At 66.0% G+C, this 54,599-nt stretch carries 61 protein-coding genes, 2 tRNA genes and 1 pseudogene (2 of these 64 only partly in view); 39 read left to right on the forward strand and 25 right to left on the reverse strand.

What is annotated here, in order from left to right; genetic code table 11:
* Positions 1-438, forward strand: partial view of a prephenate dehydratase gene (gene pheA, locus AC07TY_RS05825; protein WP_494784650.1) — the final stretch only. 546 nt of this gene lie to the left of the window's left edge; only the last 438 of its 984 coding nucleotides appear in the window; the start codon falls outside the window, past its left edge; it ends in the stop codon at positions 436-438.
* A 100-nt stretch (positions 439-538) separates the two neighbouring features.
* Here the strand turns inward: pheA and AC07TY_RS05830 are convergent, their stop codons facing one another.
* On the reverse strand, positions 539-1,555 hold the full coding sequence (locus AC07TY_RS05830) for a diacylglycerol/lipid kinase family protein (protein WP_488624863.1): 1,017 nt from the start codon (positions 1,553-1,555) through the stop codon (positions 539-541).
* Positions 1,556-1,681: 126 nt separating this feature from the next.
* Here AC07TY_RS05830 and serS point away from each other — a divergent pair, with 126 nt between their 5' ends.
* From serS to AC07TY_RS05845, 3 genes are all read left to right on the forward strand, one after another.
* On the forward strand, positions 1,682-2,947 hold the full coding sequence (gene serS, locus AC07TY_RS05835) for a serine--tRNA ligase (protein ID WP_494784651.1): 1,266 nt from the start codon (positions 1,682-1,684) through the stop codon (positions 2,945-2,947).
* Positions 2,944-3,789: an HAD family hydrolase gene (locus AC07TY_RS05840; protein ID WP_488624861.1), complete on the forward strand. Its 846-nt coding sequence runs from the start codon at positions 2,944-2,946 to the stop codon at positions 3,787-3,789. The genes serS and AC07TY_RS05840 overlap by 4 nt, the downstream gene beginning before the upstream one ends.
* A 254-nt stretch (positions 3,790-4,043) precedes the next feature.
* Positions 4,044-4,128 (forward strand) — tRNA-Ser (locus AC07TY_RS05845).
* A gap of 39 nt (positions 4,129-4,167) precedes the next feature.
* On the opposite strand, the gene AC07TY_RS05850 is transcribed toward AC07TY_RS05845, so the two are convergent.
* Together AC07TY_RS05850 and AC07TY_RS05855 are read right to left on the reverse strand one after the other, a co-directional pair.
* The gene (locus tag AC07TY_RS05850) at positions 4,168-5,289 is read right to left on the reverse strand and encodes a site-specific integrase (RefSeq protein WP_494784652.1); all 1,122 of its coding nucleotides are present in this window, start codon (positions 5,287-5,289) and stop codon (positions 4,168-4,170) included.
* Positions 5,282-5,980, reverse strand: a complete 699-nt coding sequence (locus tag AC07TY_RS05855; RefSeq protein ID WP_494784653.1) for a helix-turn-helix domain-containing protein — start codon at positions 5,978-5,980, stop codon at positions 5,282-5,284. The genes AC07TY_RS05850 and AC07TY_RS05855 overlap by 8 nt, the downstream gene beginning before the upstream one ends.
* A gap of 98 nt (positions 5,981-6,078) precedes the next feature.
* On the opposite strand from AC07TY_RS05855, the gene AC07TY_RS05860 reads away from it, so the two are divergent.
* The 16 genes from AC07TY_RS05860 to AC07TY_RS05935 all read left to right on the forward strand — a co-directional run bounded on the left by AC07TY_RS05860 (position 6,079) and on the right by AC07TY_RS05935 (position 18,417).
* Positions 6,079-6,309: a hypothetical protein gene (locus tag AC07TY_RS05860; RefSeq protein WP_494784654.1), complete on the forward strand. Its 231-nt coding sequence runs from the start codon at positions 6,079-6,081 to the stop codon at positions 6,307-6,309.
* Complete coding sequence (locus AC07TY_RS05865; protein ID WP_494784655.1) at positions 6,306-6,509, forward strand: hypothetical protein; 204 nt, start codon at positions 6,306-6,308, stop codon at positions 6,507-6,509. Before AC07TY_RS05860 ends, AC07TY_RS05865 begins: the two co-directional genes overlap by 4 nt.
* Positions 6,510-6,613: 104 nt before the next feature.
* Positions 6,614-7,273 (forward strand): hypothetical protein, encoded by a 660-nt coding sequence (locus AC07TY_RS05870; RefSeq protein WP_494784656.1) that lies wholly within the window; start codon positions 6,614-6,616, stop codon positions 7,271-7,273.
* 62 nt (positions 7,274-7,335) lie between these two features.
* The gene (locus AC07TY_RS05875; protein WP_494784657.1) at positions 7,336-7,662 is read left to right on the forward strand and encodes a helix-turn-helix domain-containing protein; all 327 of its coding nucleotides are present in this window, start codon (positions 7,336-7,338) and stop codon (positions 7,660-7,662) included.
* A 305-nt stretch (positions 7,663-7,967) separates the two neighbouring features.
* The gene (locus AC07TY_RS05880; protein WP_494784658.1) at positions 7,968-8,189 is read left to right on the forward strand and encodes a hypothetical protein; all 222 of its coding nucleotides are present in this window, start codon (positions 7,968-7,970) and stop codon (positions 8,187-8,189) included.
* A gap of 10 nt (positions 8,190-8,199) precedes the next feature.
* Positions 8,200-8,793 carry a hypothetical protein gene (locus AC07TY_RS05885; protein ID WP_494784659.1) on the forward strand — a complete coding sequence of 198 codons (594 nt, stop codon included), beginning with the start codon at positions 8,200-8,202 and terminating at the stop codon, positions 8,791-8,793.
* 68 nt (positions 8,794-8,861) lie between these two features.
* On the forward strand, positions 8,862-9,041 hold the full coding sequence (locus AC07TY_RS05890) for a hypothetical protein (RefSeq protein ID WP_494784660.1): 180 nt from the start codon (positions 8,862-8,864) through the stop codon (positions 9,039-9,041).
* Positions 9,038-9,208 (forward strand): hypothetical protein, encoded by a 171-nt coding sequence (locus AC07TY_RS05895; RefSeq protein WP_494784661.1) that lies wholly within the window; start codon positions 9,038-9,040, stop codon positions 9,206-9,208. Before AC07TY_RS05890 ends, AC07TY_RS05895 begins: the two co-directional genes overlap by 4 nt.
* Entirely contained in the window at positions 9,205-10,299 is a 1,095-nt protein-coding gene (locus tag AC07TY_RS05900; protein WP_494784662.1) for a hypothetical protein, read from the forward strand. Before AC07TY_RS05895 ends, AC07TY_RS05900 begins: the two co-directional genes overlap by 4 nt.
* A 587-nt stretch (positions 10,300-10,886) precedes the next feature.
* Entirely contained in the window at positions 10,887-14,123 is a 3,237-nt protein-coding gene (locus AC07TY_RS05905; RefSeq protein ID WP_494784663.1) for a phage tail tape measure protein, read from the forward strand.
* Positions 14,123-14,482 (forward strand): hypothetical protein, encoded by a 360-nt coding sequence (locus tag AC07TY_RS05910; protein WP_494784664.1) that lies wholly within the window; start codon positions 14,123-14,125, stop codon positions 14,480-14,482. Before AC07TY_RS05905 ends, AC07TY_RS05910 begins: the two co-directional genes overlap by 1 nt.
* A gap of 169 nt (positions 14,483-14,651) precedes the next feature.
* Complete coding sequence (locus AC07TY_RS05915) at positions 14,652-15,401, forward strand: hypothetical protein (protein ID WP_494784665.1); 750 nt, start codon at positions 14,652-14,654, stop codon at positions 15,399-15,401.
* A 250-nt stretch (positions 15,402-15,651) separates the two neighbouring features.
* The gene (locus AC07TY_RS05920; RefSeq protein ID WP_494784666.1) at positions 15,652-15,999 is read left to right on the forward strand and encodes a type II toxin-antitoxin system PemK/MazF family toxin; all 348 of its coding nucleotides are present in this window, start codon (positions 15,652-15,654) and stop codon (positions 15,997-15,999) included.
* 178 nt (positions 16,000-16,177) lie between these two features.
* The gene (locus tag AC07TY_RS05925; protein WP_494784667.1) at positions 16,178-16,858 is read left to right on the forward strand and encodes a histidine phosphatase family protein; all 681 of its coding nucleotides are present in this window, start codon (positions 16,178-16,180) and stop codon (positions 16,856-16,858) included.
* Positions 16,859-17,092: 234 nt separating this feature from the next.
* Positions 17,093-17,644, forward strand: coding sequence for a DUF3090 domain-containing protein (locus tag AC07TY_RS05930; protein WP_494784668.1), 552 nt, complete (start codon positions 17,093-17,095; stop codon positions 17,642-17,644).
* Positions 17,644-18,417: an SCO1664 family protein gene (locus tag AC07TY_RS05935; protein WP_494784669.1), complete on the forward strand. Its 774-nt coding sequence runs from the start codon at positions 17,644-17,646 to the stop codon at positions 18,415-18,417. The genes AC07TY_RS05930 and AC07TY_RS05935 overlap by 1 nt, the downstream gene beginning before the upstream one ends.
* Positions 18,418-18,621: 204 nt before the next feature.
* Here the strand turns inward: AC07TY_RS05935 and AC07TY_RS05940 are convergent, their stop codons facing one another.
* The 5 genes from AC07TY_RS05940 to AC07TY_RS05960 all read right to left on the reverse strand — a co-directional run bounded on the left by AC07TY_RS05940 (position 18,622) and on the right by AC07TY_RS05960 (position 24,660).
* Entirely contained in the window at positions 18,622-20,682 is a 2,061-nt protein-coding gene (locus AC07TY_RS05940; RefSeq protein ID WP_494784670.1) for a vWA domain-containing protein, read from the reverse strand.
* Positions 20,675-22,060, reverse strand: coding sequence for a MoxR family ATPase (locus AC07TY_RS05945; protein ID WP_123505578.1), 1,386 nt, complete (start codon positions 22,058-22,060; stop codon positions 20,675-20,677). The genes AC07TY_RS05940 and AC07TY_RS05945 overlap by 8 nt, the downstream gene beginning before the upstream one ends.
* Positions 22,061-22,128: 68 nt before the next feature.
* Entirely contained in the window at positions 22,129-22,929 is an 801-nt protein-coding gene (locus tag AC07TY_RS05950; RefSeq protein WP_148061162.1) for a hypothetical protein, read from the reverse strand.
* A 113-nt stretch (positions 22,930-23,042) separates the two neighbouring features.
* Positions 23,043-23,723 (reverse strand): nicotinamide riboside transporter PnuC, encoded by a 681-nt coding sequence (gene pnuC / locus AC07TY_RS05955; RefSeq protein ID WP_123505576.1) that lies wholly within the window; start codon positions 23,721-23,723, stop codon positions 23,043-23,045.
* A 25-nt stretch (positions 23,724-23,748) separates the two neighbouring features.
* Complete coding sequence (locus tag AC07TY_RS05960; RefSeq protein ID WP_494784671.1) at positions 23,749-24,660, reverse strand: EamA family transporter; 912 nt, start codon at positions 24,658-24,660, stop codon at positions 23,749-23,751.
* A gap of 210 nt (positions 24,661-24,870) precedes the next feature.
* Here AC07TY_RS05960 and AC07TY_RS05965 point away from each other — a divergent pair, with 210 nt between their 5' ends.
* The 3 genes from AC07TY_RS05965 to AC07TY_RS05975 all read left to right on the forward strand — a co-directional run bounded on the left by AC07TY_RS05965 (position 24,871) and on the right by AC07TY_RS05975 (position 27,935).
* On the forward strand, positions 24,871-26,220 hold the full coding sequence (locus AC07TY_RS05965) for an LCP family protein (RefSeq protein WP_494784672.1): 1,350 nt from the start codon (positions 24,871-24,873) through the stop codon (positions 26,218-26,220).
* Between the two features lie 409 nt (positions 26,221-26,629).
* A tRNA-Ser gene (locus tag AC07TY_RS05970) sits at positions 26,630-26,719 on the forward strand.
* 337 nt (positions 26,720-27,056) lie between these two features.
* Positions 27,057-27,935: a DUF6602 domain-containing protein gene (locus AC07TY_RS05975; protein WP_494784673.1), complete on the forward strand. Its 879-nt coding sequence runs from the start codon at positions 27,057-27,059 to the stop codon at positions 27,933-27,935.
* Here the strand turns inward: AC07TY_RS05975 and AC07TY_RS05980 are convergent.
* From AC07TY_RS05980 to AC07TY_RS05990, 3 genes are all read right to left on the reverse strand, one after another.
* A complete protein-coding gene (locus AC07TY_RS05980; protein ID WP_494784674.1) occupies positions 27,925-28,401 on the reverse strand; it encodes a hypothetical protein in 477 nt (158 codons plus the stop codon). The genes AC07TY_RS05975 and AC07TY_RS05980 overlap by 11 nt on opposite strands.
* A 13-nt stretch (positions 28,402-28,414) precedes the next feature.
* The gene (locus AC07TY_RS05985; RefSeq protein ID WP_494784675.1) at positions 28,415-29,545 is read right to left on the reverse strand and encodes an ImmA/IrrE family metallo-endopeptidase; all 1,131 of its coding nucleotides are present in this window, start codon (positions 29,543-29,545) and stop codon (positions 28,415-28,417) included.
* A gap of 206 nt (positions 29,546-29,751) precedes the next feature.
* Complete coding sequence (locus AC07TY_RS05990; RefSeq protein WP_494784676.1) at positions 29,752-30,177, reverse strand: hypothetical protein; 426 nt, start codon at positions 30,175-30,177, stop codon at positions 29,752-29,754.
* A gap of 626 nt (positions 30,178-30,803) precedes the next feature.
* Here AC07TY_RS05990 and AC07TY_RS05995 point away from each other — a divergent pair.
* Entirely contained in the window at positions 30,804-31,691 is an 888-nt protein-coding gene (locus tag AC07TY_RS05995) for a hypothetical protein (protein ID WP_494784677.1), read from the forward strand.
* Positions 31,688-33,667: a hypothetical protein gene (locus AC07TY_RS06000; RefSeq protein WP_494784678.1), complete on the forward strand. Its 1,980-nt coding sequence runs from the start codon at positions 31,688-31,690 to the stop codon at positions 33,665-33,667. Before AC07TY_RS05995 ends, AC07TY_RS06000 begins: the two co-directional genes overlap by 4 nt.
* 42 nt (positions 33,668-33,709) lie before the next feature.
* On the opposite strand, the gene AC07TY_RS06005 is transcribed toward AC07TY_RS06000, so the two are convergent.
* Positions 33,710-34,627, reverse strand: a complete 918-nt coding sequence (locus tag AC07TY_RS06005) for a hypothetical protein (RefSeq protein WP_494784679.1) — start codon at positions 34,625-34,627, stop codon at positions 33,710-33,712.
* An 18-nt stretch (positions 34,628-34,645) separates the two neighbouring features.
* On the opposite strand from AC07TY_RS06005, the gene AC07TY_RS06010 reads away from it, so the two are divergent.
* Entirely contained in the window at positions 34,646-35,062 is a 417-nt protein-coding gene (locus tag AC07TY_RS06010; protein WP_494784680.1) for a hypothetical protein, read from the forward strand.
* On the opposite strand, the gene AC07TY_RS06015 is transcribed toward AC07TY_RS06010, so the two are convergent.
* Complete coding sequence (locus AC07TY_RS06015) at positions 35,059-35,346, reverse strand: helix-turn-helix domain-containing protein (protein ID WP_494784681.1); 288 nt, start codon at positions 35,344-35,346, stop codon at positions 35,059-35,061. The genes AC07TY_RS06010 and AC07TY_RS06015 overlap by 4 nt on opposite strands.
* Positions 35,347-35,495: 149 nt before the next feature.
* On the opposite strand from AC07TY_RS06015, the pseudogene istB reads away from it, so the two are divergent.
* A pseudogene (gene istB / locus AC07TY_RS06020) lies at positions 35,496-36,056 on the forward strand (IS21-like element helper ATPase IstB); the annotation flags it as partial.
* 13 nt (positions 36,057-36,069) lie between these two features.
* On the opposite strand, the gene AC07TY_RS06025 reads toward istB, so the two are convergent.
* Together AC07TY_RS06025 and AC07TY_RS06030 are read right to left on the reverse strand one after the other, a co-directional pair.
* The gene (locus AC07TY_RS06025) at positions 36,070-36,588 is read right to left on the reverse strand and encodes a GNAT family N-acetyltransferase (RefSeq protein ID WP_494784682.1); all 519 of its coding nucleotides are present in this window, start codon (positions 36,586-36,588) and stop codon (positions 36,070-36,072) included.
* Positions 36,585-36,935, reverse strand: a complete 351-nt coding sequence (locus AC07TY_RS06030) for an ArsR/SmtB family transcription factor (protein ID WP_494784683.1) — start codon at positions 36,933-36,935, stop codon at positions 36,585-36,587. The genes AC07TY_RS06025 and AC07TY_RS06030 overlap by 4 nt, the downstream gene beginning before the upstream one ends.
* Before the next feature lie 87 nt (positions 36,936-37,022).
* Between AC07TY_RS06030 and AC07TY_RS06035 the strand changes: the two genes are divergently transcribed.
* Positions 37,023-38,339 carry an NAD(P)-binding domain-containing protein gene (locus tag AC07TY_RS06035; protein ID WP_494784684.1) on the forward strand — a complete coding sequence of 439 codons (1,317 nt, stop codon included), beginning with the start codon at positions 37,023-37,025 and terminating at the stop codon, positions 38,337-38,339.
* Between the two features lie 13 nt (positions 38,340-38,352).
* Here the strand turns inward: AC07TY_RS06035 and AC07TY_RS06040 are convergent, their stop codons facing one another.
* Positions 38,353-39,027, reverse strand: a complete 675-nt coding sequence (locus tag AC07TY_RS06040; RefSeq protein ID WP_494784685.1) for an arsenate reductase/protein-tyrosine-phosphatase family protein — start codon at positions 39,025-39,027, stop codon at positions 38,353-38,355.
* Positions 39,028-39,073: 46 nt separating this feature from the next.
* Between AC07TY_RS06040 and AC07TY_RS06045 the strand changes: the two genes are divergently transcribed.
* Genes AC07TY_RS06045 through AC07TY_RS06055 form a run of 3 tightly spaced genes read left to right on the forward strand, consistent with a single transcriptional unit; the run spans position 39,074 to position 41,615 of the window.
* Positions 39,074-39,823 (forward strand): aquaporin, encoded by a 750-nt coding sequence (locus AC07TY_RS06045; protein WP_494784686.1) that lies wholly within the window; start codon positions 39,074-39,076, stop codon positions 39,821-39,823.
* Positions 39,824-39,843: 20 nt separating this feature from the next.
* Positions 39,844-41,226 (forward strand): FAD-dependent oxidoreductase, encoded by a 1,383-nt coding sequence (locus AC07TY_RS06050; protein WP_494784687.1) that lies wholly within the window; start codon positions 39,844-39,846, stop codon positions 41,224-41,226.
* Positions 41,223-41,615 (forward strand): arsenate-mycothiol transferase ArsC, encoded by a 393-nt coding sequence (locus AC07TY_RS06055; protein WP_494784688.1) that lies wholly within the window; start codon positions 41,223-41,225, stop codon positions 41,613-41,615. The genes AC07TY_RS06050 and AC07TY_RS06055 overlap by 4 nt, the downstream gene beginning before the upstream one ends.
* A gap of 256 nt (positions 41,616-41,871) precedes the next feature.
* Here the strand turns inward: AC07TY_RS06055 and eno are convergent, their stop codons facing one another.
* From eno to AC07TY_RS06085, 6 genes are all read right to left on the reverse strand, one after another.
* On the reverse strand, positions 41,872-43,206 hold the full coding sequence (gene eno / locus AC07TY_RS06060) for a phosphopyruvate hydratase (protein ID WP_494784689.1): 1,335 nt from the start codon (positions 43,204-43,206) through the stop codon (positions 41,872-41,874).
* A 63-nt stretch (positions 43,207-43,269) separates the two neighbouring features.
* A complete protein-coding gene (locus AC07TY_RS06065; RefSeq protein WP_494784690.1) occupies positions 43,270-43,755 on the reverse strand; it encodes an inorganic diphosphatase in 486 nt (161 codons plus the stop codon).
* A gap of 20 nt (positions 43,756-43,775) precedes the next feature.
* Positions 43,776-44,147, reverse strand: a complete 372-nt coding sequence (locus tag AC07TY_RS06070; RefSeq protein WP_494784691.1) for a fluoride efflux transporter FluC — start codon at positions 44,145-44,147, stop codon at positions 43,776-43,778.
* Entirely contained in the window at positions 44,144-44,656 is a 513-nt protein-coding gene (locus tag AC07TY_RS06075; RefSeq protein WP_494784692.1) for a CrcB family protein, read from the reverse strand. The genes AC07TY_RS06070 and AC07TY_RS06075 overlap by 4 nt, the downstream gene beginning before the upstream one ends.
* Positions 44,653-45,396: a 2,3-bisphosphoglycerate-dependent phosphoglycerate mutase gene (locus AC07TY_RS06080; protein ID WP_494784693.1), complete on the reverse strand. Its 744-nt coding sequence runs from the start codon at positions 45,394-45,396 to the stop codon at positions 44,653-44,655. Before AC07TY_RS06080 ends, AC07TY_RS06075 begins: the two co-directional genes overlap by 4 nt.
* Entirely contained in the window at positions 45,393-45,899 is a 507-nt protein-coding gene (locus tag AC07TY_RS06085) for a universal stress protein (RefSeq protein WP_494784694.1), read from the reverse strand. Before AC07TY_RS06085 ends, AC07TY_RS06080 begins: the two co-directional genes overlap by 4 nt.
* Positions 45,900-46,173: 274 nt before the next feature.
* Here AC07TY_RS06085 and AC07TY_RS06090 point away from each other — a divergent pair, with 274 nt between their 5' ends.
* Positions 46,174-47,256: a sulfite oxidase gene (locus AC07TY_RS06090; RefSeq protein ID WP_494784695.1), complete on the forward strand. Its 1,083-nt coding sequence runs from the start codon at positions 46,174-46,176 to the stop codon at positions 47,254-47,256.
* A gap of 579 nt (positions 47,257-47,835) precedes the next feature.
* On the opposite strand, the gene AC07TY_RS06095 is transcribed toward AC07TY_RS06090, so the two are convergent.
* The gene (locus AC07TY_RS06095) at positions 47,836-48,531 is read right to left on the reverse strand and encodes a hypothetical protein (RefSeq protein WP_123944962.1); all 696 of its coding nucleotides are present in this window, start codon (positions 48,529-48,531) and stop codon (positions 47,836-47,838) included.
* Between the two features lie 175 nt (positions 48,532-48,706).
* On the opposite strand from AC07TY_RS06095, the gene AC07TY_RS06100 reads away from it, so the two are divergent.
* The 4 genes from AC07TY_RS06100 (at position 48,707) to lgt (ending at position 51,260) form a co-directional block, all read left to right on the forward strand.
* Positions 48,707-49,213, forward strand: coding sequence for a sigma-70 family RNA polymerase sigma factor (locus AC07TY_RS06100; protein WP_494784696.1), 507 nt, complete (start codon positions 48,707-48,709; stop codon positions 49,211-49,213).
* Positions 49,210-49,911 carry a hypothetical protein gene (locus tag AC07TY_RS06105; RefSeq protein WP_494784697.1) on the forward strand — a complete coding sequence of 234 codons (702 nt, stop codon included), beginning with the start codon at positions 49,210-49,212 and terminating at the stop codon, positions 49,909-49,911. The genes AC07TY_RS06100 and AC07TY_RS06105 overlap by 4 nt, the downstream gene beginning before the upstream one ends.
* A 91-nt stretch (positions 49,912-50,002) precedes the next feature.
* Positions 50,003-50,311 carry a hypothetical protein gene (locus AC07TY_RS06110; protein ID WP_494784698.1) on the forward strand — a complete coding sequence of 103 codons (309 nt, stop codon included), beginning with the start codon at positions 50,003-50,005 and terminating at the stop codon, positions 50,309-50,311.
* 58 nt (positions 50,312-50,369) lie between these two features.
* Positions 50,370-51,260, forward strand: a complete 891-nt coding sequence (gene lgt, locus AC07TY_RS06115) for a prolipoprotein diacylglyceryl transferase (protein WP_123944954.1) — start codon at positions 50,370-50,372, stop codon at positions 51,258-51,260.
* A 61-nt stretch (positions 51,261-51,321) separates the two neighbouring features.
* Here the strand turns inward: lgt and AC07TY_RS06120 are convergent, their stop codons facing one another.
* Positions 51,322-51,753 (reverse strand): hypothetical protein, encoded by a 432-nt coding sequence (locus AC07TY_RS06120; protein ID WP_494784699.1) that lies wholly within the window; start codon positions 51,751-51,753, stop codon positions 51,322-51,324.
* A gap of 93 nt (positions 51,754-51,846) precedes the next feature.
* Between AC07TY_RS06120 and AC07TY_RS06125 the strand changes: the two genes are divergently transcribed.
* Positions 51,847-52,398 carry a uracil-DNA glycosylase family protein gene (locus AC07TY_RS06125; protein ID WP_494784700.1) on the forward strand — a complete coding sequence of 184 codons (552 nt, stop codon included), beginning with the start codon at positions 51,847-51,849 and terminating at the stop codon, positions 52,396-52,398.
* An 18-nt stretch (positions 52,399-52,416) separates the two neighbouring features.
* Here the strand turns inward: AC07TY_RS06125 and AC07TY_RS06130 are convergent, their stop codons facing one another.
* Positions 52,417-53,427, reverse strand: coding sequence for a GDP-mannose 4,6-dehydratase (locus AC07TY_RS06130; protein ID WP_494784701.1), 1,011 nt, complete (start codon positions 53,425-53,427; stop codon positions 52,417-52,419).
* 135 nt (positions 53,428-53,562) lie between these two features.
* On the opposite strand from AC07TY_RS06130, the gene AC07TY_RS06135 reads away from it, so the two are divergent.
* Positions 53,563-54,468, forward strand: coding sequence for a LysR family transcriptional regulator (locus tag AC07TY_RS06135; RefSeq protein ID WP_494784702.1), 906 nt, complete (start codon positions 53,563-53,565; stop codon positions 54,466-54,468).
* Between the two features lie 74 nt (positions 54,469-54,542).
* Positions 54,543-54,599: the 5' end (the start) of a TDT family transporter gene (locus AC07TY_RS06140; RefSeq protein WP_494784703.1), read on the forward strand. The gene runs 1,101 nt beyond the window's last position; 57 of the gene's 1,158 nt are visible here — the first part of the coding sequence; it begins with the start codon at positions 54,543-54,545; its stop codon lies beyond the right edge, outside the window.

Genomic DNA, 54,599 nt, shown 5'->3' on the forward strand with positions numbered 1-54,599 from the left:
AACATCGGCGACAACTCCAACGCCGTCACGCGCTTCGTGCTCGTCGGCCGGGCCTCGGCGGTGCCGGCGGCGACCGGGTCCGACAAGACGACGATCATCGCCGAGCTGCCCGACGACCGCGCCGGAGGGCTGCTCGACATGCTGGAGCAGTTCGCGACGCGCGGCATCAACATGAGCCTGCTCCAGTCGCGACCCATCGGCGACGCGCTCGGCCGGTACCGCTTCGTGATCGACCTCGACGGCCACATCCTCGACGAGCGGGTCGCCGACGCCCTGCTCGGCCTCAAGCGGTTCAGCCCGAGCGTGATGTTCCTCGGGTCGTACCCGCGGGCCGACCACAAGGCGGTCACGGTGACGCCGCGCTACGACAACGCCGCTTTCGTCGAGGCGCGCGACTGGCTTCGCGGGTTGGTCGCGGGCGAGCCCGGCGACGGGTAGGCGCAGGACGGCGAGCCCGGCGACGGGTGGGCGCAGGCGGGCGGCGCAGGGCAGGCGGGCGGCGGGCGAGCCCGGCGGCAGTTCCTGCGCCTGCGGGGTTCTAGGCGGGGACGCGCACTCGGAGGGCCAGCGGGTCGACCCAGGCTCGGATGGCGACCGCCATGCCGTGCGAGTCGCCGTCGAGCTCGAAGTCCTGGGGGGATTCGAGGCGGACGACGATCTCGGAGCCCTTCATGTAGCGGACGGTCTTGAGGTCGGGCGCGAGCCTCATGACCTGGCGGCCCGCTCGGCTGCGGCGGAGGATGCCGTTCTCCCACACGATCTTGAGCCAGATGCCGACCCAGTCGATCTTGCGTTCGGGGCGGAGGGCGACGATGTCGAACACCCCGTCGTCGATTGCCGCGTCGGGCAGCAGCATCAGGTTGCCGGGGAGCAGCCCGCAGTTGCCCAGGATGATCGTGTGGGTCTTCATCGACTTGCGGCCCGAGTGGTCGAGGTCGTAGCGGATGTTCATGCTGTTGTTGTCGCGGAGGCTCCGGGCGATGGCGTCGACGTAGGCGAGCCAGCCGATGCGCTTCTTGAGGGTGTCGTTCGTGTTGGCGAGCATCTGGGCGTCGAGCCCGAGCCCGGCCATCACCACGAAGACGCTGCGGTCGCGCGTGCCGTCGGGGTTCTCGATGTCGACGACGCCGAGGTCGATCTTGCGCTCGACGCCGTGGAAGACGGTCGAGATCGCGTTGTCGAGGTGGTCGAGGCTGAGCTTGAGGTTGCGGGCGAGCAGGTTGCCGGTGCCCGACGGCAGGAGGCCGAGCGCCGTCGTGGAACCCCGCAGCGCCTCGGCGACGTTGCGCACGGTGCCGTCGCCGCCGGCGGCGATGACCACGTCGGCCCCGGCCTCGACGGCCTGGCGGGTGACGCCGCCGCCCGGGTCTTCGATGCTGGTGGCGTAGTAGAGCGTCTCGTTCCAGCCCGCCTTGTTCTGGTGACGGCGGACCGACTTCTTGATGTCGGCGAGCGACACCTTGATCGGGTTGTAGACGACGGCCGCCGTCTTGGGAGCCGTGGCGGCGGCCTCGGGGGCATCCCTCTCGGCGGGCGGGGAGGACGGGGTGCTCATGGGCCAACCGTATTCGACGCGGACCGCGCGTGTATGGCGGGCGTGTTAACGCAGTCGTCGAGCGGCGTTCTCCACAGGCCTGACGGGCGGAGGCGACTCGCGGCCGGTATTCCTTAGACTGGCGGGGTGATCGATCCCCAGCTGCTCCGCGACGCCCCCGACCTCATCAAGACGAGCCAGGCGGCGCGCGGCGACTCCACCGAGGTCGTCGACGTCGCAGTCGCGGCCGACGTCAGCCGCCGGGCCGCGATCGCGTCGTACGAAGACCTCCGCGCCGAGCAGAACGCCTTCGGCAAGACCGTGGCCAAGGCGCCTAAAGACGAGAAGAAGCAGCTCGTCGCCCAGGCTCAGCTGCTCGCCGCCAGGGTGAAAGAGGCGCAGGCCGCGTCGACCGTCGCCGATGAGTCCTTCGACACAGCGATCCGCGCCATCGCCAACCCGATCATCGACGGGGTGCCCGCTGGCGGCGAGGAGAACTTCGTCACCCTGCGCACGCACGGCGAGCCCCGCGAGTTCGACTTCGAGCCGCTCGACCACGCCGACCTCGGCGAGAAGCTCCGCGCCATCGACATCAAGCGCGGCACGAAGGTGTCGGGCTCGCGCTTCTACTTCCTGCGCGGCGTCGGCGCCCGCCTCGAGCTCGGGCTCATGAACATGGCGCTCGACAAGGCCATGGCCGAAGACTTCACGCCGCTCATCACGCCGACGCTGGTCCGCCCCGAGATCATGGCCGGCACCGGATTTCTCGGCGCCCACTCCGACGAGATCTACTACCTCCCGGCCGACGACCTCTACCTCACCGGCACGAGCGAGGTCGCGCTCGCTGGCTACCACGCCGACGAGATCGTCGACGTGTCGGAGGGCCCGATCCGCTACGCCGGCTGGTCGACCTGCTACCGCCGCGAGGCCGGTGCCGCCGGCAAGGACAACCGCGGCATCCTGCGCGTGCACCAGTTCAACAAGCTCGAGATGTTCACCTACGTGCACCCCGATCAGGCCGAGGCCGAGCACGACAAGCTCGTGTCGTACCAGGAGGCCATGATCCAGGCGTGCGAGCTCAGCTACCGCGTCATCGACGTGGCTGCCGGCGACCTCGGCTCGAGCGCGGCCCGCAAGTTCGACATCGAGGCCTGGGTTCCGACGCAGGGCACCTACCGCGAGCTGTCGTCGACCTCGAACTGCACGACGTTCCAGGCCCGCCGCCTCGACACCCGCTACCGCACCGAGTCGGGCAAGACGGCGCCGGTCGCCACGCTGAACGGCACGCTGGCCACCACGCGCTGGCTCGTCGCTATCCTCGAGACGCACCAGCAGGCCGACGGCTCGGTTGTCGTGCCCGAGGCCCTCCGGCCCTACCTCGGCGGCCTCGAAGTGATGGAGCCCGTCGCGTGACCTCCTCCACCCCCGCCGTGACGCGGTCCGCTGCTCCGCGCCGGGACGACGCCTGGCTCGTCGCGCTCGACGTCGACGGCACGATCATGACCGAGGGCGGCCAGATCAGCGATGCGGTCGCCGGCGAGATCCGCCGCCTGCGCGGCGAGGGCCACGAGGTCATGATCGCCACGGGCCGCTCGGTCGCGATGACGCTGCCCGTCATGGAGCGGCTCGGCCTGGAGTCCGACTACGTGGTCTCGTCGAACGGTGCGATGACGCTCGGGCGCGATGACACTGCCGACAGTGGTTACTCGACGGTCTTCGTCGAGGAGTTCGACCCCACCGACGTCCTCACGACGATCAACGGCCGCCTCGAGGGCGCCGGCTACGCCGTCGAGGATGCCCACGGCAACATGCTCTACCTCGGGGCGTTCCCCGAGATCGCCCTCACTCCGACGAGCCGCGAGGCGAGCTTCGACGAGCTCTGCGGTGTCCAGGCGACCCGCGTCGTCGTCATGTCGCCGTCGCACAGCCTCGACGAGTTCCTCGAGATCGTCGAGAGCATGGGCCTGCACAAGGTCAGCTACAACGTCGGCTGGACGGCCTGGCTCGACATCGCGCCCTTCGGCGTGACCAAGGCCACGGCACTGGAGCGCGTCCGCACCTGGCTCGACATCCCGGCCGAGCGCGTCATGGCCGTGGGCGACGGGCGCAACGACATCGACATGCTCGCATGGGCCGCGCGCGGCGGCCGCGGTGTCGCGATGGGGCAGGCGCCCGACGACGTGCTCGAGGCGGCGTCCGAGCGGACCGGCTCGGACGTGGAGGACGGGCTCGCCGCGGTGCTGGCGACGCTGTAGCGCTTGTCCGCCGCGCGAGCGTGCGCCTCGCGTCGCGTCGCGAGCGTGCTCGTCGCGCCGCGTCGCGCCGCTTCCTAAGGACGCCTGGGGTAGACGTCCTCGTCAGCGTCGCACCCCGGCGGCGTTCTCCTAGTGGGCGTCGCAGATTCGCCGTCGAATCCTTCGTCACGCACACGTCGTCCTTGCCAGAGGACGCGCCACATCACGCGTCCGATACACTCGCAGAGGCTGCGAACCCGCGTGTTCGCACGCCGGGAGGGCTGTCCGAGCGGCCGATGGAGCTTGTCTTGAAAACAAGTGGGCAGAAATGTCTCGTGGGTTCGAATCCCACGCCCTCCGCCTAGGAAGACCCGCCAGATCCCTGGTTGACTCAGGGATCTAGCGGGTCTTTCTCTCGTTCACGGCGTTATCTGCCCACATTTTGCCCACAACCGTAAGTGCCAGTTTCTCGTCGAGTCGTGCTGCTACTGCATCCAGGTCGTCATCGAACAGGTCGGCGTAGACGTCAAGCGTCATCGACGCGGAGGCGTGGCCAAGCATCCGCTGCACGGCCTTCACGTTCGCTCCAGAGCTCACGGCCAGACTGGCAGCGGTGTGCCTGAGATCGTGCGCGGTCATGTCCGGAAGGCCGGCCGCCTTCACGGCAGAGGGAAACCACCCGTGCTCATTGTGGGAACGGCGAAGGTGGGTCCCCAGCTGCGTCCCGAACACGAGCGATTCGCGCGTCTTCCCATCACACTGGAGCGCTAGAGGGACCGAGAGTCCGGCAGGGAATGGGACTGAACGGCGCTTGTGCGTCTTCGGGGTGCCGACCTCGATGACGCCGCCGACTTCCACGGCATTCACTGTCACGTTCACCCGGCGCCTAAGCATGTCGAGATCTTTCACGCGCAAGCCCACCGCCTCGCCCCACCTGAGGCCTGTGTAAGCCAAGAGCAAGACCAGAGGGCCGAAATCGCCTGACTGAACGGCGAGAGCCGACACTTGGTCGGGCGACAGGTAGACGTGCTCCTTTCGCCCCTTTCGTGGGAGGTTCATTCCGCGGGCCGGGTTGCTCCCCAACTGACGATCCTTGACTGCGGTGTCGAGGATCGCGGCCAGCACGCCGTAAGCGCGTAGAACCGTCGTAGCACTGCGGTCCTTGCTCATCTCGGAGATCCAGGACTGAACAGCACTGTGCCTGATGTCAGCCAGTTTCCTAGAGCCCCACCGGGGCTGCACGTACAGGCGCCAGGCGATCTCGAGTGGGCGCGCGGATGACGGCTTGAGGTGCGTCTGGTTTGCCAGCCAGGTAGGGCCAAGGGCGTCGATGGTGGTTTGTGAATCCGAGTGCGAGATGAACTGCCCGCGATCCTTGGCGACCTCGACCGTAGCGAGAAAGAGCTCGGCCTCACGTTTCGTCTTGAAGCCTCGGCGATCGGTCTGCCTGCGCTCGGGATCTCGGAATCGGACCCGATAGCGTCGGCCTTTGGCGGTCTCATACGGCGTGACGCTAGCCATTCGAATCCTTTGGGGAGCTGTTCGCGAAGGCCGCGAGGTCACGCGTGAATTGGCGGGTGAAGTGGCCGATCTTCTGGGGAGAAGCGTCGACTCCAGCTGCGGCCCATGCTCGCTCGCTCAGCGTCTGCTTCCAGAGAAGCCAGCAATAGCCGAGGAACTCATCGGGATCCATGGCAAGTCTTTTTGCGGCCCGAGCATCGGCAATACCGGCGTTGCTCCGCATTCGCTTGAGATTCAGCACTGAGACGCCGCGGGGGACGCGAGGCTCGCTGTCCGCGGCTTCAGTGTTGCGGGCGCGTTCGACACTTTGCTGTTCGAAGGGGAGATCGTCAAAAAAGTTGACACGATCGCCGCTCAACACGACCTGGAACACCTCGGCTCGAAGGGAAGTCCCGGACGTCATCTCGATCCAACCGTCGAACTCGAACAGCTGCGCGAGACGGACACGGTTGCCAGTGAGGTTTCCGAGCGCGTCGGCGACAATCATGATCGTCGGAAGCGTGGCTGGTATCTGCCCCTTCTCAAACTCAACGACTCGCGACGTCGTCCACTTCAGCCCGTAGACACGTACGGCGCTCGCCAGCTGATCCAGCGTCACATTGGCGGCAGATCTGAGGCGCCGTACGTTCTGCCCCACGGCGCGATTGAGGGGGACGACATCGCTATGCCCAGGGTCGTCGGAGTTCGTCATGAAACCGAGATTATCCGAACATTCGGCTACTTGACAATACATGGCTCTACTGCTTCAATCCTCAGGTGTACGGATTTCCGTAACCGAAGGAGGAAATGATGCAGACCGATCTTCGTCCCGTCGAGCCGGCAGTCGAGAAGTACCTGTCGCCGGCAGACGTCTGCGAACTAGTCCCCGGCATGACCGAAGGGCGCTTGAAGATGCTCCGTTTCAAGGGCACGGGACCCGAGTACCTGGCCCCGACCAAGCGCACGATCGTCTACACGGAGCGGCGACTTAGGGAGTGGCTCGAGGCTCAGGCGCGGAAGAGCTCGAGGGAAGCCTCGTGACTAACTGCGTGTTCCAGGGCGGCACCAAAGCGCACCGTGAGTATCACGGGCTCGGCCGCAACGAGACCGCGGCCCGGGCCACGATGGGCGACCGCACGCTCTCCTACATCGAGGATGGCCAGCTGATGACGACGACCCAGATCGTTAGCCGGATTCACGTCGCGATCGACTCGCTCGCTCGAGAGAAGGGCCAAGCGTGACGCCCGCAAACCATCCCGCGTCTCAAACGCGACCTACGAAAAAGGCCCCTGCGTCAACAGGGGCCCAGCCCATCGAAACCGCTAAGTAAACGAAGGACAAGAACATGATTATCATCTCAGCCTCCCCGACCGTCGACAAGACCCCAGAGCGGGTGGCGGAACTCGCCACTGACTTCATCTCCATTTCTGGCTTCAATAGCGAGGGATTCATAGGTGACAAGTCGAGCGGGCTCTGGCACATCATCTGGGAAGAGCGGCCGCTGACGCCCGGATACACGCCCGGTCCCAAGGCAATGCCCATCGACGCGTGGAACCACTTGCCGACAAGAGTTCGAGACAGGATGACCACCCCCGGTTATCAGTGGTCGAACAAGGACATCGAAGATGACGACATGGAGCGTGAATTCGTCTTCACGTACGTCGGCAAGTACCGCCTCCTCAGCGAGACGATCGAAGGCGCACAGAAGTCGGGGCAGTTCCTCAATAGCACCGTCTCCGTTGCCGACCTGACGGAAGACGACCACACCTACGCTGCGATCGGCTGGAGCGGGGGAGTGCCCACAGTCGCATTGCATGTTGTTGATGACAGTGACGGTCGGGCTATCAAGTTCATGTCCGCGGCAGAAGCTCTCCGCCTCGCTCACGAGATCATCGACACAGCCGCCCAGGTCCGAGCATCCAGAGCTTCTGCAGCTGAGACGCCTGCCGAGCTCGTCGACCGCGCCCTCGCCGTGGCCAACGAGATCCTTGACCAAGCCAAGTAGCGGACCCTCGGGTGTGCGCGCTCCTGCCCACACTTCCGACACCACCGAGAGGGGCGCGACGCGTGACCGTATCTGCTCGCAACTGGGCCTGGACGCTCGAGCTCAAGTCCGGCCAGAAGGTCGTGCTGCTGTACCTGGCAGAGATGGAAAACGCCGTCTACGGATACGCGTTCCCCTCGCAGGAAGACATTGCGCACAAGACCGGACTGAGCCCCCGAGCCGTCCGCGAGCAGCTCGTAACTCTCGGGCGAGCCGATGGTCCCGTGCGCATCGAGAAGACCCGTCCCGCTCACAAGACCTGGGCCCAGAGCCGCTACTTCCTTAAGGTCCCCGAGACCTTCCGGGCCACGGACCAGGAGTGGCTGCGAGCCCGAAGACAGGCGGGGTAGACCGGCCGACCCAGCGGCAGATTCTGCCAGCGGCACTATCTGCCGGTAGTTCACCGTTCCACCGGCAAATTACGTCGAGCCACCGGCAGATTCTGCCAATACCACCGGCAGATTCTGCCAAAACCACCGGCAGATTCTGCCTACTACCAGTGATGTACCAGTGATGAGACCAGTGACAAGTACCAGGCGCTCCGCTCAACGAAACAAGCGCCCGGCCTGTGGATAACTTTCATTCCTTCAATCGAGGGGGACGAAAAGCGTCGTCCTCTAGACCCGCCGAAGCATGTACCGAACAGGAGCACCACGTGACCCAGCAGAGCACTTTCGAGCTCAAGGCCCGACCCGTCGACTACGAACGCGCGAAGGAGGTCATGACAGCCATCGCGGCTGAGGACGGGGTCGCGTTCGATCGGGCGATCGACTCGATCCTCGACGACCCCGAGTCCACCCCCTACGACTCCGGGCGAGCCGTGATCGGGATCCTCGCCGCGGTCCTCATCGACCCGAGCCTCGACTCTTCCGATTAGGAGACCTCTCATGGACGCACCCGAGACGCTCGACGTCGACACCGCCATCGAGACCCTGAAGCAGACAGCCCACCTCATCCGAGTGCCCCTGCCCGCCACCCTCGAGAAGGGACTCGACGCCGTGGACGCTGAGGCGAAGCTCGATGGGCTCGTGCGCCATACCCCGGCGATCCAGACAGCCTGGGCCGCCGCCGTCGGCTGGGCCTCAGCCACCATCGCGAAGACCCGCCGTGACATCCCCGGTATCGATCTCAACGGCGCCACCCCCGCCGGCCTCGAGCAGCACCACATCGGGATGTGGATAGACGCGATGGAGGCCATCGACCGGGTCGACCTCATCGCCCGAGCATGGACAGCCCTCGGCGGCGTCACCGAGCTGCTGACCGTCAGCCCGAACGAGGAGCCCTTGATGGTCGCTGACCTGGACGTCGATGCGTTCGACGCCCTCCGTGCCAAGACCGTCCGAGCCACCGCGGCCGCAGGACAACCCCTGACACTCGCCACGTTCGACCAGTGGCGGGGAAGGGTCACCAGCCTCCGCGCGGAACGCGAACAGCTGCAGCTCATCGACGCCCGCGAGAAGAGCCACGGGCTCCGCCTGTAGGCGCCACAACCACCCCGAGACCCCGCCGGCATCCCGTCCCGCGGGCAACCCCCGAAAGGAAACACACCATGGCCAGTGCATTCACCCCCCAGGAGCAGACGGAGCTCCGAAAGATCGCTCGCTCCGCTGCCGCGAGCGTCGTCGGCGTCCCCTGGAATGACGCGAAGGACGAGCCGATGGCGGACACCCGCCGTCAGGAGTACCTCGACCGTCAGGTTGCAGCCATCCGAGCGGAGGCCGGCCAGTGAGCGTCAAAGAGGGCCGGGAAGCGTTCGACAAGGCCCACGGCAAGAAAGACACCGAGAAGGACCCGCAGCCCGTCACGACGAAAGTCGCCGCCGGCCGCGAGCTGAAAAGGACCGGCCGCCTCCCCGAGGTGCAGACCGGCGGAAAAGGAACAGAGGCCACCGCATGACCATCGAGACAGAAGCATGGTCCCACGTCCCCGGACACGACGACCTGCAACGCATCCGCCAGGCCGTCGGCGCCACCTCCAGGCGCTACGGGGACATCCTGGTGCGATACCAGGAGAAGGAACCTGCCGCCACCAACCAGGTGCACTCGACCATCCGCAAGCTCCTCCGCGCCGGTGAGACTGTCCCTGACGACATCGCCCAACCCATCATCGATGCCCGAGCCGCCGACGCCCTCGGACAGCTGCGAAGCAACCTGATGAGCGACGTCGTCAACAGGGCGAGCAAGGAAACCCTGGCACCCAACTCGATCGACCGTGCCCTCGACTACCTCCGAGAGCAGCTGGACGAGATCACCGCCGAGACGATGCTCCTCATGCCCGCGGCCGCGACCGTGAGCTCCGCCGAGGAGGCAATCAAGACCGACACGATCAACGAGTGGCGCATCCTGACCGAGCTCGCCGGCAAGTATGCCGAAGTGCGCCGCGTGCAGCAGACGCTCTACGTCGCCGCCTTGAAGGAGTCCTCACACAAGTTCCGGTCGCAGGAGTTCGAACGCAGCGCCCTCTTCGCCGACGCTCTGGACTGGCACCCAGAGTGGACACGCCCCCGGGCCGAACGAACCGGCACCGAATCAGGGACGGGCCCTCTTCCCCAGGCTGTACGTGACTACCTGCAATGGATGCGGACCGGGCTGCGCGACTCCGACGTGCTGAACGGGACGATGGCACCCGAGCGGCGCCTCGTGCTCGCGGTGACCCAGCACCGGCCATGGGTGCCCACGATCAGCCAGTGGCACGCCGTCGACGACCTGCTCCTCACCGTCACTCAGCGTCCGTCACAGCCGAACGTGGCTCAGGTTGAGACAGACCGAACAGACCTGCTCGACATCCTCAGCATCGAGCACACCCTGCCCGACCCGAAGCGCCTGCCGTACTACAAGCAGTCCGCCACCAGCCGAGTACGGAACATTGCACGGGCAAATCTCTCCGTCGACCAGATCCGCGACATCCAGGAATCCAACCGATCACATCGGGAAGCAGCAGACTACCTCGCCGGTCTCAGGGGCAAAGGCGGCGTTCCAGCCAAGTGAGACCTGTTCAGCGGCAAGGGGTTGCAAGTCTCGCACTCCCTTGCCGCTGACCTCAGCCCCCCAGGCCAAGCACCACACACCAGTGCCCACGACCAGCCCGAAAGGCCGTCAGAACAGGCCACAGCAACGCTCACGGGGTGGGGGGCTGCCCCTCCGAGCCCCGATCTACAGGACCGCCGGGGAGGTTTCTCGCAGTCCACAGACCTGAAAAGTTCCCAGAAGGGGTACATCAAAGGCATAAATGCCCTATCCGCTTTGGGTAAGAGCGATACCTCTTTGGCTCGATAGGAAATGCTCTCGGCAATGCGCAGACGAACGCTGACATTCGCGCTCAATGACGGTAGCCCCTGTTAAAATCGAGGCACGGAAGGAACTTTCCGGTGGGTGCCCTGGACTGGGGCGCTGGAGGACTTAGCCTGCGACTCCCTGGTGCTGACTCAGAAGAGTCCCTCCATGCCGCGTCGCCTCTCTTCCACCTCGTGCCCGCCTAGCTGGCCCACCGTGCTCCTCTGCCAAGGCGGTCACCGCTAATGGCCGTCGGGAGCAACCGCAGCGTAAGCCTGAGGGTCGGCGCGACCATCGATGGGATGGTCGGCGCACTCGGCCGCGGCTCGGCCGCGGCCCGAGAGTTCTCCCGCAACGTTCAGTCGTCGGCGCGTACAGGCACCCAGGCGCTCAACAAACAGAAAGAGGCGGCCGAGTCCCTCGCAAAGCCGCTCGCCGCCATCGGCACCGTCGCGGCGCTCGGTATCGGCTATGCCATCAAGGCCTACGCCGATTTCGACGAGAAGATGTCGTCGGTCAAGTCGCTCTCGCACGCGACGACCGACGAGATGAACCAGCTCAAGCAGGCTGCGCTCACCACCGGCACCGCCATCGGGTTCTCTGCGACCGAGGCCGCGGACGCCGAGATCGAGTTGGTCAAGGCGGGTACCTCCGCTGCCGACATCTACGGCGGCGCCCTCGCAGGCTCTCTGAAGCTCGCCGCGGCCGGGCAGATCGATGTCGCTGACGCGACCTCCATTGCCGCCTCGACGCTGACCCAGTTCGGTCTCAAGGGCAAAGACGTCACGCACATCGCCGATCTGCTTGCCGCAGGTGCCGACAAGGCCCTCGGTGGTGTCTCCGACCTGGGCGAGGGCCTGAAGTACATCGGCCCCGTGGCCGCATCCTCGAACGTCTCGCTCGAGCAGACCGTGGGCTCCCTTGCGCTCCTCGCCCAGAACGGAATCCTGGGCGAGCAGGCCGGCACGGGCCTGCGCGGCATGCTCTTGTCTCTGACTGCACCATCGGAACTTGCCAGCAAGACGATGGAGAAGTACGGGATTTCCGTCTACAACGCGCACGGCAAGTTCATCGGGTTCAACGGTGTCGCCGAGCAGCTGAAGACCAAGCTCGGCACGCTCGATGACGCGCAGCGCAACGCTGCTCTCGGAACTATCTTCGGCAACGCGCAGATCACCACCGCGACGATCCTCATGAAGGGCGGCGCGAAGGAGGTCGACAAGTGGACCAAGTCTGTTGACGAGCAGGGCTTCGCAACCGAGCAGGCCGTCGGCAAGATGGACAACCTCAACGGCGATCTGACGAAGCTCAAGGCCTCGTTCCAGACCGCCGCCATCGTCACTGGTGAGGCGGCAGACGGTCCTCTGCGGGCGGCAGTCGAGGTCGTCACCGACATGATCGACACCTACTCGCGCGCACCTGGTGCAGTGCAGGGCGTCGTTCTTGGGATCGGTGCTCTGACCGCCGGGGTCGGGCTCAGCTCCGCCGCCCTGCTGGTTGGTATCCCGAAGGTCGTCGCGTTCGGCGAAGCCCTCAAAGTGCTCGCCCTCTCGCGCATCCCGATCGCCTCCGCAGCGTCCGCCACGGCCCTCCGCGGTCTTTCGGCTTTCAGCTCCGGGATGACTGGCGCCACCGTCCGTACCGCGGGGCTGTCGACCGCGAGCCGGACCGTCGTCCGGGCGTCCGCCGGCATGGGCAAGGCCCTCGCCGCAACCGGTTCATTCCTCACCGGCCCGTGGGGTATCGCCCTCGGCGCCGGCGCGGCCGCCGTGGCCGGGTTCAACGTCGCGATCGACGCGGGAGCGGCCTCGCAGGCGGAACTCGTCAACGCCATCACCACCTCCGCAAGCGCCTACAAGACCCTCGCGACCGCGGGCGAGCGCAGCGGCTTCTCGAAGGCTGTCGCCGGCGACCAGACCAAGAACCTGCAGGACCTCAAGGGTGTTCTGCACGACCTCGGCGACGAGGGCTTCACAGTCGGCACCGTCCTGCGCAACATGGGCGACAACGTCAGCGCCACCTTCGGCAGCGGCAAGCGGTACGCCATGATCGCCACCCTCAAGGAGGAGTCCAAGTCCCTGACCGATCTGGGTAGCGCTCTTGCCGAGGTTTCTGCGGCCGATCCGAGCGCCGCCGCGGCGCAGTTCACCAAGATCACGAAGGCCTACCGCCTCAACAACGGTGAGATAAAAGACCTCATCAGCAACATGGGCCCCTACCGGGACGAGCTGGTCAAGCAGGCATCCGCTCTGGGCATCACTGACTCGAAGCAGAACCTCCTGCTCCTGGCCACGGGTAAGTACACGGAAGCGTCGAAGGAGGCCAAGAACCCGACCAAGGAGAATACGGCCGCCCTCAACGAGATGGAGACCTCGGCGCAGGAGACCGCGAAGGCCATCGATACGACCGCGCAGGCCCTCAAGGGGCTGACGTCGCCGACCCTTGACGCCCGGTCGGCACAGCGCGACCTCCAGGCCGCCCTCGACGCGGTCTCCGACACCATCAAGCAGAACAAGGACGCGTACAAGGACGCCGGCACCTCCCTCGACATCAACACCGAGGAGGGCCGGAAGAACAGTGCCGCGCTCGACCAGATCTCCGCCTCCGCGCAGAGCGCGGCCAGCGCCGTGTTCAACCAGACCCACAACCAGAAGCAGGCCACCCACGAGCTCGCCGAGGGCCGCAAGGGACTCATCTCGGCCCTCGGCGCGTACGGGCTGACCGGGGAGGCTGCGCAGGCGTACGCGGACACGATCATCGGCACCCCAAAGGACTGGGCGACCGCGTTCACTGCCGACACCACGAGCGCGACGACCGGGGTCGACGCTTACGGCAACACCATCGCCGCCATCCCGAAGAAGACGACGACGCAGCTGATCGCCGAGAAGGAAAAGGCCGAACGAGACATTGCCGATCTGAAGAAGAAGCTGGCGAGCGTCCCCTCCGCGAAGAAGTCCGAGATCCAGGCAAAGATCGACGACGCTGAGGCGAAGATCGCGCGTATCAAGAGCAAGCTCGCCGAGGTACCCGTCTTCAAGCTGATCTCAGTGGTCGCGACAACCGACAGCAGCCAGATCGACAGTCTGCTGACCAAGATCCGGATGGCCCGCTCGGAACTGTCCGACGTCAACGGCAGCGCCTCCGGCAACGGGCGCATGGGCACTTACGCGACCGGCGGACGCATCACGGGCCCCGGCACTGGTACATCCGACGATGTCCCGATCTGGGCGTCCAACGGTGAGTTCATGATGCGGACGGCCGCTGTGCGCCAGTACGGCGAGCCGCTCATGCACGCGATCAACCAGGGTCGCGTCTCGAAGCAGCAGCTCATGGCCGCAGCATCGGTGCAGGGCCTTGCCGCGGGTGGCCCCGTCGCCCCGACCCGGTATGCTCCGGCGCCGGCCTCGACGATCGTCGTGCAGGGCGGCGGCGGCACCAGCACCACCTTCGCCCCTACGTTCGTCTCCTCGGGAGACGTGAGGAAGGATGCCAGCGACGTCATGTTCGAGTACCGACGGCTGCAGCTAGGAGCCCGCTAATGGCCGAGGACGACTTCCTATTCACCCAGGGCGCTGACGGCCTCCCCAAGGCGCTCCTGCCCGCAGGACACGAGGAACGCGTCCACGAGCTCACCGGGGCGCTCCTGGCCGCTCCGGACGCCCACACGGGCATCCTCGCGATCCTCGAAGTCCGCGGCGGCCAGGACCTCGCCCAGGACTACTCGGAGATGGTCATCCGGCAGGCCCTTGACAGCGTCTACGCGTGGCTGAGAGACGAGGCCCCGCCCCTCCTCATCGCGCACCGGGGCGCGTTTCTCCTTGCCTGGCTCCGGACCGCCCGCTCGCCGCTCGTCGCCGACATGATCATCGACGACCTCGACGAGCAGCTCGAGGCCTGAGAGCGGCTACCCGGAAAACGGGTACCCCTACGCGACCCTGAGTCGCGACGATCGGGCTAGCCCTGAGCCGGGGTGTCCGTCATGTCATGTGCTGCCCGGGTTGTCACCCCGCACCTGTGTGTCCCCCTGAGGCAACCTTCACCGGAGGTGACACCACTATGCTCGGGCCATGCGACGTTGGACCTCGGTTTACCAGTTTGGTTGGACCCCGATCATCACGTTTGGCACCCGCAGACTTCGACTTCTCGAGTGGGTAGAGGCTCATTTAGAACCTTCGGCCTTCTTCGATAGCCCGACTGGTGACCATGTTGGATTGGCTCTCGGGGATCCCCGCGTTCGAATCACCGTGTCAAGAGACGGTGCTCAGCTGGAGGACGCAAGTGCTAAAGGTTCAGGGGTCGAGAGCCTAAGCCCGGCGCTAGCCGGCCTCTTTGAGGTTCTCGAGCCCAAGGGTGTCATTTTGCGGTCCGCTTCCGTCGCGTGGTCCAACGACCTCGAGGACATGTCCTACGACCGGGCGCGCGGGGCGCTGGGAAACAGCATTTCGGGCCTCGCAAAGGCCGGCTCGATTTTCAACGCCATCGACACCAGCATGCTGCTCGACGTTGAGACTGAAGGATTTACTGGACAGATCGAGTGGGGCATTGTGAGTGCGCCCGAACTGAGAGAACGTGTGGAGACCCCCCAGATGGGGCGTCTCTCAGCTCAGCGCTCGCATGCTAGCCTCAGCCCTGAACTGCTGGCCGATCTGCCTGCGTCTTCGGTCTTCCTGGACTCGCACTTCCACCCAACCGAATCAACGGCGATTGCCGATGCCGCCGGAATGAATTCGGCCGTCCAGACCGTTACAGGCATAAGTGAGTACGTTTGCCAACAACTGGCAACAGATACCCTGAGCAAGATAGGAGATGGGCTGTGAGTTCCGCACCCCTCGCCCCGACCACCCGCTTCCAATCCTCCGACGACCAATGGGTCGAGGTTGCGGCGCCGTCCCCGACAAGGGACGCTCACTTTCACGGGACTGAGCATCTTGTTGCGTCGAGCCCGGTGGGAATGATCAGCGGAGACGACATGCCCATGCCGAACGTCGCCGAATCCGACGCACGCGACTACGTCAGTCGACTTTGGGCCGAGGATTGGAACTCACCTGAAGACGCTGTCTACGACGCGTGATTCAGGCAGGCCAGATCGTTACGGTCTGGTTCCCCTTTAGCCACATTGAACCAACTCCGTACAAGCGGAGACCCGTGCTCGTCGTGGGGACGTACGGTTCTGGCGAGGACGAGGCAGTCCTTGTCACGATGGTCACCTCGAATCCGAGGCGGGTGAACCGACCGCATCCGGAAGACGTTCCTATCCCGGAGCACGACAAGTGCGGACTCCCATTGCCGAGCGTGGTCCGGGCAACCCGGCTGTGGACGGCCCAAACGCGGGACGTTGCGGGCGTCGTGGGGAAGGTACCCGATTCGGTGCTTTCCGAAGTGCGCGACAGGCTTAGACCCCTCCTTGGACTCTAGGTCCCCGATTCGTCGAGCGCTCGCGGGCGCTCTGCCCACATTTTGCCCACAACCGGGCAAACAACCAGTTGCTCCGAGCCACGCTAGGAAACCGAAAATCCCCGAAATGGAGCGGTTAGGCTTGGCGTCATAGGAGGTGAAAGGGCACCGGGGAGAGTTCGAATCCCACGCCCTCCGCATGGCCACAGTGATACTCGTCCGGCATGGACGCACGTCCGCGAACGCGTCGGGGGTGCTGGCCGGGCGCACCGCCGGCGTCCGGCTCGACGACACCGGGCGGCGTCAGGCCGCGCGCACGGCCGAGAGGCTGGCGGCGGTTCCGCTGGTGGCGACGGTGTCGAGTCCGCTGGAGCGGTGCCGTCAGACGACCAAGTTCCTGCGCGATGCCCAGGAGGGCAGCCCTCCCGCGCTCATCGAACGCGCGATCACGGAGTGCGACTACGGCGACTGGCAGGGGCGCACGCTCGCGGAGCTCGCCAAGGAGGACCTCTGGAAGGTCGTCCAGTCGCAGCCGTCGGCCGCGGTCTTCCCGGGCGGCGAGTCGCTGCCGACGATGCAGGCGCGTGCGGTGGCGGCGATCCGGAAGCACGACGCCGCGTTCGAGGCCGAGTTCGGGCCGGGTGCGGTGTGGGCGGCGATCAGTCACGGCGACATCATCAAGTCGATCCTGGCCGATGCGCTGGGCATGCACCTCGACCTCTTTCAGCGCATCAACGTCGGCCCGGCGTCGGTGTCGATCATCCGCTACGGCGCGAACCGGCCCGACGTCATCGCGACGAACACCGATTCGGGCGACCTGTCGTGGCTGGCGAAGACGGCGGCGCCTGCGGCCGATGCGGCGGTCGGCGGCGGCGCCTGAACCCTCGCGTTCGGCTTCTGCGCTGGGTTGGGAGACGCGGCATCCCCGCCGTTTCGGCAAAGTCCCTCTGACGCGACGGCGGGGCCGTGCCGATCCGGCGGGGTTCGCACCGCGCGACGGCGCGGCCGTGCCGAAACGGCGGGCCCGCACCCGGCGACGGCGGCGTCCGACGCACGCAGCGCCAGCCTCGCAAACACCCGGGAAGACCCCGCCCGACGCTCGTAGAATGAGCGCATGCCTACCATCGTCCACGGGTTCGACTGGCCAGACCGACTGATCGTCGGGACGGTGGGCCACCCCGGTTCGCGTTCGTTCTACCTCCAGGCGAAGGACGGCCGCCGCGTCGTCAGCGTCGCTCTCGAGAAGGAGCAGTCCGCGGTCCTCGCCGAGAAGATGGACGAGATCCTCGACGACCTGATGGCCCATGAGGGCAACCCGTTCAGCGTCCCGACCGGCACCCCCGTCGAGCTCGTCGACAACGAACCGCTCGAGCAGCCCGTCGACTCGCAGTTCCGCACCGGGGCGATGACCCTGGGGTGGGACGTCACGACATCGCAGGTCGTCATCGAGGCCTACCCGGTCGACGACAGCGACGACGATGTCGATGAGATCGACGCTGAGACCGAGCCGGCCGAGATGATGCAGGTGCGGATCCCCGTCGGCACGGCCCGGGCGTTCGCCAAGCGGACCCTCGAGATCGTGGGCGCAGGCCGTCCGCTGTGTCCGCTGTGCGGCCAGCCCATGGACCCCGAGGGGCACGTCTGCGTCGAGCCCGGCGACTTCTGATGCAGCCGGTGGCCGACCTCGACCACGGCGCGCTCGAGATCACCGGTCGCATCCCCACCGCGTCGAATGCCACGTTCCTCGGCACGATCGGCGAGACCGAGGTCGTCTACAAGCCGATCGCCGGTGAGAAGCCGCTCTGGGACTTCCCCGACGGCGACCTCGCCCACCGCGAGGTGGCCGCGTACGTCGTCTCGGAGGCCTTCGGCTGGAACATCGTGCCCCGCACCTGGCTGCGCGAGGGCCCGCTCGGCCTCGGCATGGTGCAGCTGTGGCAAGACATCGACCCCGACCAGGACGCCGTCGACCTCGTCGACTCCGCGCTCGTGCCCGACGAGGGGTGGCGCCACGTCTTCGACGGAAGCGACGAGTTCGACAGGTCGGTCGCTCTGATCCACGAGGATTCGACCGCGCTGCGCCGCATGGCCGTCTTCGACGTCGTCGTCAACAACGCCGACCGCAAGGGCGCGCACATCCTCGAGATGCCGGGCGGCCACCGGCACGGGGTCGACCACGGCCTCACCTTCCACGAGGAGCACAAGCTCCGCACCGTCCTCTGGGGCTGGCTCGGCGAGGGGCTCCGCGACGACGAGGTCGCCGGCCTCGATCGGGTGCTGGCAGGCCTCACGTCCGGCGGGCTGGCCGACACGCTCCGCGACCTCCTGCAGCAGCGGGAGATCGCCGCGTTCACCGCCCGCGTCGAGCGCCTGCGGGCCAACCCGATCTTCCCCGCGCCGCGCGGCCACATGCCCGCGGTGCCTTGGCCCCTCTTCTGACGGTTCGGGGCTCGTGCCAGGTCGGCGAGAACTCACGCCGTCCTGAAGCGACGCTGCCGGGCTTCCCCCGTGCGTGGATGCGCGCCGAGGGGTTTTCGTCCGGAGTGGCTTTCCCTGGCGGTGAATTCACGCCCAGGGAAAGCCCTCCAGAAAGAAACCCCGGGGCCGTGCCGACCCGAGCCACGAGGGCGCAGGAACTCGGCCCTACGCCGACCACGACCCCCAGCCGCGCCCGAACATGTCGTCGAACCCGGCCGGACCGCCGAGCCCGCCGCCGCCGAAGCCGCCGGCCCCCCGCGACCCGAGGTACGAGCCCACCACCGCGGCACCGAGGTCGTCTGCCTCCGGCGCCGTGACGCTCCCGCCGACGCGCTTGGCCATCGAGTCGATGAAGCGGGCGAGGCCGGGGTCGTCCCCGAGGCGGAAGAACGTGGTGTGGGCGCCCAGCCGCATCGAGTTGTCGAGCTCGCGCACGGCGTACGCGATGGTCAGCGGGTCGGGCGGGTAGTTGAAGTAGACCTCGCCGTTCGGCTCGAGGTGCGATGTCGGCTCGCCGTCGGTGACGATCAGCAGCACCGGCTGCGCGTTGGGGTGCTTGCGGAAGTGCCGGTTGGCCAGGAGGAGCGCGTGGTGGAGGTTCGTGCCCTTGTCCCACATCGCTTCCAGGCCCACGAGCTGCTCGATGTCCATCACCTCGGCCTGGCGGCCGAACGCGATGAGCTGGAGCTCGTCTCCGCGGAAGCGCGAGGTGATCAGCGTATGGAGGGCGAGCGCGGTGCGCTTCATCGGCACCCAGCGGTTGTCCATCGCCATCGAGAACGAGGTGTCGACGAGCAGGGCGACGCAGGCCTGGGTGCGGGCCTCGGTCTCCTGCACCTCGACGTCGCCGATCTCGATTCGGAGGGGAGTTCCTGCGCCCTCGCCTGCCTGGCGGGTGATCGCGTTCGTGATGGTGCGCGTGACGTCCCAGGGCTCGGTGTCGCCGAACTCCCATTCGCGGGTGGCTCCGGAGCGTTCGCCCGCGGCGCCGGCCTTGCGCATGTCGCGGGCTCCCTGACGGCCCGACATGCGGTCGGCGATGTCGCGCAGCAGCGCCTTGCCGAGCTGTCGCATGGCCTTGGGGGTCAGCTTGAGCGAGCCGTCGGTGCCGCGCTTGACGGCGGCGGAGTCGTGCAGGGCCTTCTCGAGCTGCTGCAGGGCCCGGGCGTCGACCGCGGCCTCGTTGCCGAGCTGCTTGGCGAGCGTGTCGAGGTCGAGGTCGTCGAGCTGGGAGCCGTTGTGCGACTGCGCGAGCTGCTCGGCCAGCTGGTCGAGGTCGGCGAGGTCTTGGAAGACGCCGGTGCCGTCGCCCAGGCCGAGGCCCTGCTCGCCGTCCATCTGCTCGGAGCCGCCCCAGTTCTCGCCGGGGCGGAGCGCCTGGAGGTTCTCGTCGAGCTGAGCCAGGGAGTCCATCAGATCGGGTGAGCCGAAGGCCTGCTGGGCCAGGGCGTCGAGCTCGTCGCGCTGCTCCTGCGTCATCGAGTTGCGCATGCGCTGGGCGGCGGCGGCGCGGGCCGCCATCGCGTCGATCAGGTCGTCGACGTTCTGCGGGTTCTCGGGGAAGAACTCGCCGTGCTTGGCCATGAAGTCGTCGAACTGCTCGGGGGTGTCCTCGCCGCGGGCGTGCGCGGCCAGCAGCTCGTTCAGGTCGCCGAGCATGTCCTGGATGGCCGCCCGGTCGGCGTCGGTGGCGCTCTCGAGCGCCTCCTTCATGCCGGCGAAGCGCTGGTCGAGCATCTCGCGGCCGAGGAGGTCCTTGATCTTCTCGAAGTCCTGGCGGGCTTCGCGGCTCTTCCACTGGTAGTCGTTCAGCTCGGTGACGGCGGCCGCGGGCGAGACCGGGAGGCTGTCGAGCTGGAGCTCCGAGAGGGCGCGGTCGCCGTCGTCCATCTCGGTGTCCCGCGCGAGCTGGCCGCGCTCGGCGAGGACGGCCTTGTCGAGCAGCTCCTTGATCTCGCGGAGAGTGCCGTCGAGGTTGTGCTTCTGGGCGAGCTCGCGGCGCCGCTCGGCGACCCGGCGTGACAGGTCGTCGAGCCCGGCCTGGTCGCGTCCGCCGCGGCGCAGGAACTCGCGCATCGCGTGCTCGGGCGAGTAGCCCGCCATGACCTCCTGCCCGATGGCGTCGAGCGCCTCGGTGAGGTCGACCGGCGGGGCCAGCGGGTCGGGGCCGCCCGCGTACTTGCCGTAGCGCGAGTCGCGCGACAGGCGGCGGTTGCCCCTAGCCATAGATGGCCTCGCCTCCGCCGGTCTCCTTGCTCACGCGGCGCGCGAGGTAGAGCCCCTCGAGGGCCAGCTCGATCGCGCCGGCCTTCTCGCCGTCGGTCTTCGCGTCGAGCCGTTCGCAGACGTCGTCGTAGATCTCGGACTCGCCCAGCGACGGCAGGCCCGCCAGGAAGTCGCGCGCCGTCACCTGCTCGCCGGTGGTCACCATCGTCCCGGCCTCGAGCGCGTCGACGAGCATCCCGAAATCGATGCCGCGGAAGTGCGCGCGCACTGCCTCGGCCGTGGCCGTCCGCAGGAGGTGGTCGAGGATCTCGTCTTCACGCCCCTCCTCGCCCGACTCGAACTCGATCTTGCCGCCGAGCACATCGACCGCCGTCTCGAGGTCGATCGGCCTGGCCACCGCCTCGGGCTCGCCCTGGCGGCTGGCGCGGTGCAGCGCCGCCGCCGCGATGGTCTCGGCCCCGGCGATCGCGAATCGGGCGCTGACGCCACTGCGCTGGTCGACGGCGCTCGACTCCCGCAGGGCCCGGGTGAACCGGGCCAGGATCTCGATCAGGTACGCAGGAACTTCGGCCACCAGATCGGCCTCCTGCAGGATCACCGCGATCTCGTCGTCGAGCTCGGTCGGGTAGTGCGTGCGGATCTCGGCGCCGAACCGGTCTTTCAGCGGCGTGATGATGCGGCCGCGGTTCGTGTAGTCCTCGGGGTTCGCGCTCGCCATCACCAGCACGTCGAGCGGGAGCCGCAGGACGTAGCCGCGGATCTGGATGTCGCGCTCCTCCATGACGTTGAGCATGGCGACCTGGATGCGCTCGGCCAGGTCGGGCAGCTCGTTGATGGCGACGATGCCGCGGTGACTGCGGGGGATGAGCCCGAAGTGGATCGTTTCGGGGTCGCCAAGGCTTCGGCCCTCGGCCACCTTCATGGGATCGACATCGCCGATGAGGTCGGCGACGCTCGTGTCGGGGGTTGCGAGCTTCTCGACGTACCGCTCCGAGCGGCTCCGCCACTCGACCGGCAGCAGGTCGGCGAGCTCGGCGGCGCGTCGGATGCTCTCGGACGTGATCGGCTCGTACGGGTGCTCGCCGAGCTCGGAGCCGGCGATCACGGGCGACCACTCGTCGAGCAGGCCGGCCATGGTGCGGAGGATCCGCGTCTTGCCCTGGCCGCGCTCGCCGAGGAGCACGATGTCGTGCCCGGCGATCAGAGCACGCTCGAGCTGCGGGATGACGGTGGATTCGAAGCCGTGGAGGCCGGGCCAGGGGTCACGGCCTTCACGGAGAGCGGCGAGCAGGTTGTCACGGATTTCGGCACGAAGGGTCTTCTGGACGTGCCCCGCTGCGCGGAGCTCGCCGACCGTTGCCTCAGTTGGACGGGTCACTCGCGCAACGGTACGCCCGCTGTGTGTCGTCGGCGTCACACGATGCTGTGCGCCCTCCGCATCGAGCCCTACTTCGCGGCCTCGGCGACGACGGCGTCGACGGCGTCGGCCGGGGTCAGCGCGTCGGCGGCCGGCTTCGGGAAGCTCGAGATCGTCGACTTCGTGATTCCCGTCGACGAGATGAGCAGGTTGCCCTGGACCGCGGTGATGGCGCTGAAGGTCGCGTCACCCGCCGCGGCGCCGGCCGACGACGGGAGCGTGATGGTCTCCTCGAGGTCGATCGTGCGGTCGGCGTCGGTCGAGGCCGTGCCCTTCTTCAGCGCGATGGTGATCGACTGCCCCTGGACGGTGAGGGTGATCTTGCCGCACGCCGAGATCAGGTCGTCCACCTTCGACTCGGTGTCGCCGCTCGTGATCGCGCTGGGCAGCGCCTTGCCTGCGACCGTGGCGACGGAGACGGTGCTGGTGCCGTCGACGAGGGCGGCTCCCACGCTGTCGGCCGGGGCCGTGATGCCGAGGCCGGCCTTGAGCTTGGTCTTGCACGACTCGGGCGCGATCGTGACGCCGCTCTGGTCGAGGAGGGTCGAGAGCGGCGAGCTGCCGGCGGCCGAGGTGTTGGCCGCCTTGAGAGCGGCGTTGTCGTAGAGCTTGGCGCTGGAGCCGACTTTCGGCTTGACGGCCGTCATCAGCGCAGTCAGGTCGTCGGACGTGTAGGTCTTCGCGTCGGCGGTCGGGGTCGGCGTGCTTGCCGGGGCTGAGGAGTCGCCCGCACTCGGCGTCGACGGCGACGAGCACGAGGTGAGCCCGGCCGCGGCGATGGCGGCCGAGGCGACGAGGACGAAGAGGCGGGCGGTACGGCTGATCTTCACGGGAGTGCCTTCACGGGACGGGTGCCGGGGCTCGCGAAGCATCTCGCCCCCCACGGACATGATTCTTGGTCGATCCCAACAGTAGACCCGCCCTCGCGCTGCGGGCCGACCTGTCAGCGCGCGACGGGCGCCGGGTCGGGCATGACCGGCAGGTCGGCCAGCCGGCGGGTGCGCCGCCAGACGAAGAAGCCGGTCAGGGTGAAGACGCCGTAGACGATGTACATGAGCCCCGACGCCCAGAGCCCCGCGCTCAGCAGCAGCGGGACGCCGACGATGTCGACGGCGACCCAGATCAGCCAGAACTCGACCCACCCCTTGGCCATGCCGTAGGTGGCGAGCAGGGACCCCGTGAAGATCCACGCGTCGGCCCAGACAGGAGCGTACGAGCCGAGGGCGGTGAAGATCGGCGTGAGCACGGCGGTGCCCCCGACGAGCGCGACGAGGAGGAGGACGCGGGAGCGGGCCCCGGCCCAGCGGGGCTCGACGGCGGTGGCGCCGGAGTTCCTGCGCCCCTGCCAGCGGTACCAGCCGTAGACGGAGACGATGATGAACATGATCTGGCGGCCGGCCTGCCCCAGCAGGTTCACCGGGTGGGGCGTGTCGAACACGGCGCCCATGAACACCGTGAAGAGCAGGGCGTTGCCCAGGATTCCGATGGGCCAGGCCCACACCTTGCGGCGCATGCCGCCGAGCGCGCTGATCAGGCCGAAGAGGTTGCCGATCACCTCGCGCCAGAGCACGGCCTGGTTGCCGACCGTGAACTGCGCGTCGAAGAGCCAGTGGATGGCGCTCATGATTCCTCCCGGAGGGTCGCCAGGGTCAAACCGTAGTCGCCGGTTTTCCATTCCCTCGCATGGACTTTCGCCGGGCGCGCGAGAGCGAGGCGAACAGCACCCCGCCCACCACGAAGGCGCCGCCGATCAGCTCGGCGAGGTCGGGCACCTGCCCGAAGGCGAGCCACGACGCCAGCACGCCGATCACCGGCACCAGCATCGAGAACGGCGCGACCTGCGACGACGGGTACTTCGCGAGCAGGCCGTTCCAGAGCCCGTAGCCGAGCACCGTCGCGAACAGGATCACGTACAGCAGCCCGAGCACCGCCGGGAGCGCGTCGAGCGTCAAGGCCGTCGACAGCGACCGCCCGATCCTGCCCGGCCCCTCGAACAGCAGGGACAGCGCCAGCATCGGCAGAGGCGGAACGACCGACATCCACAGCGTCAGGTGCAGGGCGTTCGGGGCCGCCGCCCTGCGCGACGCCACGTTGCCGAGCGCCCAGCCGAGAGCACCGCACAGACCCAGGGCCAGGGGCAGGAACTCCGCCACCTGCGCCCGGTGCACCGCGATCGAGGCGAGCCCCACCACCGCCACCCCGATCCCGATGGCCTGGCGGCGGGTGATCCGCTCCCGGAGCAGCACGCCGGCGATCAGCACGGTGAACGGTGCCGACGCCTGGACCACGATGGATGCGAGACCGCTCTCGAGGCCGGCGTCCATGGCGAGGTAGAGGAAGCCGAACTGCAGGATGCCGAGACAGGTGCCGACGGCGAGGAGCCACCGCACCGGGATCGCCGGCCTCGGCACGAACAGGACGGTCGGTATCGCGAGGATCCCGAAACGGAGAGCCACGGTCAAAAACGGCGGGAAGTGCTCGAGCGCCAGCGCCGTGGCCGGGAAGTTGACGCCCCAGACGATCGCGACGAGGGCGGCGCGGAGGCGGTCGGTCGGCGTCATCGCCCCATCCTGGCGGGGATTCCACGCGGCGGACAGCTCCAATCCGCAGTCCGCGGCATTCTGCAGATCGCCTCCGAATCCCGGCGGCGGTCAATGGCTGCTGGCTAGAATCGTGAGCCTTGCCGCCCCCGCGCGGCGCGGCGTCGTACCGGGCGATTCGGGCCCGGGTGCCTTTCGACGTGTGCGCCGCCGCCTGAGGAAAGGACACGCGTGAGCGACAACCACCGCTCCGAGAGCCCCCGCCGTGCCGCACGCCGAGCCCGGGAGGCCGCCGAGGCCCCTGCGACCCCGTCGCCCGCCGACTCCGGCCTCGCCCGGCACGGCCGTCTCGGCCACCGCGGATCCGGCGCGTTCGTGCTGAAGTCCGTCGCCATCGCCGCGGCCGTCGTGCTGGTCAGCGGCGTCTCCGTGGGAGCGATCGCCATCAAGCAGCTGAAAGACAATCTGGGCAGCGGAGTCGCCCTCCAGGGCGAGGAGACCGAGAAGGCGCTCCAGGGCACCGGCATCGGCGCCTACCAGGGCGGCTTCAACATCCTCATCGTCGGCACCGACAACGACGCGAAGCAGAGCACGACCGAGTTCGGCGAGCGGGACGCGACGCTCAACGACGTCAACATCCTGCTTCACGTGTCGGCCGACCACACTAATGCCACGGCCGTCAGCATCCCGCGCGACCTCGTCGTTCCGATCCCGTCCTGCAAGAAGGAGGACGGCTCCGGCTCGTCCAGCGCGATGTCGGCGCAGCCGATCAACACCGCGTACTCGTACGGGGGCCTCAACTGCGTCGTCCAGACGGTGAAGGGCCTCACCGGCCTCGACATCCCGTTCGCCGGCCTGATCTCGTTCAACGGCGTCATCGAGATGACCAACGCCATCGGCGGAGTCCCGGTCTGCGCCAACAAGCCGATCCACGACACCTACACGGGCCTCGACATCCCGGCGGGCACGACCACGCTGCAGGGGCAGGACGCCCTCGCCTTCCTGCGCTCGCGCCACAGCATCGGCGACGGCTCCGACCTCGGCCGCATCTCGAGCCAGCAGGTGTACCTCTCGTCGATGCTCCGCACGATCAAGTCGAAGGGCGTGCTGGGCAACCCGGCCAAGCTCCTGAAGCTGGCGCAGGCGGCGACCGAGAACATGACGCTCTCGAACAGCCTCAACAACGTCAGCCGCATGATCGAGATCGGCGTCGCCCTCAAAGACCTGCCGCTCGCCAACGTGAACTTCGTGCAGTACCCCGGCTCGACCGCCGGCACCGGCGTCTACTCGGGCAAGGTCCAGCCCGACACGGTCACAGCAGGGCTCCTCTTCGACGCGATCAAGGCCGACAAGCAGTTCACGATCCCGGAGGGGTCGACCGGCATCGGCTCGGAGGACACCTCCGGATCGACCGCCACGTCTCCCGCCACCACGCCTGCGGCGCCGTCGTCCGGGGCCGCCGGGACGCCGACTGCTCCTGCGACGTCGTCGACGACGTCGCCGTCTCAGACGACGCAGATCAGCGGCCTCACCGGTCAGACGGCAGCCGACAAGACCTGCTCGGTGGCCTACAAGTTCTAGGTGCTCCCTGAGAGAAAGGTCCGCCCCGCGAGTAACCATCTCGCGGGGCGGCCTCAGTCACTCGACCGCTCAGGGGATGAGCGGGAGTGAGACCCTGCGAGGCCGGGATCAGGGGTGTTCGGCCTCGCAGGGCGCTGCGTGTCCGGGCATCTCTGCACGGCGGAACATCCGTTCCAGGCGCGACTCGACGGATTCGGGCCGTCGAGACTGGGGAGCGCCTCGGGGTGGAACGGGCTGGTGAATAGAACTCTAGGTGTCCGCACAAATGAGGACAAGGGGACATTCCCACCCAGATCGGGGGGCAAAAACGTCCGCGTTAATGCGGACACGGGGTCAGCGACCTCATGGCGCAGGATCTCGCCCGGCCTCCGCTATAGTGGAGGCCGTGCGCTCGCAAGTCGGGCGCCGAGGAGCTGTCGCATAGTTCGGCCTAGTGCACCACCCTGCTAAGGTGGAGTGCCCTTTTTGGGCACCGTGGGTTCAAATCCCACCGGCTCCGCACTGGGGGGCGTTTACGAAACTCGGCAAGATTGTTTACGAATCTAAAACCCCCGGTCAGAAGGCCCTCGAGTAACCTCGAGGGTCTTCTTCCCTCTTGGGGGCGGCACGCCCCCGTCCCCCTTCGGCGCTTGCGTTAGCAGTGGCGCGGCCTAGGAATTAGAGGGATCTGTTTCAACCATCTCCGGTGCACGGCACTCTTCTCCTAATTAGGGGATCTGCGGGCGAGCAAAACCACCGTGGCTTTCCGAGTTGGGTATTAGTTCGACGCGTCGGATTGACGTGCGTCAAGGCACTCTTGGAAACCCGAAAATCTAGGTCGGCGACCGAGACGTTTTGTGATCAACTTGGTCGATAAGAGATGGGACCCTAAGTTGAATCAGCCCGGAATCGTCGAACAGTACTGGACCGGAGTCGCGAGCCAACTCCAGGTCGAAGCCGAGGTTTTCAATCGTCTCGTAGGGCATAACGGGGAGATGGGGAGGGCCAATGAACTGGCGCTGGCTCAACTGGCCACCCGCCTTCTGCCGTCAACGGTCGAGGTCGGTACCGGAATTATCATCGACAGCTCGGGCGCTCGGTCTAAGCAGATCGACGTCATTGTCTATGAGCGTGTCTCGCAACCCCAGGTCATGGCCCAATCCACTCAACTGCTATTTCCCGTAGAGACGGTCGTCGCCGCTCTGGAGGTAAAAACGACAGTGGATGCGGCCGCCGTAGCGGATGCAGGTGCAAAGTTCGCCAGTGTCAAACAGCTCACGCCAAAAGGCGGACGCCAGGTGCCGCTCACGGGATTCTTTGGGTATTCGGCTTCAGGTAGTCCGTCCTCTCGTGCTCAGGAAGTGAATGACCTGGGCGAAATGGAGGAGCCCGACATTTCATGCGTGCTGAATCCTGGCCTGGCTGGGACAGCAGCCTCGGGTGGTTTGGGATTGGTTCCGCTGCACGTCGTCGGGGCTGACGGAAAGCGTATGGACCTGAGCTGGGTTGAGGCCGCCGGTTCTGGTTCTTGGGAAGTGCGGGGTAGTCACTCGTATCCCGTGTCGCGCCTTGTGAACAATGGGACTCGCTACGTCTTCGAGCCAGGGCGCGCATTGCTCATCTTTGCGCAGGCCCTGTCGGCTGGAATTGCTTCCCGAACTCATGCCGAGAGCGGCTGGCTCGATTCCTACCTTCCAGAGATCGCACGCCAAATAGTCCTGCCCGTCAAGGCATGACTTCGAGGATGAAGCTTGCTACATCCCATGCTTCAGCTTGAGCAACCTTTACGGAATTGAATGTGGGACCTAACGGTCCCCTACCGTCTGGCAGCGCCACCCACTGGTCGGTAACGACGACGACTTCGTGTCCCGCTCGTGAGCGTTGCAATGCGAGGGCCACAACCTCGATTTGAGCGTTCTCGTCCGTGTCGTCGGGATCGAACAGCACGTCGCACATCGACAGCGCTTCCTCCGTTAGGTCCCATGGGGGACTGGCGTCGTGGAAACTCGCTTGAGCCATTCGAACCCAACTCGTCACCAAATCTGTCTCGCCGAGTTGCTTGCAGTCCTTAATGACCAGAGGTGGGCAAATGAGTTCACCATCCTCCGCCAGAGTCGTCAGCTCATTGAGAAGATCGGGGAATGTGATACCGCAGATGGGCGCCGCAGTCTCTAAAGCGACGAGTGCCGTCGCGTCAAGCACGAAGATCCTCACTTCAGCCGACACCGCCGGCGAGCTCGCGAAGGCTACTGAGCTCTGAACCGTTTACATGAAGATAGCGCCGAGCATCGAGCTCGCTAAGTCGATTCGCGGTTCTAAGGGCAAGCACGGCTTTCGTGAATGTCGAGCCGTATTCGTCCAGGCGGATAACGGGTGTGGTTCGTCCGCCACCAGGCAGAAAACCAGGAGGATCATTCGCATCGCCGTTAGTGGCAAAGGCGCGGGCAACAACCTCCTCGTTAGTCAAGCCGAGGTCACGGAGGCGGATGGCCACGGCCTGCCAGCTGGCTTTATAGCGATTTGAAGTGAGCTTGATCCGCTCGTCCATCTGGCCGAGAGACACGGAAGACCAGTTCTTACGCTCGAAATAAGTTCGCAGATCTTGCTCGGGCAGTAGGAAGGCGGCCGCGAACGCATCGCACCATCGCTCGTCGGCAGAATCCTCGAAGTGACACATCGAGGCAGTGCCGTTGGCGAGGTGGCCCAGCTCATGAAGCAGAGTGAATGTTCTTAGCGCGGGTTGCTTGTAGAACGAGTTGATCGCGATTACGGGTGCAAGTGGATCCGTGAGCGAAAAACCCCTGCAATTTTGTTCACCGAGGTCGCGGTACATCACCGCGATTCCCAGTTGCTCCACTCGCCGACGAGCTTCGCGGAATAAAGCTGACTTGCTTGTGGCCTTGGTCTGAAGTTGAGTCGTCCAGCTCAGATGGTGACGCATGATGTCGGCGTATTCCGACGCTGAAGCTGATGGTTTGGGCAACGAGACTGGTTCAGCCTGGGCCTCTTGGGCCGCAGCATGAGCGATTCGTTGCAGTCGCGACGTCGTTCTTACAGCCGTTAGTTCTGCGATCGGGTTGTGGCTGTTGCCTCCGACTGCGGCCCGAAACTTCGGACCTACGCCTGAGGAAAGGGGTGCCTGACTCAAGAAAAAGAATTGAACCGAGCGGCCCACATGTTTTGCGAGTAACTGAACGTCGCCCTTGGTGGGCTTCGCAGTGCCGTCCAGCCAGGAATGAACCAGCTCGGGTGATCTGCCCGTGACGGTCGCGACAGATTCAGCATCGATGTCGGCGTCCTGCATGACCCAAGACAGGATTGACGGGTTGATCGGCACTTGAGCCACGATTGCAGGCTACCTTGTCTCCTTCGATAAACGAACCAGAGGCGCGGTGTCCAGTACGGCGATCAGTATCGGTCTCACCATAAGGGCAAGCATGCGTCGACAACGTCGCGTCGCGGTGAAGGCGAGCCCCCAACAAGACGGTCCCCCTTTGGCTCCGCAAGAGCGGGGCGTGTGACCAACCCCGGACGGGCCCGACGCTGGGTGTCCTATTCGGAGAGATCGATACGATCCGCTCGCCAGAACGCGATGGACAACGGGTGCGGCGGGAGAGTATCTTCCGGGGCGTAGACCTTGTCCGCGGGATTGTTCACTCGCGAACTTAGACGGAATCGGTCGGCGAACGCTTCCACGCCAGCGCGAAGCTCGGCGGTGTCCTCGGCATAAGGTGTCGTGATCCAGAGGACGCCGCCGGCGACCTTCTTACTCGACGGCCAGAAGCAAATACTGTGGTCACGCGGGAATGCGCCCCAGAGCGGGTCCTTCTTGTCGAGCAGGTCGCGATCGATCAACCGCTCGACACCATCGGCATTCGTTTTCTCGGAATCCATCCCGTACTGCTCGTTTATGGCGTTTGCGTTGAAGTAGTTGCCGGTCCATTTTGTGGCCATTGCGCTGGGGTCCCGATCCTTCATGAATGACAGACCTGTCCATGTTGGCAGATGGACTAGATGCCGGGGCCGACAGATAGGTACCGCTACTTCGAGCTCGCGCAGGAGCACACCGCCCCTTGCGCCATGGCGCCCGACTGGTTTAGTCCTCGGGACGAGCAGCTGGCGTCGCGGCAGATGTGAGTCTTGACTTTGTCTTCTCGAGGCCCGTAATGGCGTCGGGGCGAACGCTGCCGGAAACTGTTTGATTCGAGAAGGGTTGGACCGACTCGCAGCCGATGTCGATGGAGCGGTCCTCTTCAACACCGGAGCTTACGGATGTCGCCTGCCGCGTCTGCGCCCCATAGTCATGTTGACAGTTATCGCTCCCCTTCCAGCAGCGTTTCGCACAGGTGGGTGGGTGGCGCTAGGCGTAGCTTCCGCGCCCTCAGCCATGGCGCCGTTTGGCGCGACCAGGCCACGTTTTCAGCCCCGCGGGTACGGCGGTCCAGAAAAAGTCCCAGCCGGTTCGACCCTCGCGGAATAGAGGCGGCATGATCCAAGATCCCACCCTTCAGATTCCCGCCCCCTCTTCCGCCAGGCTCGACGATGTAGCACACTTTGCTAATACTAATCAGCACCGACACGCCGTCGACGTTCAGGACGCCATCATGGGCTACGTCCCCCACCTTCCCGCCCACCAGTGGGATGCCGCGCGGCCGTTCGTGCTCGGGACCGTCCTTCGGGTCGAGTTTGCGACGGCGAAGTACGTCCGCGAGGTCATGCTGCCGCTCGTTCGCTTGGCGGTGTGGGCACTGGAGGTCGCTGGGCTTCCGCTTCGCACTGAGACCCTCCTCCGCGCATCGGTCATCCAGCGATTCGCGGCAAGCCAGCCGACGGCGTTGAAGCGTCGCGAATATGAACGGCGGCTCCTCCTCGTCTCCGAAGCCCTCGGCGGTGAGCGGCAGGCTCGTCGGCTCGGCACGCCCCAGGCTATGACGGTCAAACCCCTCGCGCGGGAGGATATCGCCGCGATGTCTACCTTCGTCACAAGCCTTCGCGAGCCCGCCCAGCGTCGTCTCGGCTTCGCCATCATGGGAGGCTGCGGGGGTGCAGGACTCCGCCGACATGAGCTGCTGGACGTAGTCGTCGACGACGTCGAAACAGTTGGAAGTGGCTTCGTTCTTCACGTGCGGGAAGGGTTCCCTCGTTCCGTCGTCGTCCTACGCGAGTACGAGGAGTACATCCGACGAGCGCTTAAGGGGGCAGCCAGCGGTGAGTCTCTCTCCCGGCCAGGCCCGATGAAACGAGTGCGTCGTGAAGACAACGCTCGGCCCTTCGGGACGAGACCCGGTGGTCGCGTTCCCGATGCCGCCCGACTTCGGTCGACCTGGATTGCCGGGATGTGCCCCGTGCTTACGGCCGGCGAGCTCCTCTACGTCGCCGGCTACAAGAACCTCTCCTCCCTCGACCCATACGCCGAGTACTTCACCATCCCGGACCCCGCCGAACTCGCTGAGGTCCTCCGCGACCCGAAGACCGTCGGAGGTGCCGCGTGACCCTCTCCGAAGCAGAAATCATGGGCGGCATCCTCGATGACGCGGCCCACGCCATCTACGACACAATTGCGGCAAGCGGACTGCTTGACGTCGACGAGGTCAAGGCAGCGGGCAACAAGACCACCCCTATAAAGGCCAAGAAGATTTCCATCATCGCCGCACGCATCGACGCCGCGGGCATCGACCCCCTGGTCGACGGATGGTTCCGTTACGACCGCGAGGCATCTGGCAAGCACGCCGGTGGCCGCAATCCACTTCTCACGAGACGCCAGGTGCTCATCATGGCTCTGACGTTGGCCGACGAGCGAACTCCGTTGCTCATCAGCGAGTACGCAAATGCTTTCCACACACGTCTCACGAAGAAGGCTCGGGTCGTACTCGGCGTCGACCACCTCATCGACACCGGCGACCCTAAGCGCGACTACCAAAGGTGGTACATGCGCGTGGCACGTATGCTCTACGGCACCATCGGCACCTTCGACGCGTGGCCCGCGCCGCGCCGTCTGCTCGAGCGGAAGGACCGCGAGAAAGCGAAATCCGAAGGGAACCGCCCCGCTGCGATGGTGGCTCTCAAGGAGCCTCGTGCACGGGAATTCACCAACACCATGCTCGAGATGAGCCTGCGCGCTCTGCCACTCGAGTACCAGGAAGCGTGGAAGGGCGCGCTGTCTGCGGACCAGAGCGCCATCGCCGCACCGAGTCAGGCGATGCCGTGGCGTAGAGACCACGAAAAGCCGGGGAGCCCCGAAGTGTTCGACGAAATCGAGGTTGAGCGCGACGGCAAGATGGTCTGGGAGGAAGCGAAGAAGCCCGTCATGGAAATCGACGCGACGCCCTACCCGAGGGACAAGGGGCGGCAGGACAAAGACTTTAACGGGCCCATTCCCGACTTCCAGATGTCGTACGCGGCAAATCTGATGATGACGGTCAACGACCCCGAGACCCCTGACGCTCACCCGCAGCTCATAGCGGCCGCGAGCCTTCACCAGTTCGGGCGCTCCATCGGCGAACACACGATGTCGAACGTCGACTCGCTCATCGGCCGCGGGTGGAACGTCCGCCGACTGTCAGTGGACCGGGGGTACAACGCCGGCATCGAGATGGACGCGTTCCACATCCCGCTCGCTCAGCGTGGAATCGGCCTCGTCGTTGACTACAAGCGGCACCAGCTGGGACCTCAGAAGGAGACTATCCACGGTGCCCTCGAAGTTGAAGGTGACTTGCTTTGCCCCGCCACGCCCCTGGACCTTCGGACGCTTTCCCTCGACGCAAGGGACGGAAGCATCGCGCCGAAGGAGTACTTCATCAAAATCGAGGAGCGCAAGAAATACCGAGCCCGCCCACTCTCACAACCAGACGCACAGGGAGGCGCACGCTACTACTGCCCCGCTCGGAGGCAGAGTGCCACAGTGACCTGCCCCCTGGTGGAGCTCCACGCCAAGGCGAGCCCCAACGTGCACCGCCCCCACATCGACGAGGACCTCATTCCCGTCCACCCAGACCTCTTCTGCACCAAGGAGTCTGTCATGGTCGAGTGGAACGAGGGGCTGGCCACCAAGCAGGAGCTCACGTACGCCAGTCGAGAATGGCTGACGGTGTACTCCCATGACCGTCAGTCGATGGAGGGCATGAACGCCTATCTGAAGCGGATTCACGGCCTGGAAGACGCCGACCGGCGCATGATGCGAGGCCTCGCCGCCCAGAGCTTCATCCTCACTATGGTTCTAACCGCTGCAAACTTCGCCCGCATCAACAAATTCCTCCACGACCGCGCCGCCGGCGTTGTGACAGAGGACCGCGACCGCAACCGCGACAAGCAGGGCTACTCCAACTATCACCGCTTCTACACGAAGCCCAAGAGGCGCCGGGGGATGACGCTCAAAGAGAAGCGGGCAGCGGCGGCGAAGCCGGTTCAGCCCGCAGCGACCACCGGCACGGGCCGCAGAAGGGGGCGCAAACCCATCGAGTCGTCGTAGTGCTCTGAGGTGTCCCGGCTCAAGCCGGGAGCGGGGCGTTCTCTATACCTCCCGCAGCCACAACGTCGTCAACTCGTCGTCGGCTGGCTTTACGAAGGGCAACAGCCGGTCGAGAGCCTCTCCTGATTTGAGGCCCGCGGCCTCGAGTAAGGCCGGAAGGGGCGTTCCGGCCGACAAGTGCCGCACCAGCCAAGTAGCACGCATCCGCCTCGCTCGAAGAGGAACTCGCTGATTCGAACGGGTAACGAAGTCGGTGATGAGGTTCGCGTTGCTGCCGGCCTGGCCTGAGCGGAAGACCCATCCCTCGTGACCTATGTACTCGAGTCGCTCGCGCAGGAACCCCTCCCACTCGCGGATGACGGGCACACGGCGAGATGTCGGTTGAGGCACATAAATGAGGATCCCGTCGCCATCGACCTCGACGTTGGCCGCTGCAATTGAGCAGATTTCTCGACCTGTAAGTCCGGCGCCCAGGCCGAGCGCGAGCAACGCTTTCGCAGAACTGCGTCGCTCCGGCGAATGTTGAACCGAACACCACGACAGCAGCGCCGCCAGCTCTGGCTCCGCATAGGGGGCCTGGGGGTCGGAGCGCTGGATGCCGATATCTCTGTCCGGTTCACGGTCTTCGCCGAGGAGCGCCGTCGACATGCTCCGCAGCTTGGACCGCATGGTGGCGCGACCAGCAGTCGTGTAATGGCTGAGGCCCTGCCTGCTAAAGCGATCCACCGTGGACGGGTGGAAGATCATCTTGACCTTGAGGGGGTACCCGGCAGTTTCGACTGCCCAGCGAGCCATCATCGCCATGACCGGATACAGCTGTTTTTGACTGTAAGGCGTGCCCGGTGCAGCCGCGCGCACCATCTCGCGGACGAACGGAGCAATTCTGGTCCAAAGCTCGGTAGGCATGGCGGGCGTGTAGTCGTAGTGGTCATTGCCTGCGCTGGGACAATTCATCATCATTCGTTTATAGTAATCAACGTGAGTTCACTTCCGGCATCAATCCGAGTCACCAGAATCGGAGGCGTATCGACAGACCTCGGCTGGCTAACCGGCATCACGCTCCCCGCGTTCACGGAAGTCGAGTTCGTCGATTTCGGCCGACGCGTTGACGTCGTGATGACACGACGGGACGAGGAGGTAAGCGTGGTGGGGGACATGGTCACTGGTGCGAGGGTAGTCAAGTCGAACGGCAATCCTGAGTCGCCACTTGTCGCTTTCGCGCTTCTGATGCTTAAGTCCCGGCAGCTCCAAGCCGGTGCAGGGGACGAACCACTCAATCGCGAAATGACACTTCAGGACATGGCCAGTCTTACTGGAGCCGAGTACATTCCCTACGGTTCAGTACGGTGGCCCTTGTCGCCTGATTTGAGGGCAGACATGCACGGTGACGGCTAGAGGTTCCGAGCGCTCCGAGACGAGTAAAGGTCGGCATTTAGACCAACCTCGAGCCGAGAAATAGTGGCCAGATCTGGCCAAGCGTGCCCATTCAGGATCCGAAGGAGAGTTACGTGATGGATATTCGTCTGCGCGGCGACGGACCTCAGCGGCCGACCCCTCATCTCATCGCGCAACCGGATGACGAATTGCCGAGCGATTTCTCCGTAGATATCGGACGAAGCGACCTCGGGCCATGGCATCGGCGCTAACTCCGCCGGGGTAGATCGCGCCGTTCTTGCCATGTCTCAAGGCTAGGAGCCGATGTCGCGAATGGGCGACACCTCGCCGAGTCAACGTCCGCTACTCGAAGCGCGCGGACCAGGCAATATGTCTTATCTCACCTCTTAGGCAGCTCAAGAGCGCCTTGAACGGAGTGGACTCGGTAGCCGGGTCAAGGTTCCCGAGGGACAAGTGGCTTGGGGATTTCGACTTCGAGGCGAACCCGAACATCAACCCCGCCACCATCAACACCCTCGCCACCGGCGACTGGGTCCGACGCGGACAGCCGCTCTGCCTCATTGGCGACTCCGGCACCGGCAAAAGCCACCTCCTCATCGGCCTCGGCACAGCGGCAGCCGAGAAGGGGTTCCGAGTCAAGTACACGCTCGCGACCCGGCTCGTGAACGAACTTGTCGAAGCCGCCGACGAGAAGAACCTGGCCCGCACCATCGCCCGCTACGGGCGGGTCGACCTCCTGATGATCGACGAACTCGGCTACATGGAACTCGACCGCCGGGGCGCCGAACTCCTCTTTCAAGTGCTCACGGAGCGAGAGGAAAACAACTCCATCGCGATCGCCTCCAACGAGTCGTTCTCCGGCTGGACGAAGACCTTCACCGACCCGAGGCTGTGCGCGGCGATCGTTGACCGGCTGACGTTCAACGGCACCATCATCGAAACCGGCACCGCGTCCTACCGGCTCGCCCACACCCGCCAGCAGCAAACCGCCTGACCGGGCGGGCTTCCTAGTCGGTTCCAGTGACGGTGCTGCGGCGTTCGAGGAAGACGTTGTCCCGCCATTGCCCGGCCCACGGACCAAAGCTCATCCGCCCGATGCGTTCGCGGATGCCGACCTCCCGGAATCCGTGCGCGGCATGAAGGGCAAGGCTGCCCTGGTTCTCGGGGAAGATCGCGGACTGAATCATCCACACCCCGGCCAGTTCCGACACGGTGATAAATTCCGCCAGGAGCAGGTGGCCGACCCCGGCACCGCGGGCGGTCTCGGCGACGTAGATGGAGTGCTCGATGACACCCCGATACACCGGCCGAGACGACACCGTCGACGCGGCCGCCCACCCAACGACGTCGCCCTGCGCGTCCACAGCGACGAGGCGGAGATCCCGGATCTTCCCGCCGTCGAACTCTTCCCAGGACGGGGTCGTGTCCTGGAAGGTCGCGTTCCCCGTCGCGATGCCCTCGGCATAGATCCGCTCTACGGCCGGCCAATCGCCCGCCTCCATGACGCGGATCGTCACCTCGGTCATGCCGGGTTGAGCGCCCGACTGCTGGCTGTGAGGGCGGTGAAGTTGGCGCGGTAGTACGCCCACTTGCCGCGCTGCTCGCGGACGGCAAGGCCAGCGTCGACGAGCTGCTTCATGTGATGGGACACGGTCGGCTGCGACAACCCGACCGGAGCGGTGAGGTCGCAAATGCACGCCTCCCCGGTGGGGCTCGCTGCGATGAGGGATAGGAGCCGGACCCGGGTCGGATCTCCCAGGGCCTTGAAGACCTTCGCCACGTCCTCAGCTTGCGACGCGTCGAGCGCGTCTTCGCTGGCTGGTGCGCAGCAGGCGTCGACGGGCTGGAGAAGGAGTGCGGCGCTGGTGGTCATGGGTTCAGTCTGCCAGTCGCATTGACATCTGTCGATGTATCGAGCACAGTCGATGTATTGACCGTTCTCGATCCGAGGAGTCTTCCCGTGTCTGATCTTCCTGTCGTTGTCATCGGTGCCGGCCCTCAGGGCCTCGCTGCTGCCGCTCACCTTCTCGAGCGTGGGATCGAGCCGCTCGTCTTCGAGGTGGGCGCCGGTCCGGCGGCAGCGGTGGGGGAGTGGGGTCACGTTCGCTTGTTCTCTGCGTGGCCCGAGCTGGTGGATGCGGCGGCCGGCCGTCTCCTGGCCGGGACGGGGTGGGTTGCCCCAGCGACTGGGTATCCGATCGGGTCGCAGTGGATCAGCCGCTACCTCGCGCCCCTCGCCGAAGCCCTCGGCGATCGGGTGCGATACGGCACGACCGTGACCGGGGTGGGCCGGAAGGGCCGCGACCGCCTGGTGGATGCGGGCCGCGGCGAGCAGCCCTTCACGGTCCATGTCACTGTCGACGGCAGCGAGCAGCGCATCGACGCGCGTGCCGTCATCGACGCTTCCGGTACCTGGTCGACCCCGAACCCGCTGGGCGCCGATGGTCTCCCTGCGCTTGGCGAGAAAGCAGCGGCCGGCTTCGTGTCGTACCGGATTCCTGACTTTCATGACGCTGCCCGGTTCGCTGGGAAGCACACGGTCGTCGTCGGGAGCGGGCATTCCGCCGCGACCGCGATCAACGAGCTGACCCGCGTCGCGAAACAGCACCCGGAGACTCGGATCACGTGGGTGCTTCGTCGAGGGAACGTGGGGAACACGTTCGGCGGCGGTACCGCCGATGAGCTGCCCGAGCGTGGCGCACTCGGTGCCCGCGCCCAGAAGTCCGTCGAAGCGGGGATCGTCGATCTCGTCACCGGGTTCCGGGTCGAACGCATCGACACCTCAGAGACCGGCGCCGTCCTTATCTCCGAGGACGGACGCGCCCTGCCCGAGGCAGACCTGGTGGTCGCTCTGACGGGGTTCCGTCCCGACCTGTCGTTCCTGTCCGAGGTGCGCCTCGAGCTGGACGCCACGTTGCAGGCGCCGGTCCGGATCGCGGCGGAGGTGGACCCGAACGTGCACAGCTGCGGGTCCGTCCGCGCCACGGGAGCGGCTGACCTCGCGCAGCCTGAGAAGGACTTCTACCTCGTCGGTGCGAAGTCGTACGGGCGTGCGCCGACGTTCCTGGCGATGACGGGGTATGAGCAGGTCCGCAGCGTCGCCGCGGAACTCGCCGGCGACCACGAGGCCGCCGCCCGCATTGACCTCGTCCTCCCGGACACCGGCGTGTGTGGAGGTGCGGGGCTGTTCGATGACCCGACCGGCGCCAAGGGTGGCGCCTGCTGCGCCCCCGCACCGACACTTCTGCAGATCGGCCGCGCACCCGTCAATGCCTGAACCTAAGGCCCAGCTAGGCCTTGGTGAGGCGGGGGGCGAGTTCCTGAATGCGGTGTTCGAGGTCCGTAAAAGCGGCCTCGAATGCCGCATCCGTTCCGGTCCTGACAGGGTCGGGGATCGACCAGTGCAGCCCGGAGGGGACGGTCAGTTCTTCGTGAGCGTTGTCGCAGACCGTGACCACGAAATCATCCGGCCCAAGAACGTCAGCGAGCAGCTGCGGGGTGGCTTCGTGCAGGCCTAGGTCGTGTCGTTTCGCTGCCCGAATGGCACCGAGTTCGACCCGCGCGGCGGGGTTAGTTCCCCCCGATGTGGCAGGGATGCTGCTCGCACTCGCCCACAGGGCTGCGGCGAGCTGGGACCGGGCCGAGTTCTCAGTACAGACGAACACCACCCGGTGCGCGGCCACCGATGCCGTCGGGGTCAGCCCGGTCAGGGCGCCCGGGGCGAGGTGGAGGTAGCTGCGCCGGCGGTCACCCTCGGACCGGACCCGAACCAGAATGCCCACGCCTTCCAGCACCTTGAGGTGATGCGCCACCAGGTTCGAGGGCATCCCGAGCTGCTGGCCCATATCGGTCGGGGAGACGTCCCCGAGGGTCAGCAGGTCGACGATTCGCAGGCGTGCCGGATCGGCCAGAGCGGCATGCTTCGCGGCCCGAGCCTCGATCGTCTCTGTTAGCTCAGCGTTCATTACCTCAATCTTGACTGAGGCACCCAGTTGCCGTCAAGATGTGGACGTGCCCTCCTCGACCCCCACTCCCCGAGCCGACCTCCTCCGCCGCCTGCTGGCGGAGCTGCTCGGGACGGGTCTGCTGGTGACGGTTGTCGTCGGGTCTGGGATCATGGCCCAGCAGCTCAGCCCGCACGACGTCGGGCTGCAACTGCTGGAAAACAGCCTCGCCACTGCCTTCGGCCTGACAGTTCTGATCTTGATGCTCGGTCCGATCTCCGGGGCGCACTTCAATCCGGTGGTCACCCTGGCTGACTGGGCTCTTGGCCGTCGAACCGGCAACGGGCTCCGCTCAGCGATGGTCCTTCCCTACGTCGTCGCGCAGGTCGTCGGGGCGATCCTCGGGGCGGTCCTGGCGAACACCATGTTTGGCACTCGCACCGCTATCTCCACTACCCACCGAGCCACGGGTGGTCATCTGCTGGGAGAGGTCGTCGCGACGGCGGGCCTGATCCTGGTGATCATCGCCCTCGCCCGCACCGGTCGCGGGGCGCTGGCTGCTCCGGCAGTGGGTGCGTACATCGGGGCGGCGTACTGGTTCACCAGCTCTACCTCGTTCGCGAATCCCGCCGTGACCATCGGTCGCATCTTCACCGACACCTTCGCCGGCATCGCTCCTGCCTCCGCCCCCGCCTTCATCGGCATGCAGCTGCTCGGCGCCGCTGTCGGCTGCGCGCTTCTTCTCGTTCTCTACCCCGACGTCGCTCGGTCCGCCGACGATGTCGTGGTCCCGCACCTCGACCAGGCTTCCGCCTGACCCGCCCGAAAGGCCCTACCATGCATCTTGTTGCCATCGGCGGATCGGACGCCGGCATCTCCGCCGCCCTCCGCGCCCGCGAACTCGACCCCTCCGTCGACGTGACCGTCGTCGTCGCGGACGCCTACCCGAACTTCTCCATCTGCGGCATCCCGTACTTCTTCTCCCGCGAAGTGCAGCCCTGGCAGTCCCTCGCGCACCGCACCCACGCCGACCTCGAAGCCACCGGCATGAATCTCCGGCTGGAGACCTTCGCGACGTCGATCGACGTCGCAGATCACCGCCTCGCCGTCCGCGCCCTCGACGGCACGGAATCCACCATCGACTACGACGCCCTCATGGTGGGCACCGGCGCCCTCCCCTCCCACGCCGGCATCGAAGGCCTCGATGCGTTGGGGCCCGACGACGGACTGCACGTCATCCACTCCATGGGCGACACCTTCGCCCTCGACCGGTTCCTCGAAACCCGCAACCCGGAAACCGCAATCATCGTCGGCGCCGGCTACGTCGGCCTCGAAATGGCCGAAGCGTTCACCGTCCGCGGCATACGCACCACGCAGATTCAGCGCGGCCCCGAAGTGCTCTCCACCCTCGACCCGGAACTCGGCGCCCTCGTCCACACCGAACTGACCGACCACGGCGTCACTGTCCTGACCGACACCACCGTCAGCCGAATCGACAAGACCGCCGACACGCTCACCGTCACCGCCACCCATCTCGACGAACCGGTGACGCACACCGCCGACGTCGTCCTCGTCGTCATCGGCGTCCGACCGAATACCGATCTCCTCGAGCGCGCCGGCGCCCGCCTCGGTGCCGGCCGGGCCATCGAAGTCGACGACACCATGCGGACCGGCCTGCCTGACGTGTTTGCGGCCGGCGACGGGGTCACCACCCACCACCGCCTCCTCGGCACCACCTACCTGCCCCTCGGCACGACCGCCCACAAGCAGGGCCGCGTCGCCGGGGAGAACGCCCTCGGCGGTTCTGCCCGGTTCGCAGGATCCGTCGGCACGCAGGTCGTGAAAGTGTTCGACCTCGTCGCGTCCCGCACCGGGCTCCGCGAGCACGAAGCCGCAGCGGCCGGGTTCGCCCCTGTCAGCACAACCGCGATCGCGGATGACCACAAGCGGTACTACCCGGGGGCGCAGCCGATCTCGATCCGTGTCACCGGAGACAGCCGCGACGGGCGTCTCCTTGGCGCGCAGCTCGTCGGCCGCCTCGGCACCGAGACCGCCAAACGAGTCGACACCTACGCCGTCGCCCTGCACGCCGGCTTGACCGTTGAGCAGGTGAGTGAACTTGACCTCTCCTACACGCCCCCGCTCGGTTCCCCGTGGGATGCCGTGCAGGTCGCGACCCAGGCGTGGTCCCGCGAGCACCGTCAGGCGGTCACCGCATGAGTAACAAGCCCACCGTGCTGTTCATCTGCCAGCACAACGCCGGACGCTCCCAACTTGGAGCTGCCCTTCTTGAGCACCTCGCCGGAGACGACTACACCGTCACCTCCGCCGGAGTCTCACCCGACACGGCAGTGAACCCGGCGGTCGCGGCGAGTATCGGGGAGTTGGGGATGGATATCAGTCGACGGACACCGCGCGTCGTGACGGCGTTGGATCTCGACGAGGCCGACGTCGTCGTTCTGATGAAGCCCGGCCTGAACCTCCCAAGTACGCCCAGAGGCCGTGTGCTCGAGTGGTCTTTCCCGAACCCGGAGAACTGGGACGTGGACTCCGTCCGCCCCCTCCGGGACGCCGTCGCTGCCCGCGTTCATGCGGACCTCCTCTCCTGAAGCCAGGAGGCGCCACAGCGGCAGCTGATGCCTAGGATCGGGGATTCGTAACCACGCGACCCCGCCGAAATTTCCGCCACTGCTCGTGCAGATCGGCTTGCAAGTGTAAGTGGGTGGAACGGGTGCCAACTCTTATGGAAGGGTTGGCACCCGTCCGTCCGGCCAGCCGACTAAGGAAACTGGCCGCTTTGCTGCGCACGCTGGGCGTGTGCCGGTCCGGGTTGGTCGCTCAAAACCGCCCGGAACGTCTGTGGGCTCAGCCGACCAGGCCGTAGGGCAGGTCGGGGTGGAGGTCGCTGATCTCGGTGAGCCGGTTGTACTTGGCGACGCGTTCTCCGCGGGCGGGCGCGCCGGATTTGATCTGGCCGGTTCCGGTACCGACGACGAGGTCGGCGATGAAGGTGTCGGTGGTCTCGCCGGACCGGTGCGACACCATGCTCTGCATGCCCGCGGTGCGGGCGGCAGCGATGGCGTCGAACGTCTGGGAGACGGTGCCGATCTGGTTGGGCTTGATGAGCGCCGCGTTGGAGAGTCCGTCTTCGCCGCCGGCTCGGATGCGGGCTGGGTCGGTGACGTAGAGGTCGTCGCCGACGATCTGGATGGTGTCGCTAAGGCTGGTGAACATCGCTTTCCACCCGTCGTGGTCGTCTTCGGAGAAGCCGTCCTCGATGCTCCGAATCGGATACGAGCTGACGAGGCCTTCGTAGTACGCGACCGTCCCTACCCGGTCGAGGGTGCGGTCTGCGATCCGGTAGCTACCGCCACCGGCGGCGAATTCATTCGCAGCCGGGTCGAGAGCGATCGCGACCGTTTCAGCGCCGGGTTCGTAGCCGGCGTGCTGAATGGCGGTGACGAGCAGGTCGAGGGCTTCTTCGGGAGCTGAGATCGAGGGGGCGAAGCCGCCTTCGTCGCCGAGGCCGAGCGACCCGAACCGGTCCCGGACAAGTGCCGCGAGGGCGTGATAGATGTCTGTTCCGATGCGGACGGCGTCGGTGATGGTGGCGGCATTCACGGGGACGATCATGAACTCCTGGAAGTCCAACGCGTTCGCGGCGTGCGCGCCACCGTTGAGGACGTTGAAGTGCGGCACGGGAAGCCGCGGGGTGCTGCCGGTGGCCTCTGCCATCCACCGCCACAGCGGCAGCTGCGCGGCGGAGGCGAATGCCCGAGCCATCGCGATGGACGTCGCGACGACCGTGTTCGCGCCGAGCCGCCCGTACCCGGTAGTGCCGTCCAGCTCTGCCAGGGCGTTGTCGACGTGGCTGATCGAGTCCCAGGACTTACCGGTGAGCAGGGGCCGGATCTCCGTGTCGAGGAGGTTCAGGGCGTGGGTGACGTCGCGGCCGCCGTAGGGGGCGCCGCCGTCTCGGAGTTCTCGGGCTTCGTGCGCTCCGGTCGAGGCGCCCGCGGGGGCGTCACCGGTGACCTGTGTGCCGTCGGTCAGTTCCAGGTGCACGCGGATCGTCGGGTAGCCGCGGGAGTCCAGGATGCGGCTGCCCCGCACCTGGGCGATCGAGGCCGGGTGGGAGGTGAGGGTGACGTATTCACCTTGACGGTGGGAGTGGTGCAGATTGCTGATGTAGTCGTTCATGGCCGGAATCCGTTCGAGAAGTAGTGCAAGAAGCCCCGCGGGTGTGGGGCGGTGGGGTGACGGTTACGTGTGCAGGGTGGCCTGCTGTTGTGCCGTGCGGATGACTTCTTCGGCGTCGGCGCGTGAGGCCCACCCGTTGGTGGTGACGTGCTTGCCGTGTTCGATCTCCTTGTAGTGGGAGAAGAAGTGCTCGATCTCCGTCAACGTCGCGTCGGGGACGTCGATGATGTCGCGGAGGTGGTCGAAGCGGGGGTCGCCGTTCGGGACGGTGAGGATCTTGTCGTCGCCGCCGTTCTCGTCGACCATGCGGAGCATCCCGATCGGGCGGACGTCGATGACGACTCCGGGGAATGTCGGGCGCGGCAGGAGCACGAGGGCGTCAAGGGGGTCGCCGTCTTCGCCGAGGGTGTCGTCGATCGAGCCGTAGTCCTGGGGGAACACCATGCTGGTGAACACGGCCCGGTCCAACCGGATGCGGCCGGTGGTGTGGTCGACTTCGTATTTGTTGCCGCTGCCGCGGGGGATCTCGATGGTGACGTCGAAGTGCATGGTCGGGGTCCTGTCGTAGGTCAAAGGTGGGTGCCGAGGAGGATGCCGGCGGTCGCCGCGGCGACGGAGACGACGAGCATCCCGAGGCCGTTGACGGCTGCGGCGGTGATGCGCCCGCCGCGGGCGAGGCGGATCGTCTCGAAGCTGGCGGTGCTGAAGGTGGTGTATCCGCCCATGACCCCGGTCCCGAGGACCGCCACGGTAAACTCGCCAAGGTGCAGGGAAGCGCCGGTGATGAGCCCGAGGAGGAGGGAGCCGGTGATGTTGATCGTCAGGGTGCCGACCGGGAGCCGGAACTGTCGGCCGGCGTTGATGCTCCCATCCAGCAGGAACCGCAGCGCGGCACCGATCCCGCCCCCGGCGGCGACGGCGAGAACAGCCAGCGCGCTCACGAGGCGCTCCCTGAGGTGGGGCGAGGCCTGAGCCAGCCGGCGATGGTGAGACCGACCGCGGTCGCGATCGCACCGGTGAGGACGGTCAGGAGGGCGTACCCGGCGGCGGCGAGTCCCCGGTCGGCCAGGAACAGGCCGGCGGTCGTGGTGGCGAGGGTGCTGTAGGTGGTGAACCCGCCAAGGACACCGGTCCCAAGCAGCAGCCGCAGGATGCGGCGGCGGCCTTCGTCGGGGCCTCGGTGCGCGAGCGCTTCCAGGAGCACCCCGAGCAGGAGGGCGCCTCCGACGTTGATCCAGAAGATCGACCAGCTGACCCCGTCGCGTGCCGGGTACGCGGAGCTGAGGAGGTCGCGGGCTGCCGTGCCGACGGCGCCGCCGACCGCGACGACACCGAGGTACCGCCAGCGCAGATGCACCGGTCGCATGGTCTTCTGCGGGTCACCGACGTCGATATCCGGATCGTCGGGAAATTGGTTCTCGGGCATCGTGGTGTCCGTTCGGGAAGTCATGTTCCGCCTTCTGCCGCGACCAGGGCCGCGGCGTCGTCTGCTGTCGGGTCCAGGAACTCGCCACCCCGCGGGCGCAGCGTGTCGCCGTCACCGACCCGGTAGCGCAACGGTTGCCCGGTCGGCAGATTCAAAGCCCCCACCTCGTTCTCGGTGAGGTCATCGATGCAGGCGCACAACGCCCGGAGGGAGTTGCCGTGCGCGACGACTAACACCGTCGCCCCACCCAGCACCGCCGGCAGCAGGTCGGTCTCGTAGAGCGGGCGGACCCGTCTCACGACGTCGGCAAGTGACTCCGTCCGTCGAACAGCGCTTCGCGGGAGCCCACGGAGGGCCGGTGTGTGGCGAAGAGCCCACCAGTTCCGGCGCGTCATCTTCGGTGGCCGCCCGGTCAAGGAACGGCGCACGCGGGTGAACTCCACCTCGCCCAGCGCTGCTCGAGCGGTCGCTTTGCTCTGCCCGGTAAGAGCCCCGTAGTTGCGTTCGTTTAGCTCCCACCGCTTCGTCGCCCTCGGGCGCGACTGGAGCTCCTGGGTGACGAGGTCGGCCGTTCGGACCGCACGTTGCAGGGTCGAGGTGACGACGATGGTCGGCGTGATGCCGTTCGCGCGGAGCAGTGCCGCTGCCCGGGCGGCTTGCCGCTCGCCCTCCGGGGTGAGCTGGACGTCGAGCAGGCCTGTGAAAGTGCCCTCGGCGTTTGCGGTGCTCTCTCCGTGACGGAGGAGGACCAACTGACCGGTCATGAAGCATCCCAGGGCAGCGGGTCGTCCAGTCCGACCGGATTCGTAGGGACCACGACGACGGGACGGTGTTGTTGGTGGGCCAGCCGGGCGGCGACCGAGCCGTTGAAGAACTCCGTGATCCGTTGCCGGCCGGAGTGGGTGCCGACGACGATCAGGGCTGCGTCGCGGTCCTCGGCGACCGCCGCCAACACTCGGGCGGGCATCCCTGCCCGGAGAAGGAACTCCACCGGAACCTGGTGCGTGTCGGCAACGTTCCGGACGGCGGCCGACTCGTCGGCGGACAGGCCCCGGGGCGTGCTGTCACCCGCGTCTGGGTCCAGCGCCTCGATCATCTCGGAACCATCCGAACGGGTTCCCAGAGACAGCAGAGATCCGTCGACCGTGACGCACAGGAGGGCCGCGTCGAAGCGCTGCGCGAATTCGGCCGCTGTCTGGATGATGCCGGGCGCGAATCCAGGTTGCAGCCCGACAACGATCACGCTCGAGTGCGTTGGTGTGGTCATCACGTTCCCTACCTCAGGCGCGCGTGAGCGCTGCCGTATGAGATAGGGACTGTTGTCGACGACTGTCGAGGTTGGGTCCGGCAAGCCCCACTGCCGGGTCTGACGACTCCCTCAGTATGCACCCGGAGAACGCACGGCGTTCAACATCGACTGGGTTTCCTCGTGGCGGTCGCTTGCCGACGGCGTGGGACCGCGTCGGAGTACCGTCTGACTCATCCGGGTTCGACGACATAGTTGCCCGAAGATCTGGTCGAGCAGCGAAGGGGACACCATCGTGGAGTGGTCGAAGCGGTTGGATCAGATCGTGCACGAGCACGACCCTTTTAACGCCGAACCTGACCCGCGCCAGCTCGGGGTGGATCGGGTCACGGATACGACACGGTTCTACTCCCGGAACCATGGCCCGATCCCGACTATTGATCCCGTCGGGTGGGAACTTCCCATCGACGGCCTGGTCGGGCAACCTATCGTGCTCCGCCTTTCGGACCTCCAGTCCCGCTTCGAGCACGTGACGATTGACGCGACCTTGCAGTGCGCCGGGAATCTGCGGTCGGGACTGTTCTCCGTCGCTGAAATCCCAGGCGAAGCTCCGTGGGGTGCCGGAGCGACGTCCTCCGCCGTTTGGACCGGGGTTCGCCTGGCCGACGTCCTCGCCTCCGTGGAGGTTCTCCCCGAGGCACGCCACGTCGTCTTCGAAGCGCCGGATGTGTCGCAAATTCCGGATGAACCGCAGTCCTACGGCAGTTCGATTCCGCTGCACAAAGCCCTTTCCGGGGAGGTGCTTTTGGCGTGGGAGATGAACAACGAACCGCTCCTTCCGATTCACGGCGCACCCGTCCGGGTTGTGGTGCCCGGGTTCATCGGGGCTCGGAGCGTCAAGTGGGTGACCCGCATTCACCTGGAGGCGGAGCCTTCGACGAACTACTTCCAAGCGACCGCCTATCGGCTCCTTCCACCGGGATTCGACCCGAAAAAGGCTGGCCCAGGCGATGGGCTCTCCCTCGCTTCCGTCGCCCTCAACTCTGCGTTCTTCCTTCCCGACACTGTTGACGTGCCCGTCGGCACGTTCCGGCTGGACGGGTATGCGTATGCGGGCGATGACCGCGCGGTCAGCCGGGTCGACGTGTCGATCGACTCAGGAGCCACCTGGACGTCGACGCAGCTGGAAGAGCCGACTAACGAGTGGACCTGGCAGTTCTGGCACGCCGACGTGTACTTGACTGCCGGCACACACGAGGTAGTGGTCCGCGCCTGGGACTCCACCGGGGCGCTCCAGCCCTCGGACCCGGAAGATGTCTGGAACCCGAAGGGGTACGTGAACAACTCCTGGAAAAGAATCATCATCACCGCCCGCTAACCCAGACCCTGGAAGCTGTCTTGCCGAGACGCGAAGGCATGCTTGCGCAGGTTCCGTTCTCGCCTGGCTGCGGCGCGCTTCTGAGGTAGAACCACACGACTGAAGATGACGTCATGAAAAAGCAGATACCTTCGCACTGCTGGCCGACCCCGGTCCAGGCGGGGCCGCCGAATGTCACGATCGCTCGGAGCCCGGTGAGCTCTTCCAGCAGTTGCACAAGCGCGGGGCGTGGTTGTTCCAGGTCAGTGGTCGTCGATGGTGGGGCAGTGCCGAGGGGACGCTGTTCCAGCGCAGGTAGCTCTGCCGGGGGAGCCCCGATTGGATGCGGGCGGCGCGGAACGCTTTCGCGTCGGTGCCGGCGTTGTCTTCGCTGCAGATCGCGTGAGCGCCTTGCGCGAGGGTGGCCGGTCCCGGTGATTGCATCAGAACGAGCACGGGAGAAAGTTCGCCCCCGGACCAGGGATCGAATCCGGGGACGAACCATTCACCTGGGCTCGTGATGGGGTGCCGCCACGCGTCCGCCAGCGGTGTCAGCCGGTGAAGGTGTGGCGTCGGCATCTGGTGAGTGTGGCGCAGCTGTCAGGAGCTGGCACCGTTGATGGTGAAGGTGACCGTCTCGATGTGGGATGCAAGGCCGAGTGCGGTGAGGTCGGCGGCATTGACCTGGCCGTCGTGGTTGGCGTCGGTGATGACGGCGGGCGCGTCGTTGTAGACACCGTCTTTGTTGATGTCCTTGACGACGGCGACAGTCAAGGTGGTGGTCGAGGTTCCCGCGATGGGGGCGCCCACGATCCAGTCATCTTGGATGGTTGCTGAAGTTCCGTGTCGGTTAGTGACACCGGTGAGGTTGAACAGGTTGGCAAGGTTCGTACCGGGGCCGGAGAAGCCGGTGGCGGTGGACGTGGTGGTGGAGGACAGCACGACAAGGCCGGGAAGCTTGTCGTCCTTTCCAGGAGAGAAGGTGCCGGGGAACGGGGCGATGTTGTTGTGGCCTGCCGGTCCGGTGAGTTGCGGGCCGGTGAACCCGGCCGCTTTCAGGCCTGCCTTGTAGGTGAGGGACAGGTCAACGACCCACCCGGCGCCGGCGATGCCCGCACTGTCGCCCTGGTGCGGGCTGAGGATTCGGACGCTCACCGGGCTGCTGTCGTGGTCGTGGTGGCGCCAGCTGTGACCGGGGTTGGATGCTTGGGCGGCTGCGGCGCCACCCAAGGTGAGGGTCACGAGGGCGGCGGTGGTGACGCTTGCTGCGACGATGCGGCGAGTTGCGGTTCTCATGGGGATGGTCCTTCGGTCGGTGGGGGCGTTCGAGGCCAAAAAGGAAAGGCCTCCACTTCCACAACTCCGCGGCAGCGACGAAGGTTCACCGCAAAGCAAACACCGTCGAGGAGAACCGTCTGCGTCGAATGAACTCCGGGTGGGTGCGCAGCGTTATCAGAGAGAGGAGGCGGGTATGACCGATGAACACGACGCCGTGCTGCGGTTCGTTCTCGACGTCCATGCGGCGCCGCTGCACCGTTATGTCCTCCGGCTCACCGGGAACAACGCCACTGCAGAGGACATCGTCCAGGACGCCCTCTTCCGGCTCTGGCGACACCCGGAAGTACTTGAGCAAGGAGACCTCCCGGCGCGGAGATGGTTGTTCACCGTGGCCCGGAATCTGGTTGCGGACGATCACCGCAGTTCCCGGGCCCGACATGAGCAACTCACCTCAGACCTCCCGGACGTCGCCGTCAGTGACACCACGGAACAAGCCCTGACGAATTGGCTACTCGAAGACGCAATCCAGACCCTCACCGACGAGCACCGATTCACACTGATCGGCGCGTATCACCTTGGCCTGACCACCAAGGAACTCGCCGCGCGATACGGCGTGCCCGAAGGCACCATCAAATCCAGGCTTCATTACGCGGTGCGGGCACTACGTCTCGCCCTTCAAGAACGAGGAGTCACACCATGAACCCCGATGACGAGGATCTTCGCCACTGGGACGCCGCGTACGTGCTCGGCGCGCTCACTCCCGAAGATCGGCTCGCTTATGAAACGTACTTGGCCGACCACCCCGAACGGGCAGCCGACGTGTCCGACATCGCCGGTATTCCCGGGTTACTGAAAAGACTCCCTCTCGCATCGGCGATCGCGCTCACGGAACCTTCCGAGTCACCCTCCGCCGGTAGCGGTCCCGGACCGGGACTTGCGCGGGCGATGAGGAAGCGGCGACGACTGCTCCGGGCCGGTTTCGCTGCAACAGTCTCCGGCGTCGCGGCGGCAGCGCTGCTGGTCGGTGTCCTCATCGCCAGCCCCCATCCCACAGCATTCCCCAGCGCCGGCGTCACCTCGGCGCCCGCGACTCCCACGTCCATGACGTCCGCACGCGCACACACGATCACCGCCGACCTCGTGGCTTCAGGCAAACCCTGGGGTACCAGCCTCGATGTGAACTGCTCCTATTCGCCGCGATGGGCGTCGCCGGCGAAAACTTTTGACCTCGTCGTGACCGCGAAAAATGGCACGAAGACCACAGCGGCTACGTGGACCGCAGCAGGATCCACCGCCAAAGGGATCACTGCCGCCACAGGGATTCCCCTCGATCAAATCAGCCGAGTCGAAATCCGGGACGCGAAAACCGATCTGCTGCTCGCCTCCACACGCCCCTGACTGTCCGCAGCGGCCGCCCGCGACGAACCAGGTGCCCTGCGGCCCGCAGCCGCGAATCCGGGGTGGGGCCTTGGCGGAGGGATACTGAAGCATGCGCGTTGAGATCCTCCACATAGAGCAGTGCCCGAACTGGGTCGACGCTGAGACCCGCGTCCACCAGGCGTCAGCTATGCTCCAGCGCGCCGACGCGTCCATGACAGCACGGCTCCTACGCACCAGCGCCGAGGCGGCCGCAGTTCCGTTCGCCGGATCGCCCACCATCCTCATCGGCGGGGTCGACGCGTTCCCCACGGGTGGGCGAACGACGCAGATCGCATGCCGCGTCTTTTCCTCCGATCAAGGTTTGTCGGGCCTTCCCACCGTCCCGGCTCTGGTCGAGGCGTTCCAGGCACACCCGTGAGAGAAAAGACGACAATCAGGCCCGGGCATCGATTGCTGCAACGAGGGCAGCGGTCCAGATGGTGACCGCAGCAGGGATCCCGTCACCGCCGATCAGCTACATCCAACTGGGGCCGCTGACCGTGCACTTCTACGCCCTCTGCCTCCTTGTCGGAATGGTCATCGCCGTTCTCGTCACGAACAGACGCCTCGTGCGGCGCGGTGTCGCTTCGGGAAAAGTCATCGACATCGCCATCTGGGCAATCCCGATCGCGATCGTCGGCGGGCGGCTCTACCACGTCGTCACCCACCCCACCGACTACTTCGCCCCGGGCGATAACCTCTGGAGCATCCCGGCCGTGTGGCAAGGCGGATTGGCGATCTTCGGGTCCATCCTCTTCGGCACTCTCGGCGCCTACCTCGGCTGCCGGCGCTCCGGCGTCCGTTTTCTGACCTTCGCCGACGCCCTCGCACCCGGGATGCTTCTTGCTCAAGCCTTCGGCCGGTTCGGGAACTACTTCAACCAGGAGCTGTACGGAAACCCGACGACGCTGCCCTGGGGTCTGCAGATCAGTTCGGCGAGCCCTGCCTACCCGCCAGGCGTGCCAGACGGCACACTCTTCCAACCCCTGTTCCTCTACGAGATGATCTGGAACATCGGTGGCGCGCTCCTTCTGATCTTCGTTCTCGAACGCAGACTGTCGTTGCATCGCGGTCAAGCAACCGGGTTCTACTTCCTCTGGTACGGTTTCGCCCGAGCCATCCTGGAATACATGCGCGACGATCCGACCGAACTGTATGTCGCCGGACTCAAGATCAACGAGGACGTCGCCATCCTCGCGGCCATCCTCGGCCTGCTCCTGATCCTGGTCAGCCGCCGCCGACAGCGACTCGTGAACGATCCCGCTTCGGACAATCTCGACATCGCCGAGGACACCACGCCAGCACAACTGCCCGCCAGCCGGACATGACCCACAAGGCGCTGGGCAAGTGCGGGCGGATTCCGCCGAGCCAACGCCAGCCCTGGTTGGGTTACACGGAACAGGCGTCGTTCCAGTCCCGTACCGGGCGGATCGGGTCGTGGATGTCGACGATCGCTGACGCGGCACTTTTGGGTTCATCGATATCCCGGTAGTGCTGCGCCTCCTCGCTGGTGCCGGCATTCCGGTCGCGCCTGCGCTCGGTGGTGGTTTCCACCCACAGCGTCCAGTGGAACCGTGCCCTCGAGGCCGGTTCAAGAACCCCGGTGCCGAACACGATGCTGATTCCCCCGGACAGCGTGCTGCTGTCCTGGTTGGCGGGGCTCTGACTTACGCGCATCACTCCAATCCGACGGAAGGCCTTTGCAAGATGGTCGGCAACGACCTGTAGTGATGCGGTCCCGCTGATGCCGATCCTGCCGCCGTCGGTCGGGGTCGCGACCAAGGCTTCGCGTGCGAAATCGTCCCAGAATTCAGTGCTCATCAGAATGTCCTCCCTTTGCTTGTCGTTGTTGGCTCGTAGCCGTGTTGCGCCACCATTCGGTCCGAGGGGTGCATGTCTGGGCAGACTCTCTTCATGATTCCCCCCAGGTTGCAGTCGTTGTCCCTTCTGGCGGAGCAGTGGCGCCACCCGGCGGATGGCTCGGAACGGTTCGTACCGGGGTTTGATACGGACTCTGGCGGGGACCTGTCCCGGGTCTTGGTGTTGATGGAGAGCCCAGGGCCTTCGACCATCGCGCAGGGTGCGGCGGCGATCAGCAGTGAAGACAACCCGGGTCCGACGGCGAGGGCGTTTCGTGCTGCCCGTGTCGAATCGGGGCTTCGGCGGGATCATTACCTCCGGTGGAACGTGATCCCGTGGGCGATACCGCACTCCCCGGGTGTGGTCGACCTTGACCAGGCACGTCCCGCTCTCGGGCAGTTGCTCGAGGCCCTCCCGGAGCTGCGGGTGATCGTCACGTTCGGAACTCCTGCGTTGACGGGCGTCATGCGGTACTTCACCTTGGCGGACGACGTACGGGTGGTCCCCGTCCTCGCGGTGCCGCACCCATCGCCTGCAAACGCCACCAGGGTCGCGGAGAAGCACCGGCGCGCAGTGAACGCCCTCCGACACGCTGCCGCCCTGTGAGCGCCCTGTCCGGGCAGGTCACATACCTGCCGGGACCGTATCGACGGGCTGCCCTGCTTGTTCTCGGGCGAGGTCGGCGTCGACCATGTCGGTGACCAACTGACGGAAACCCACCGTCGGGGTCCACCCGAGGACACGTCGGGCTTTGGCCGAGTCTCCGATGAGGAGGTCGACCTCGGCAGGGCGGAAGAACTGCGGGTCCTGGTACACATGCTTGCCCCAGTCGTCGATGCCGACATGACCGAAGGCGATATCCAAGAACTCGCGGATCGAGTGGGTTTCCCCCGTGGAGACGACATAGTCGTCAGCAAGGTCTTGTTGCAGCATGCGCCACATCAGCTCGACGTAGTCGCCGGCGTACCCCCAGTCGCGTTTCGCATCGAGATTGCCCAGGCTCAGCCGGTCCTGAAGACCGAGAGCGATCCGGGCCACCGCGATGGAGATTTTTCGGGTTACGAATTCCGGTCCGCGCAGCGGGGACTCGTGGTTGAAGAGGATTCCGGAGGAGGCGTGCAGGCCGTAGGACTCGCGGTAGTTAATCGTCATGTAGTGGCCGAAGACCTTCGAGACACCGTAGGGGGAGCGCGGCCAGAGAAGGGTGGTCTCTTTCTGCGGGACCTCCTGCACGCGGCCGAACATCTCCGAGGACGATGCCTGGTAGTACCGAACCTTCGTCATGTCCGCGCCCGAATAAAGGCGAATGGCCTCCAGAAGATTCAGGACGCCGAGTCCGGTGACTTCGCTGGTGACGCGAGCGTTTTCCCACGAGTAGGCCACGAAGGAGATCGCGGCGAGGTTGTAGACCTCGTCAGGTTTGGACGCATTCAGCGCCCGAAGCAGGCTTGACTGGTCTAGCAGATCGCCGGTGAGGATCTTCACCTCGGGCGCCCATGCCTCGATGATTTCCCGTTTGGGATTGTTTTGCCCTCGGATGAGCCCGTAGACGTCGTACCCCTTCGACAGCAGGAGCCGGCTGAGGTACATGCCGTCTTGCCCGGTGACACCGGTGATGAGCGCGCGCTTGGTCATAGAACGGTTCCGTTTCGTCGAGGGGCCGGACGGTTGCAAGTGTGACTGGAGCTCTGTGAATCTCGCTACGCTCATCTCGTTGTGGACTGACAACTTCGGCTTGTCAGCCGGAAGCGAAGAGAACGGGAGCGTGCGATGCGTGAGGAGATTCCAGATCTGGTGACGTTGCAGATCATCCAGGCCATCGGTGAGACCGGAACGTTCAAAAAAGCGGCAGCGACGGTTGGCATGTCTCAGCAGGCCGCGTCGTCCCGCATCCGTGCCGCAGAGGAAGCCCTCGGATTCTCTCTCGTGGACCGCACGCGGAAAGGGTCAACCCTCTCCAGTCGTGGGCAGTTGATCGCTGAATGGTCAGCCGGGTACCTCGCCGCCATGCACCAATTCGCGCTGTCGGTGAAAACACTCCGGCCGGAAGCCGCAAACATGCTGACCGTCGCTGCGAGCCAGACGATCTCGGAGCAATTCATTCCGCAGTGGATGGCCGCGTTCCGCCACCGTACGGGCGGCGACGCGTCCCTGCGCCTCACGTCCGGGAACAGTGCGTTCGTCATTGACCAGATCCGGGAGGGCCACAGCGCCGTCGGGCTCATTGAAACCCCGGACATCCCCGCCGATCTCGCGTCCGCGACGATCCGCATCGATGAGCTCGTGATCGTGGTCGCCCCCTCGCACCCGTGGGCTCGGCGTGCGCGCCCACTGACACCAGAGGAACTTGCCAGTGAAGCTCTCGTGACGCGAGAGGCCGGTTCCGGGACCCGGCGGACCCTCGAGGCCGCCATCGGCACCGCCCGCCCGGAGATCGCCCTTTCGGAGCCGGCAGCGATCCTTGCCACCACCAGCGCTATCCGCGCAGCCGTCGCCAGCGGTCTCGGCCCCGCCGTCCTCAGTGCCACGACCGTGCAAGACGACATCATGCGAGGTATCCTCCGCCGGGTCCCCATCGAGGGCCTCACCCTGCATCGTCCCTTTACCGCCCTGTGGCGCTCAGGAACCCCGCTACCGCCTGCGGCCGAGGTGTTCTTTGCTATCCTCCGCGACTAGACACAACCATTTGTTGTCATTTGACAACCAGGTGGGTGTAGCGGAAGAGGTTCCCAGGGGAGGACGCTTCATTCATGACCACCACCGCAGGCCGCTCCGCCGCACACGCCACCTCTCACCCCGGACGGCGG

Source organism: Frondihabitans sp. GW821-FHT04F02 (assembly GCF_059420045.1).

Excerpts from the sequence above, each read along its gene's own strand:
- AC07TY_RS05830 (WP_488624863.1), bottom strand. The coding sequence starts at position 1,555 with ATGAGCACCCCGTCCTCCCCGCCCGCCGAGAGGGATGCCCCCGAGGCC.
- AC07TY_RS05850 (WP_494784652.1), bottom strand. The coding sequence starts at position 5,289 with ATGGCTAGCGTCACGCCGTATGAGACCGCCAAAGGCCGACGCTATCGG.
- AC07TY_RS05855 (WP_494784653.1), bottom strand. The coding sequence starts at position 5,980 with ATGACGAACTCCGACGACCCTGGGCATAGCGATGTCGTCCCCCTCAAT.
- AC07TY_RS05860 (WP_494784654.1), top strand. The coding sequence starts at position 6,079 with ATGCAGACCGATCTTCGTCCCGTCGAGCCGGCAGTCGAGAAGTACCTG.
- AC07TY_RS05870 (WP_494784656.1), top strand. The coding sequence starts at position 6,614 with ATGATTATCATCTCAGCCTCCCCGACCGTCGACAAGACCCCAGAGCGG.
- AC07TY_RS05885 (WP_494784659.1), top strand. The coding sequence starts at position 8,200 with ATGGACGCACCCGAGACGCTCGACGTCGACACCGCCATCGAGACCCTG.
- AC07TY_RS05890 (WP_494784660.1), top strand. The coding sequence starts at position 8,862 with ATGGCCAGTGCATTCACCCCCCAGGAGCAGACGGAGCTCCGAAAGATC.
- AC07TY_RS05900 (WP_494784662.1), top strand. The coding sequence starts at position 9,205 with ATGACCATCGAGACAGAAGCATGGTCCCACGTCCCCGGACACGACGAC.
- AC07TY_RS05905 (WP_494784663.1), top strand. The coding sequence starts at position 10,887 with ATGGTCGGCGCACTCGGCCGCGGCTCGGCCGCGGCCCGAGAGTTCTCC.
- AC07TY_RS05910 (WP_494784664.1), top strand. The coding sequence starts at position 14,123 with ATGGCCGAGGACGACTTCCTATTCACCCAGGGCGCTGACGGCCTCCCC.
- AC07TY_RS05915 (WP_494784665.1), top strand. The coding sequence starts at position 14,652 with ATGCGACGTTGGACCTCGGTTTACCAGTTTGGTTGGACCCCGATCATC.
- AC07TY_RS05925 (WP_494784667.1), top strand. The coding sequence starts at position 16,178 with ATGGCCACAGTGATACTCGTCCGGCATGGACGCACGTCCGCGAACGCG.
- AC07TY_RS05930 (WP_494784668.1), top strand. The coding sequence starts at position 17,093 with ATGCCTACCATCGTCCACGGGTTCGACTGGCCAGACCGACTGATCGTC.
- AC07TY_RS05935 (WP_494784669.1), top strand. The coding sequence starts at position 17,644 with ATGCAGCCGGTGGCCGACCTCGACCACGGCGCGCTCGAGATCACCGGT.
- AC07TY_RS05940 (WP_494784670.1), bottom strand. The coding sequence starts at position 20,682 with ATGGCTAGGGGCAACCGCCGCCTGTCGCGCGACTCGCGCTACGGCAAG.
- pnuC (WP_123505576.1), bottom strand. The coding sequence starts at position 23,723 with ATGAGCGCCATCCACTGGCTCTTCGACGCGCAGTTCACGGTCGGCAAC.
- AC07TY_RS05960 (WP_494784671.1), bottom strand. The coding sequence starts at position 24,660 with ATGACGCCGACCGACCGCCTCCGCGCCGCCCTCGTCGCGATCGTCTGG.
- AC07TY_RS05990 (WP_494784676.1), bottom strand. The coding sequence starts at position 30,177 with ATGAAGGATCGGGACCCCAGCGCAATGGCCACAAAATGGACCGGCAAC.
- AC07TY_RS05995 (WP_494784677.1), top strand. The coding sequence starts at position 30,804 with ATGGGCTACGTCCCCCACCTTCCCGCCCACCAGTGGGATGCCGCGCGG.
- AC07TY_RS06005 (WP_494784679.1), bottom strand. The coding sequence starts at position 34,627 with ATGATGATGAATTGTCCCAGCGCAGGCAATGACCACTACGACTACACG.
- AC07TY_RS06015 (WP_494784681.1), bottom strand. The coding sequence starts at position 35,346 with ATGGCAAGAACGGCGCGATCTACCCCGGCGGAGTTAGCGCCGATGCCA.
- AC07TY_RS06025 (WP_494784682.1), bottom strand. The coding sequence starts at position 36,588 with ATGACCGAGGTGACGATCCGCGTCATGGAGGCGGGCGATTGGCCGGCC.
- AC07TY_RS06030 (WP_494784683.1), bottom strand. The coding sequence starts at position 36,935 with ATGACCACCAGCGCCGCACTCCTTCTCCAGCCCGTCGACGCCTGCTGC.
- AC07TY_RS06040 (WP_494784685.1), bottom strand. The coding sequence starts at position 39,027 with ATGAACGCTGAGCTAACAGAGACGATCGAGGCTCGGGCCGCGAAGCAT.
- AC07TY_RS06050 (WP_494784687.1), top strand. The coding sequence starts at position 39,844 with ATGCATCTTGTTGCCATCGGCGGATCGGACGCCGGCATCTCCGCCGCC.
- AC07TY_RS06055 (WP_494784688.1), top strand. The coding sequence starts at position 41,223 with ATGAGTAACAAGCCCACCGTGCTGTTCATCTGCCAGCACAACGCCGGA.
- eno (WP_494784689.1), bottom strand. The coding sequence starts at position 43,206 with ATGAACGACTACATCAGCAATCTGCACCACTCCCACCGTCAAGGTGAA.
- AC07TY_RS06065 (WP_494784690.1), bottom strand. The coding sequence starts at position 43,755 with ATGCACTTCGACGTCACCATCGAGATCCCCCGCGGCAGCGGCAACAAA.
- AC07TY_RS06075 (WP_494784692.1), bottom strand. The coding sequence starts at position 44,656 with ATGACTTCCCGAACGGACACCACGATGCCCGAGAACCAATTTCCCGAC.
- AC07TY_RS06080 (WP_494784693.1), bottom strand. The coding sequence starts at position 45,396 with ATGACCGGTCAGTTGGTCCTCCTCCGTCACGGAGAGAGCACCGCAAAC.
- AC07TY_RS06085 (WP_494784694.1), bottom strand. The coding sequence starts at position 45,899 with ATGACCACACCAACGCACTCGAGCGTGATCGTTGTCGGGCTGCAACCT.
- AC07TY_RS06095 (WP_123944962.1), bottom strand. The coding sequence starts at position 48,531 with ATGAGAACCGCAACTCGCCGCATCGTCGCAGCAAGCGTCACCACCGCC.
- AC07TY_RS06100 (WP_494784696.1), top strand. The coding sequence starts at position 48,707 with ATGACCGATGAACACGACGCCGTGCTGCGGTTCGTTCTCGACGTCCAT.
- AC07TY_RS06105 (WP_494784697.1), top strand. The coding sequence starts at position 49,210 with ATGAACCCCGATGACGAGGATCTTCGCCACTGGGACGCCGCGTACGTG.
- AC07TY_RS06110 (WP_494784698.1), top strand. The coding sequence starts at position 50,003 with ATGCGCGTTGAGATCCTCCACATAGAGCAGTGCCCGAACTGGGTCGAC.
- lgt (WP_123944954.1), top strand. The coding sequence starts at position 50,370 with ATGGTGACCGCAGCAGGGATCCCGTCACCGCCGATCAGCTACATCCAA.
- AC07TY_RS06120 (WP_494784699.1), bottom strand. The coding sequence starts at position 51,753 with ATGAGCACTGAATTCTGGGACGATTTCGCACGCGAAGCCTTGGTCGCG.
- AC07TY_RS06125 (WP_494784700.1), top strand. The coding sequence starts at position 51,847 with ATGATTCCCCCCAGGTTGCAGTCGTTGTCCCTTCTGGCGGAGCAGTGG.
- AC07TY_RS06130 (WP_494784701.1), bottom strand. The coding sequence starts at position 53,427 with ATGACCAAGCGCGCGCTCATCACCGGTGTCACCGGGCAAGACGGCATG.
- AC07TY_RS06135 (WP_494784702.1), top strand. The coding sequence starts at position 53,563 with ATGCGTGAGGAGATTCCAGATCTGGTGACGTTGCAGATCATCCAGGCC.